61 protein-coding genes (1 of these 61 cut by a window edge) are annotated in these 55,241 nt (G+C 59.3%); 35 read left to right on the forward strand and 26 right to left on the reverse strand.

The window, feature by feature from the left end; all coding sequences use genetic code 11:
* The 4 genes from GOV80_RS16325 to GOV80_RS16340 all read left to right on the forward strand — a co-directional run.
* On the forward strand, positions 1-544 hold the 3' portion of the coding sequence (locus GOV80_RS16325) for a helix-turn-helix domain-containing protein (RefSeq protein WP_170786335.1). The gene continues 8 nt to the left of window position 1, outside the view; only the last 544 of its 552 coding nucleotides appear in the window; the start codon falls outside the window, past its left edge; its stop codon occupies positions 542-544.
* A gap of 22 nt (positions 545-566) precedes the next feature.
* Positions 567-836, forward strand: coding sequence for a CBU_0592 family membrane protein (locus GOV80_RS16330; RefSeq protein ID WP_170786337.1), 270 nt, complete (start codon positions 567-569; stop codon positions 834-836).
* 80 nt (positions 837-916) lie between these two features.
* Positions 917-1,771: a 3-mercaptopyruvate sulfurtransferase gene (gene sseA / locus GOV80_RS16335; RefSeq protein ID WP_170786339.1), complete on the forward strand. Its 855-nt coding sequence runs from the start codon at positions 917-919 to the stop codon at positions 1,769-1,771.
* Positions 1,771-2,955 carry an amino acid aminotransferase gene (locus GOV80_RS16340; protein ID WP_170786341.1) on the forward strand — a complete coding sequence of 395 codons (1,185 nt, stop codon included), beginning with the start codon at positions 1,771-1,773 and terminating at the stop codon, positions 2,953-2,955. Before sseA ends, GOV80_RS16340 begins: the two co-directional genes overlap by 1 nt.
* 108 nt (positions 2,956-3,063) lie before the next feature.
* Here GOV80_RS16340 and GOV80_RS16345 read toward each other — a convergent pair whose 3' ends face one another.
* Entirely contained in the window at positions 3,064-4,368 is a 1,305-nt protein-coding gene (locus GOV80_RS16345; RefSeq protein ID WP_170771102.1) for an ammonium transporter, read from the reverse strand.
* A 32-nt stretch (positions 4,369-4,400) separates the two neighbouring features.
* Entirely contained in the window at positions 4,401-4,739 is a 339-nt protein-coding gene (locus tag GOV80_RS16350) for a P-II family nitrogen regulator (RefSeq protein ID WP_058273036.1), read from the reverse strand.
* Positions 4,740-4,997: 258 nt separating this feature from the next.
* Between GOV80_RS16350 and GOV80_RS16355 the strand changes: the two genes are divergently transcribed.
* Positions 4,998-7,184 carry a transglycosylase domain-containing protein gene (locus tag GOV80_RS16355; RefSeq protein WP_170786343.1) on the forward strand — a complete coding sequence of 729 codons (2,187 nt, stop codon included), beginning with the start codon at positions 4,998-5,000 and terminating at the stop codon, positions 7,182-7,184.
* 58 nt (positions 7,185-7,242) lie between these two features.
* On the opposite strand, the gene leuB is transcribed toward GOV80_RS16355, so the two are convergent.
* Positions 7,243-8,346 (reverse strand): 3-isopropylmalate dehydrogenase, encoded by a 1,104-nt coding sequence (leuB, locus tag GOV80_RS16360; protein WP_170786345.1) that lies wholly within the window; start codon positions 8,344-8,346, stop codon positions 7,243-7,245.
* A 91-nt stretch (positions 8,347-8,437) separates the two neighbouring features.
* Between leuB and GOV80_RS16365 the strand changes: the two genes are divergently transcribed.
* Positions 8,438-8,965 carry a redoxin domain-containing protein gene (locus GOV80_RS16365; RefSeq protein ID WP_170786347.1) on the forward strand — a complete coding sequence of 176 codons (528 nt, stop codon included), beginning with the start codon at positions 8,438-8,440 and terminating at the stop codon, positions 8,963-8,965.
* A gap of 24 nt (positions 8,966-8,989) precedes the next feature.
* On the opposite strand, the gene GOV80_RS16370 is transcribed toward GOV80_RS16365, so the two are convergent.
* Positions 8,990-9,844, reverse strand: a complete 855-nt coding sequence (locus GOV80_RS16370) for a LysR family transcriptional regulator (RefSeq protein ID WP_170786349.1) — start codon at positions 9,842-9,844, stop codon at positions 8,990-8,992.
* Positions 9,845-10,026: 182 nt separating this feature from the next.
* On the opposite strand from GOV80_RS16370, the gene GOV80_RS16375 reads away from it, so the two are divergent.
* On the forward strand, positions 10,027-10,428 hold the full coding sequence (locus GOV80_RS16375) for a hypothetical protein (RefSeq protein ID WP_170786351.1): 402 nt from the start codon (positions 10,027-10,029) through the stop codon (positions 10,426-10,428).
* A gap of 97 nt (positions 10,429-10,525) precedes the next feature.
* On the opposite strand, the gene GOV80_RS16380 is transcribed toward GOV80_RS16375, so the two are convergent.
* The 6 genes from GOV80_RS16380 to GOV80_RS16405 form a co-directional block, all read right to left on the reverse strand.
* Positions 10,526-11,554, reverse strand: coding sequence for an endonuclease/exonuclease/phosphatase family protein (locus GOV80_RS16380; RefSeq protein WP_170786353.1), 1,029 nt, complete (start codon positions 11,552-11,554; stop codon positions 10,526-10,528).
* Entirely contained in the window at positions 11,551-12,381 is an 831-nt protein-coding gene (locus tag GOV80_RS16385) for a hypothetical protein (protein WP_170786355.1), read from the reverse strand. Before GOV80_RS16385 ends, GOV80_RS16380 begins: the two co-directional genes overlap by 4 nt.
* Before the next feature lie 327 nt (positions 12,382-12,708).
* Positions 12,709-13,314, reverse strand: a complete 606-nt coding sequence (leuD, locus tag GOV80_RS16390) for a 3-isopropylmalate dehydratase small subunit (RefSeq protein ID WP_170771083.1) — start codon at positions 13,312-13,314, stop codon at positions 12,709-12,711.
* Positions 13,315-13,356: 42 nt separating this feature from the next.
* A complete protein-coding gene (locus GOV80_RS16395) occupies positions 13,357-13,911 on the reverse strand; it encodes an HdeD family acid-resistance protein (RefSeq protein WP_170771080.1) in 555 nt (184 codons plus the stop codon).
* Positions 13,912-13,948: 37 nt separating this feature from the next.
* Positions 13,949-15,352: a 3-isopropylmalate dehydratase large subunit gene (leuC, locus tag GOV80_RS16400; RefSeq protein ID WP_170786357.1), complete on the reverse strand. Its 1,404-nt coding sequence runs from the start codon at positions 15,350-15,352 to the stop codon at positions 13,949-13,951.
* Positions 15,353-15,395: 43 nt separating this feature from the next.
* On the reverse strand, positions 15,396-15,503 hold the full coding sequence (locus GOV80_RS16405; protein WP_174819376.1) for an isopropylmalate isomerase: 108 nt from the start codon (positions 15,501-15,503) through the stop codon (positions 15,396-15,398).
* 90 nt (positions 15,504-15,593) lie between these two features.
* Between GOV80_RS16405 and GOV80_RS16410 the strand changes: the two genes are divergently transcribed.
* The 4 genes from GOV80_RS16410 to GOV80_RS16425 all read left to right on the forward strand — a co-directional run bounded on the left by GOV80_RS16410 (position 15,594) and on the right by GOV80_RS16425 (position 18,460).
* A complete protein-coding gene (locus GOV80_RS16410; protein ID WP_170786359.1) occupies positions 15,594-16,943 on the forward strand; it encodes a mechanosensitive ion channel family protein in 1,350 nt (449 codons plus the stop codon).
* A 155-nt stretch (positions 16,944-17,098) separates the two neighbouring features.
* Positions 17,099-17,458, forward strand: a complete 360-nt coding sequence (gene rsfS, locus GOV80_RS16415; protein ID WP_039525373.1) for a ribosome silencing factor — start codon at positions 17,099-17,101, stop codon at positions 17,456-17,458.
* 44 nt (positions 17,459-17,502) lie between these two features.
* Positions 17,503-17,973, forward strand: coding sequence for a 23S rRNA (pseudouridine(1915)-N(3))-methyltransferase RlmH (rlmH, locus tag GOV80_RS16420; RefSeq protein WP_170771073.1), 471 nt, complete (start codon positions 17,503-17,505; stop codon positions 17,971-17,973).
* A gap of 1 nt (position 17,974) precedes the next feature.
* The gene (locus GOV80_RS16425; RefSeq protein WP_170786361.1) at positions 17,975-18,460 is read left to right on the forward strand and encodes a flavodoxin family protein; all 486 of its coding nucleotides are present in this window, start codon (positions 17,975-17,977) and stop codon (positions 18,458-18,460) included.
* Positions 18,461-18,462: 2 nt separating this feature from the next.
* Here the strand turns inward: GOV80_RS16425 and GOV80_RS16430 are convergent, their stop codons facing one another.
* Entirely contained in the window at positions 18,463-18,810 is a 348-nt protein-coding gene (locus GOV80_RS16430; RefSeq protein WP_170786363.1) for a hypothetical protein, read from the reverse strand.
* 35 nt (positions 18,811-18,845) lie between these two features.
* Positions 18,846-19,544, reverse strand: a complete 699-nt coding sequence (locus GOV80_RS16435; RefSeq protein WP_170786365.1) for a DUF599 domain-containing protein — start codon at positions 19,542-19,544, stop codon at positions 18,846-18,848.
* 82 nt (positions 19,545-19,626) lie between these two features.
* On the opposite strand from GOV80_RS16435, the gene GOV80_RS16440 reads away from it, so the two are divergent.
* The 7 genes from GOV80_RS16440 (at position 19,627) to GOV80_RS22570 (ending at position 26,362) form a co-directional block, all read left to right on the forward strand.
* Complete coding sequence (locus GOV80_RS16440; protein ID WP_170786367.1) at positions 19,627-21,066, forward strand: FAD-linked oxidase C-terminal domain-containing protein; 1,440 nt, start codon at positions 19,627-19,629, stop codon at positions 21,064-21,066.
* Positions 21,067-21,132: 66 nt separating this feature from the next.
* Complete coding sequence (locus GOV80_RS16445) at positions 21,133-22,233, forward strand: FAD-binding protein (protein ID WP_170786369.1); 1,101 nt, start codon at positions 21,133-21,135, stop codon at positions 22,231-22,233.
* Positions 22,234-22,237: 4 nt separating this feature from the next.
* Positions 22,238-23,560 carry a glycolate oxidase subunit GlcF gene (gene glcF / locus GOV80_RS16450; protein WP_170786372.1) on the forward strand — a complete coding sequence of 441 codons (1,323 nt, stop codon included), beginning with the start codon at positions 22,238-22,240 and terminating at the stop codon, positions 23,558-23,560.
* 115 nt (positions 23,561-23,675) lie between these two features.
* Positions 23,676-24,464, forward strand: coding sequence for a trypsin-like serine peptidase (locus GOV80_RS16455; RefSeq protein WP_237215887.1), 789 nt, complete (start codon positions 23,676-23,678; stop codon positions 24,462-24,464).
* A complete protein-coding gene (locus tag GOV80_RS16460; RefSeq protein ID WP_170786374.1) occupies positions 24,461-25,273 on the forward strand; it encodes a trypsin-like serine protease in 813 nt (270 codons plus the stop codon). Before GOV80_RS16455 ends, GOV80_RS16460 begins: the two co-directional genes overlap by 4 nt.
* A gap of 123 nt (positions 25,274-25,396) precedes the next feature.
* A complete protein-coding gene (locus tag GOV80_RS16465; protein WP_170771055.1) occupies positions 25,397-25,864 on the forward strand; it encodes an Hsp20 family protein in 468 nt (155 codons plus the stop codon).
* 255 nt (positions 25,865-26,119) lie between these two features.
* Positions 26,120-26,362, forward strand: coding sequence for a glycine zipper 2TM domain-containing protein (locus GOV80_RS22570; protein ID WP_170771051.1), 243 nt, complete (start codon positions 26,120-26,122; stop codon positions 26,360-26,362).
* 73 nt (positions 26,363-26,435) lie between these two features.
* Here GOV80_RS22570 and GOV80_RS16475 read toward each other — a convergent pair whose 3' ends face one another.
* A complete protein-coding gene (locus GOV80_RS16475; RefSeq protein ID WP_170786376.1) occupies positions 26,436-28,619 on the reverse strand; it encodes an esterase-like activity of phytase family protein in 2,184 nt (727 codons plus the stop codon).
* Positions 28,620-28,889: 270 nt separating this feature from the next.
* Between GOV80_RS16475 and GOV80_RS16480 the strand changes: the two genes are divergently transcribed.
* The 8 genes from GOV80_RS16480 (at position 28,890) to GOV80_RS16515 (ending at position 36,436) form a co-directional block, all read left to right on the forward strand.
* Complete coding sequence (locus GOV80_RS16480) at positions 28,890-29,969, forward strand: coiled-coil domain-containing protein (protein ID WP_170786378.1); 1,080 nt, start codon at positions 28,890-28,892, stop codon at positions 29,967-29,969.
* Positions 29,966-30,250 carry a hypothetical protein gene (locus GOV80_RS16485; RefSeq protein WP_170786380.1) on the forward strand — a complete coding sequence of 95 codons (285 nt, stop codon included), beginning with the start codon at positions 29,966-29,968 and terminating at the stop codon, positions 30,248-30,250. The genes GOV80_RS16480 and GOV80_RS16485 overlap by 4 nt, the downstream gene beginning before the upstream one ends.
* A complete protein-coding gene (locus tag GOV80_RS16490) occupies positions 30,243-31,361 on the forward strand; it encodes a hypothetical protein (protein ID WP_170786382.1) in 1,119 nt (372 codons plus the stop codon). The genes GOV80_RS16485 and GOV80_RS16490 overlap by 8 nt, the downstream gene beginning before the upstream one ends.
* Positions 31,362-31,418: 57 nt before the next feature.
* Positions 31,419-33,350, forward strand: a complete 1,932-nt coding sequence (locus GOV80_RS16495; RefSeq protein ID WP_170786384.1) for an AAA family ATPase — start codon at positions 31,419-31,421, stop codon at positions 33,348-33,350.
* Between the two features lie 154 nt (positions 33,351-33,504).
* Positions 33,505-33,801: a hypothetical protein gene (locus tag GOV80_RS16500; protein WP_170786386.1), complete on the forward strand. Its 297-nt coding sequence runs from the start codon at positions 33,505-33,507 to the stop codon at positions 33,799-33,801.
* Between the two features lie 371 nt (positions 33,802-34,172).
* Positions 34,173-35,510, forward strand: coding sequence for a DUF6638 family protein (locus GOV80_RS16505; protein ID WP_170786388.1), 1,338 nt, complete (start codon positions 34,173-34,175; stop codon positions 35,508-35,510).
* Positions 35,511-35,777, forward strand: coding sequence for a hypothetical protein (locus tag GOV80_RS16510; RefSeq protein WP_170771035.1), 267 nt, complete (start codon positions 35,511-35,513; stop codon positions 35,775-35,777).
* A gap of 11 nt (positions 35,778-35,788) precedes the next feature.
* Positions 35,789-36,436, forward strand: coding sequence for a DUF1523 family protein (locus GOV80_RS16515; protein ID WP_170786390.1), 648 nt, complete (start codon positions 35,789-35,791; stop codon positions 36,434-36,436).
* A 56-nt stretch (positions 36,437-36,492) separates the two neighbouring features.
* Here the strand turns inward: GOV80_RS16515 and GOV80_RS16520 are convergent, their stop codons facing one another.
* From GOV80_RS16520 to GOV80_RS16545, 6 genes are all read right to left on the reverse strand, one after another.
* A complete protein-coding gene (locus GOV80_RS16520) occupies positions 36,493-37,587 on the reverse strand; it encodes a flagellar basal body P-ring protein FlgI (protein WP_170786392.1) in 1,095 nt (364 codons plus the stop codon).
* The gene (locus GOV80_RS16525; RefSeq protein ID WP_170786394.1) at positions 37,584-38,591 is read right to left on the reverse strand and encodes a flagellin; all 1,008 of its coding nucleotides are present in this window, start codon (positions 38,589-38,591) and stop codon (positions 37,584-37,586) included. The genes GOV80_RS16520 and GOV80_RS16525 overlap by 4 nt, the downstream gene beginning before the upstream one ends.
* 2 nt (positions 38,592-38,593) lie before the next feature.
* The gene (gene flgK / locus GOV80_RS16530) at positions 38,594-40,045 is read right to left on the reverse strand and encodes a flagellar hook-associated protein FlgK (RefSeq protein ID WP_170786396.1); all 1,452 of its coding nucleotides are present in this window, start codon (positions 40,043-40,045) and stop codon (positions 38,594-38,596) included.
* An 18-nt stretch (positions 40,046-40,063) separates the two neighbouring features.
* Complete coding sequence (locus tag GOV80_RS16535; protein ID WP_170786398.1) at positions 40,064-41,359, reverse strand: flagellar hook protein FlgE; 1,296 nt, start codon at positions 41,357-41,359, stop codon at positions 40,064-40,066.
* A 97-nt stretch (positions 41,360-41,456) separates the two neighbouring features.
* Positions 41,457-42,293, reverse strand: coding sequence for a flagellar motor protein MotB (locus tag GOV80_RS16540; protein ID WP_170786400.1), 837 nt, complete (start codon positions 42,291-42,293; stop codon positions 41,457-41,459).
* An 83-nt stretch (positions 42,294-42,376) separates the two neighbouring features.
* Positions 42,377-43,717 (reverse strand): FliI/YscN family ATPase, encoded by a 1,341-nt coding sequence (locus GOV80_RS16545; protein ID WP_170786402.1) that lies wholly within the window; start codon positions 43,715-43,717, stop codon positions 42,377-42,379.
* 87 nt (positions 43,718-43,804) lie between these two features.
* Between GOV80_RS16545 and GOV80_RS16550 the strand changes: the two genes are divergently transcribed.
* Genes GOV80_RS16550 through GOV80_RS16590 form a run of 9 tightly spaced genes read left to right on the forward strand, consistent with a single transcriptional unit; the run spans position 43,805 to position 48,371 of the window.
* Complete coding sequence (locus GOV80_RS16550; RefSeq protein WP_170786555.1) at positions 43,805-44,191, forward strand: FlgB family protein; 387 nt, start codon at positions 43,805-43,807, stop codon at positions 44,189-44,191.
* 12 nt (positions 44,192-44,203) lie between these two features.
* Positions 44,204-44,590 carry a flagellar basal body rod protein FlgC gene (flgC, locus tag GOV80_RS16555; RefSeq protein WP_170786404.1) on the forward strand — a complete coding sequence of 129 codons (387 nt, stop codon included), beginning with the start codon at positions 44,204-44,206 and terminating at the stop codon, positions 44,588-44,590.
* Between the two features lie 11 nt (positions 44,591-44,601).
* Positions 44,602-44,892, forward strand: coding sequence for a flagellar hook-basal body complex protein FliE (gene fliE, locus GOV80_RS16560; RefSeq protein WP_170755361.1), 291 nt, complete (start codon positions 44,602-44,604; stop codon positions 44,890-44,892).
* Positions 44,893-44,896: 4 nt separating this feature from the next.
* Positions 44,897-45,169, forward strand: a complete 273-nt coding sequence (locus GOV80_RS16565) for a flagellar biosynthetic protein FliQ (RefSeq protein ID WP_170353788.1) — start codon at positions 44,897-44,899, stop codon at positions 45,167-45,169.
* Entirely contained in the window at positions 45,169-45,879 is a 711-nt protein-coding gene (locus GOV80_RS16570) for a flagellar hook-basal body complex protein (protein WP_170786406.1), read from the forward strand. Before GOV80_RS16565 ends, GOV80_RS16570 begins: the two co-directional genes overlap by 1 nt.
* Before the next feature lie 21 nt (positions 45,880-45,900).
* Positions 45,901-46,686, forward strand: a complete 786-nt coding sequence (flgG, locus tag GOV80_RS16575; protein ID WP_170786408.1) for a flagellar basal-body rod protein FlgG — start codon at positions 45,901-45,903, stop codon at positions 46,684-46,686.
* Positions 46,686-47,102 (forward strand): flagellar basal body P-ring formation chaperone FlgA, encoded by a 417-nt coding sequence (gene flgA, locus GOV80_RS16580; RefSeq protein ID WP_170786410.1) that lies wholly within the window; start codon positions 46,686-46,688, stop codon positions 47,100-47,102. The genes flgG and flgA overlap by 1 nt, the downstream gene beginning before the upstream one ends.
* The gene (gene flgH / locus GOV80_RS16585; RefSeq protein WP_419555659.1) at positions 47,102-47,833 is read left to right on the forward strand and encodes a flagellar basal body L-ring protein FlgH; all 732 of its coding nucleotides are present in this window, start codon (positions 47,102-47,104) and stop codon (positions 47,831-47,833) included. The genes flgA and flgH overlap by 1 nt, the downstream gene beginning before the upstream one ends.
* Positions 47,834-47,843: 10 nt before the next feature.
* Positions 47,844-48,371: a flagellar basal body-associated FliL family protein gene (locus GOV80_RS16590; protein WP_170771008.1), complete on the forward strand. Its 528-nt coding sequence runs from the start codon at positions 47,844-47,846 to the stop codon at positions 48,369-48,371.
* A gap of 5 nt (positions 48,372-48,376) precedes the next feature.
* Here GOV80_RS16590 and GOV80_RS16595 read toward each other — a convergent pair whose 3' ends face one another.
* The 7 genes from GOV80_RS16595 to GOV80_RS16625 all read right to left on the reverse strand — a co-directional run bounded on the left by GOV80_RS16595 (position 48,377) and on the right by GOV80_RS16625 (position 55,148).
* The gene (locus tag GOV80_RS16595; protein ID WP_170771006.1) at positions 48,377-48,760 is read right to left on the reverse strand and encodes a hypothetical protein; all 384 of its coding nucleotides are present in this window, start codon (positions 48,758-48,760) and stop codon (positions 48,377-48,379) included.
* Positions 48,760-49,842 (reverse strand): flagellar type III secretion system protein FlhB, encoded by a 1,083-nt coding sequence (gene flhB, locus GOV80_RS16600; RefSeq protein ID WP_170786414.1) that lies wholly within the window; start codon positions 49,840-49,842, stop codon positions 48,760-48,762. The genes GOV80_RS16595 and flhB overlap by 1 nt, the downstream gene beginning before the upstream one ends.
* Positions 49,839-50,612 carry a flagellar biosynthetic protein FliR gene (locus tag GOV80_RS16605; protein WP_170786416.1) on the reverse strand — a complete coding sequence of 258 codons (774 nt, stop codon included), beginning with the start codon at positions 50,610-50,612 and terminating at the stop codon, positions 49,839-49,841. Before GOV80_RS16605 ends, flhB begins: the two co-directional genes overlap by 4 nt.
* Complete coding sequence (gene flhA / locus GOV80_RS16610) at positions 50,609-52,696, reverse strand: flagellar biosynthesis protein FlhA (RefSeq protein ID WP_170786418.1); 2,088 nt, start codon at positions 52,694-52,696, stop codon at positions 50,609-50,611. The genes GOV80_RS16605 and flhA overlap by 4 nt, the downstream gene beginning before the upstream one ends.
* Before the next feature lie 9 nt (positions 52,697-52,705).
* Positions 52,706-53,392 (reverse strand): lytic transglycosylase domain-containing protein, encoded by a 687-nt coding sequence (locus GOV80_RS16615; RefSeq protein WP_170786421.1) that lies wholly within the window; start codon positions 53,390-53,392, stop codon positions 52,706-52,708.
* Between the two features lie 73 nt (positions 53,393-53,465).
* Positions 53,466-53,894: an Lrp/AsnC family transcriptional regulator gene (locus tag GOV80_RS16620; RefSeq protein ID WP_170770997.1), complete on the reverse strand. Its 429-nt coding sequence runs from the start codon at positions 53,892-53,894 to the stop codon at positions 53,466-53,468.
* Between the two features lie 33 nt (positions 53,895-53,927).
* On the reverse strand, positions 53,928-55,148 hold the full coding sequence (locus tag GOV80_RS16625; RefSeq protein ID WP_170786422.1) for an MFS transporter: 1,221 nt from the start codon (positions 55,146-55,148) through the stop codon (positions 53,928-53,930).
* Positions 55,149-55,241: the final 93 nt, after the last annotated feature.

Consider the following 55,241-nt stretch of genomic DNA (forward strand, 5'->3'; position numbering starts at 1 on the left):
GGATGAAATAACGCTGAAACTGCGGGATGTGCGCGCGGCCTCGGGGCTGAGCCTGTCGAAGGTGGCCGAGATGACAGGCGTCAGCAAAGCCATGCTGGGCCAGATCGAGCGTGGTGAGTCCAGCCCGACCATCGCGACCCTATGGAAGATCGCCAAAGGGTTTCAGCTGCCGCTCAGCGCGTTGATCGGATCGTCCGTTCTGCGTGACCCGGCGGATGCCAGCCTGTTCCGAACCGTGACTTTCCCCGGCAGCATCGAGGTCAAGATTGTCTTTCCTTATGACCCCTCCCTGGGAGCCGAGACCTTTCACGTTGATCTTGCCCCAAACCAAAGCCACGAATCCGCCGCCCATGCCGCAGGGGTGACCGAAGAGGTATTCGTTCTGAATGGATCGCTTGAAATTCTGCGCGATGGCGAATGGGTGCCTTTGCGGGCCGGACAGGGGCTGCGTTTTGCCGCCGACTTGCCGCATGGCTATCGCGCCGGGCCCGAGGGGGCCGCGTTTTTGAATATGCATCACTACGCGCGGGTCGCATCCGTCTGAAGGTCTTAGAAAAGGGGCTCTAGTGGCAGATTTCATCACCTCACTCACGCTGGCGGATGCCATCGGGTCTTTCGGGGCGCTAGTCGTTGTGGCCGCGTATTTTGCCACTCAGATGCGGATGATGAATTCAGACGACCTGGCCTTCCCGATCCTGAACCTCGCCGGGTCCATCCTGATCGTGTATTCCCTGCTCGAGAATTTCAACCTCGCCTCTATGCTGATCGAGACATTCTGGATCTTGATCAGCCTGATCGGTATTGTGCAGTTTTTCCGCCTGCGCCGCACAAGGTAGCTGTTCTGCCGCCCATCCAGCCTTGAACCCGCATTCGCGCGCGTATAGGGAAAACGCAAGCGCGCGCAGCGGAGGCCCAGATGCAGGACGATCCGAAAACCCTCGTTTCCACCGAATGGCTTGCAGCCCATATGAAAGACCCCGATCTGCGGGTTTTGGACGGGTCGTGGTACCTGCCGCAACAGCAGCGCGACGCCAAGGCTGAATATGATGCGGCCCATATCCCCGGTGCGCGGTTCTTTGATATCGACGAGATTTCGGATGCGCGGTCCGACCTGCCGCACATGGCTCCTCCGGTCGAGAAATTCATGTCGCGGATGCGGGCGATGGGTGTCGGCGACGGGCATCAGGTCGTGGTCTATGACGGCGCAGGCCTGATGTCGGCGGCACGGGTCTGGTGGCTGTTCCGCCTGATGGGGCAAGAGAACGTGGCCGTTCTGGACGGCGGCTTTCCCAAATGGCAGGCCGAGGGTCGCGAGATCGAGGATTTGCCTCCTGTGATCCGGGACCGTCACATGACAGTGCGCGTGCAGAACCATCTGGTGCGGGATGTGACGCAGGTCTCGGCCGCAGCCAAGCTGAACGATCACGAAATCATCGACGCCCGCGCGGCCGCCCGCTTTGCAGGCACCGCGCCCGAGCCGCGCGAAGGGCTGCGTTCGGGCCATATTCCGGGGTCGCGCAACGTGCCTTTTGGCGAATTGCTGAACAAAAATGGCACGATGAAATCGCCCGAGGAGTGCCGCGCCGTGTTCGAGGGCGCTGGCGTTGATCTGTCGAAACCCGCGATCACCACTTGCGGGTCGGGCGTGACCGCCGCGATCCTTAGCCTGGCGCTGGAACGCTTGGGCAAGAAAGACCATTCGCTTTATGACGGCTCCTGGGCTGAATGGGGTGCCTTCCCGACCCTGCCCGTCGCAACCGGAGAGAACTGATGTTCGAGAACCTCAAACCGCAGCCTGCTGACAAGATCTTGGTGCTGATGCAGATGTACCGTGACGACCCGCGCGATCAAAAGATCGACTTGGGTGTGGGCGTCTACAAGAATGCCGAAGGCGTGACCCCGGTGATGCGCGCCGTCAAGGCCGCCGAAAAGCGCATTCTGGAAGAGCAGGAGAGCAAAGCCTATACCGGTCTGGCTGGTGATCCGGCCTATGCCGATGCGATGATCGGCCTGATCCTTGGCGATGCCGTGCCGCGCGGCAATATCGCTGCCGTGGCGACCCCCGGGGGCACCGGTGCCTGTCGTCAGGCGTTTGAGATGATCCGCATGGCCAACCCTGAGGCCCGCGTGTTCGTGTCGAACCCAACATGGCCCAACCACCTGTCGATCCTGAACTATCTGAGCATCGAAACCGTCCCGTACCGCTACTTCGACGGCGAGACGCGCGGCGTCGATTTCGACGGCATGATCGCCGATCTGAAAACGGCCAAGGCGGGCGACGTGGTGCTGCTGCATGGCTGCTGCCATAACCCCACCGGTGCAAACCTGAACATGGTGCAGTGGCAAGAGGTCGTGGACTTGATCAATGCGCAAGGCCTCGTGGCGATGATCGACATCGCATATCAAGGCTTTGGCGATGGTCTGGAAGAGGACGCGCAGGCGACTCGTCTAGTGGCCTCGTCGGTCAAGCGTTGCCTGATCGCGGCCTCCTGTTCCAAGAACTTCGGTGTCTACCGCGAACGGACTGGCCTGCTGATGGCGATCAGCGATGACGCGGCGCAGACATCGCTGAACCAATCGACGCTGGCCTTCCTGAACCGTCAGAACTATTCCTTCCCGCCTGACCATGGCGCGCGCGTTGTGACCACGATCCTGAATGACGACGCCCTGCGCGCCGACTGGGCGGCAGAACTGGAAGAGGTGCGCCTGTCGATGCTGGGTCTGCGCCAGCAACTGGCGGACGAGCTGCAACGCCTGACCGGTTCTGACCGCTTTGGTTTTGTTGCTCAGCACCGAGGCATGTTTTCGCGCCTGGGTGCCGCGCCGGAACTGGTCGAGCAACTGCGGGTCGATCACGGCATCTATATGGTGGGCGACAGCCGGTTGAACATCGCCGGTCTGAACGCAACGACGGTGCCGATTTTGGCTAAGGCGATTGTTGACGTCGGCGTCTGAGGCCCTTTCAAAATCAAGCAAAGCCGCGCTTTCCTGCGCGGCTTTCTTTTTTGGAAAACAAAAAAACCGGGCGCGAACGCCCGGTTTTGATTTGAATACTCTCGAGTCTTAGCCCTTCGAGAACTCGGGGTAGGCTTCCATACCCAGCTCTGCCATGTCGAGGCCGTTGATCTCATCCTCTTCGCTAACGCGGATGCCAACGGTGGCTTTCAGGATACCCCAGAGAACCAGTGCACCGACAAAGGTGAACACACCGTAGGCCGCGATACCCAGCAGCTGTGTACCCAGCGAGGCCTCACCGTAGAAGATCACGGCGATGGTGCCCCAGATGCCTGCGAACAGGTGAACCGGGATGGCACCGACAACGTCGTCGATCTTGAACTTGTCCAGCATCGGAACCGCGAATACTACGATGATGCCGCCAACCGCACCGATCCACAGCGCGCCGAACAGGGTCGGGGCCAGGGGTTCAGCGGTGATCGAGACCAGACCGGCCAGCGCGCCGTTCAGCACCATGGTCAGGTCAGGTTTCTTGTACAGAACCTGCGTCAGGATCAGGGCTGCTACAGCACCCGAGGCTGCGGCCATGTTGGTGTTGGCAAAGATGCGCGACACGTCCGATACGTCACCCACGGTGCCCATCGCCAGTTGCGAGCCGCCGTTGAAGCCGAACCAACCCAGCCACAGGATGAACGTCCCCAAAGTGGCCAGCGCCAGGTTCGAACCGGGCATCGGGTGCACTTTGCCGTCCTTGTACTTGCCGATACGCGGGCCAAGGATGATTGCACCGGCCAGTGCCGCCCAGCCACCGACCGAGTGTACTACGGTCGAGCCTGCGAAATCCGAGAAGCCAGCCTCAGACAACCAGCCGCCGCCCCACTGCCACGAGCCCGAGATCGGGTACAGGATACCGGTCAGAACAACGACGAAGATCAGGAAGGGCCACAGCTTGATCCGCTCGGCGACGGCACCTGACACGATCGAGGCGGTTGCCGCAACGAATACAAGCTGGAAGAAGAAATCCGAGCCGATCGAGGCATAGTCAAGCGCCGCTGCATCGGAACCAATGCCCACTGGATCAAGCACGGTCGGACCACCAATGGCAAAGAAACCATTGAAGTCGCCGGGATACATCGTGTTGAAGCCGACCAACCAATACATGATCGCCGCTATGGAAAAGAGCGCGATGTTTTTGATCATCTGCATCGCAACGTTCTTGGAACGCACAAGGCCGCCTTCCAACATGGCAAACCCGGCCGCCATGAAGAAGACCAGGAAACCGGCCATCAGGAACAGCAGAGTGGTGAAGATATAGCCCACGTCCTCCATCGAAGAAGGCGGGTCATTCGCGAATGCAGCCGCCGGAAAGGCGACCAGCACAGCGGCTGTGGCGAGAATTCGGTTTAGTTTCATTTGATATCTGTCCTTTTACGGATGGGCGCGGATTACAGCGCTTCCTCGTTGGTTTCCCCGGTCCGCACGCGCAGGGCCTGCTCGACGTCGAGGACGAAAATCTTGCCGTCGCCGATCTTGCCGGTCTTGGCGGTTTTGGTGATGGTTTCGACGATCTGATCGGCCATCGTGGCGGGCACCACGATCTCCAGCTTGATCTTGGGTACGAAGTTCACGGCATATTCTGCGCCGCGATAGATTTCTGTGTGACCCGATTGCGAGCCGAAGCCCTTGATTTCGGTCACCATCATGCCGCGCACGCCTGCTTCGGTCAGTGCCTCGCGCACCTCCTCGAGCTTGAACGGCTTGATTGTCGCAATGATCAGTTTCACGTTGATCCCCTCTGCTTCCCCGGTCTGTCCGGCTTGTTTGCACTCGCAGCAAAAAAGCGTGCTCGGGTGCTGTAGGAAACGTCCCGGGTCTGCGAAGAGGGGGAAAATTGCGGCAAGGTGCACAATTTTTGCACAAATAATGTAAAACGATTAAAAATTATGCATTCAAGAGAGGGAATTTACCAGTAATTCTGACCTCAACTTCATCGGTACGGCAGGGTATGGTGCGTCAAAACGATAATCGGGCAGAGTTCGGAAATGACTGAGTCCAGGCGCCGCAAGACCCCTCTGGTCGCGGATAAAAGATACCCGTCCAAGGGCCGCAAGCCCAAGACGACCAAGCGCGCGGCCAAGCCAGCGGGCAAGAAATCTGTTGCGCGCAAAACCACCTCGCGCAAGGCCACGCGTAAGAAAACACGAAAGAAATCCGGTGGCGAGGGTGGCGGAATCTTCCGCCGGATGTTCCGCTGGCTGTGGCGTCTGGTCTGGGGCGTGACCTGGCGCGTTGGGGCTGTGTGTGCGCTGCTATTGGCGCTGGCGATCGGCGTTGTCTACTCAACGCTGCCCAATGTCGATTCGCTTTTGGACGGTCGTGCGCGCGGTTCGGTCACGATGCTGGACCGCGATGGTAAGGTTTATGCGTGGCGCGGGGATCAGTTTGGTGGGGTCATCACCGCCGATACCGTGTCGCCGCATCTAAAACACGCGGTCATCGCGACCGAGGACAAACGCTTCTATCGCCATTTCGGCGTCAGTCCCCGTGGCGTTGCCAGTGCCGTGCGCATCAACCTCAGCGAAGGGCGAGGGCCGTTGTCGGGCCATGGCGGATCGACCATTACCCAGCAGACGGCCAAGCTGTTGTGCCTTGGCGTGCCCTACGATCCCGCCGAGTGGGAGTCCGAGGCCGCCTATGAGGCGGATTGCCGTCAGGGTTCGCTCTGGCGCAAGGCAAAAGAGGCCGTCTATGCGATGGCGATGGAGGTCAAGTATTCCAAAGACGAGATTCTGACCATCTACCTGAACCGCGCTTTCCTAGGGGCCGGTGCCCGTGGGTTCGAGGCCGCCAGCCAGCGTTATTTCGGGATTTCGGCGGCCGAGGTTTCGCCGTCCGAGGCGGCAATGTTGGCAGGGTTGCTGGTCGCGCCCACACGCTATGCGCCGACGAACAACCTGCAACGCTCGCAGGATCGGGCGCGGCTGGTGGTCGGGCTGATGGAGGACCAAGGATACCTGTCCACCGCGCAGGCCAGCGAAGCCCGCGCCCGCCCGGCGGTTTTGTCGGATGCTGCCGCTGCCCGCGCAGGGGGGTATTTCGCCGATTGGGTCATGGCCAGCGGGCCTGAATTCTTTACCCGCAATACGACCGAGGATGTGGTGATCCGCACCACGTTGGATCAGCGTATCCAGACATCAGCGGAAGAGGCGCTGCAATACATCTTTCAGGAAAAGGTGCGCGAAGGGTCCAAGGCGCAGGCCGCCATTGTGGTGATGTCGGCCGATGGGGCGGTGCGCGCCATGGTGGGAGGGCGCAAGACCCGCGTGTCGGGGGCGTTCAACCGCGCCACGCAGGCGTTGCGACAGACCGGGTCATCGTTCAAGCCGTTCGTCTATGCCACGGCGCTGGAACTGGGCTATTCGCCGTTGGATACGGTGATGGACGAGCCTTACTGCATCGATATCCCCGGCTCGGGCCAGTGGTGTCCCAAGAATTACACCAACAAGTTCTATGGTCGGGTGACACTGGCGGATGCCCTGAAGAACTCGCTGAACATCCCGGCGGTGAAAGTGGCCGAGATTTCAGGGCTAGAGAATGTGCGCACCGTTGCCAGCGAATTCGGTATCGCCAGCGATCTGGCCGAAGGTCCGGCACTGGCATTGGGCGCGTCTGAGAGCACGCTGATCGAGATGACGGGCGCCTATGCGGGTATTTTGAACGGAGGCTCTGCGGTTGAACCTTATGGCCTGACCGAGCTGAAGCTGTTGGGTGACGATACCCCTGTCATGGTGACGACAACCGGTATTGGTGAGCGTGTCATAAATGACAAGGCGGCCAAGCAACTGACCTGGATGATGGAGCGTGTGGTGTCCGAGGGCACCGGTGGGCGCGCCAAGCTGCCGGGGTGGCAGGTGGCAGGCAAGACCGGCACCACGCAGGCGGCGCGGGATGCTTGGTTCATTGGCTTCACGGCGGATTATGTGACCGGTGTCTGGATGGGGTATGACGACAACACACCGCTGTCTGGCGTCACAGGCGGCGGCCTGCCCGCCGAGATCTGGAAAGAGACGATGGTGCGCGTGACCGAAGGGATGACACCCACACCGCTGCCCATGCTGGCTCCGGACCCGCCGGTGCGAACCGAACAGCCGCGGCAGCAGCGCCGCAGGCAGAACAACGGGTTTGAGAAGGCCATCAACAACCTGCTGAACAATATATTCGGCAACTAAGTCACAAAAAAAAGGCGGTGCGCTGGGCGCCGCCTTTTCTTCACGTGGTGAGGCGAAATCAGACGCTTTCGTTCAGTGCGGCCAGAATGGCGTCGCCCATTTCTGTGGTCGAGACCGGCTCAACGCCCTCTTCGGCCAGCAAGTCGGCGGTGCGGACACCATCGGCCAGAACCTTCTCGATCGCGGCTTCCAGGCGATCGGCCTCATCCCCTTGGTCAAAGCTGTAGCGCAGCGCCATGGCAAAGCTCAGGATACAAGCAATCGGGTTGGCCTTGCCCTGACCCGCGATATCGGGGGCCGAGCCGTGGACGGGTTCGTACATCGCCTTGGGACGACCATTGGCCATCGGCGCACCCAACGATGCGGATGGCAGCATACCCAGCGAACCGGTCAGCATCGCTGCACAATCCGACAGGATATCGCCGAACAGGTTGTCGGTGACGATCACGTCAAACTGTTTGGGTGCGCGCACCAGCTGCATCGCGCCGTTATCGGCATACATATGGGACAGCTCGACCTCGGGGTAGTCCGCTGCGACACGGTCCACGACCTCGCGCCACAGGATACCCGATTCCATCACGTTGGCTTTCTCCATCGAGCACAGCTTCTTGTTCCGGCGCATCGCCAGTTCAAAGGCCGAGCGCGCGGCACGTTCGATCTCGGATTCGGTATAGCGTTGGGTGTTGATGCCCACGCGTTCATTGCCTTCGTTGAAGATGCCGCGCGGCTCGCCGAAATAGACGCCCGAAGTCAGCTCGCGCACGATCATGATGTCCAGACCGGCCACGATGTCTTTCTTCAGCGACGAGAAATCCGCCAGTGCGTCAAAGCACTGGGCCGGGCGCAGGTTGGAAAACAGGTCCATTTCCTTGCGCAGGCGCAGCAGGCCGCGCTCGGGCTTTACGCTGAAATCCAGATCGTCGTATTTCGGGCCACCCACGGCGCCCAGCAGAACCGCGTCCACCTCTTGCGCCTTGGCCATGGTTTCGTCCGTCAAAGGCGTGCCATGCGCGTCATAGGCGGCACCGCCGACCAGATCCTCGCTCACGTCAAAGTGAAGGCCGCGTTTTTCGCCGAACCAGCCGATGATTCTGCGCACTTCGGCCATAACTTCCGGGCCAATTCCGTCTCCGGGCAGGATGAGGAGCGAGGGGTTGGACATGAAAGGTCTCCTTGCGTTTCGTCGCACAGGCCCTAGCGTCTGCATCGCATCGGGTCAATGAGACGATCCCGCCAAACCACGAGGAAAACACATGCTGACACCCGGAAACCCGGTTCCCGCACTGAAAATTGAAACCGTCGCCGGTGGGGACTTCGATCTTGAGCGCGACAAGGGCGAAAACGGCACGTTGGTGATTCAGTATCGCGGGTTGCATTGCCCGATCTGCATTCGTCAGATGGGCGAGGTCGAAGCGGCGTTGGATGACTTTGCCGAACTGGGGATCGAGGTTGTAATGATCACCACGGACACCGCCGAGCGCGCTGCTGAAACGGTTGAAAAAGCGGGCGTGTCGCGCCTGCGTGTGGGTCACAGTCTGCCTATGGCCGAGGCGCGGGAAGACTGGGGGCTGAACATCTCGGAAGGACGTGAAGGGACTGCAGAGGCCGCGTTCTTCGCCGAGCCGGGACATTTCTACATCTCGCCCGACCGCAACCTGTATTTCGCCTGGCAGCAGACCATTCCCTTTGCCCGCCCCGCCATTGCCGATATTGCCGGAGGCATCAAATTTGCGCTGAACAACGGCTATCCCCCGCGCGGCACCTATACCGGTGCCCTGTAGGTGGTGGTAGATGGGCCTTCAGGATCAGCCAGAGGGCCCAAATGCGTCCGAAAAGGCGGCGCGCAGCCATTCGACCGTGACCTGAACCCGTTTGTACCCGACCGTGTCGGGGTTGAGATAGAGGTTCAGGCTTCGGTTAAATTCGGGCCGGCCTGTGCCCACACGCACCAGATCGACGCGCCCTTTGGCCAGACACATCGGCAACAGACCCTTGCCGACCCCTGCGGCGACGGCTGAAACCAGAACACTGGCATCGGTGGCGGTGACGCGCATGGTTTCGGTACTTTTGCTCAGCCGCTCGACAGCCCGGCTGATGATCGGGCGACTTGCTTCTTCGTCAAAAAAGGCGACCCAATTGGCAGGGGGTGTGTCCAGATGCGCCGCGCGGTATACGGCATATGGCACCTGACCAAGCGTGACGGTGTATTCCGCAGCTTCGGGTGGAACCTCGAACCACATCTGGATCGATGCTTCACCCGAGACACGCGCAGACGGTGCGCGGGTCATCAGTCGCAGATCCAGCCCCGGATTGGTGGCCAGAAAGCGATCCATGCCGGTCATTGCCAGCCGTTGCATTGTCCATGAATTTCCAACCAGCCGCATCACGCCTACGGCGCTGGCCTGCGATTGCGAAATCTGGTCGGTCATCTGGTGATAATGTGCCTCGATCTGTTCGGCCTGCCGGATCGCGATGACGCCCGCCTCGGTCGGGACAAAGCCGGATTTAGAGCGCACGAACAGGATAACTCCCAGCTCTTTTTCAAGCGCAGTCAGACGCCGCCCCATCGTCGTCGCGTCGACGTCAAGCGCGTGCGCCGCGCCGGTCAGTGAACCGGCCCGACCAATGGCCAGAAGCACTTTCAGATTGTCCCAATTCATGTCAGTTACCTGCAAAATTGCATGATCTTGATGCAGTTTAGTGCCTTTTTGTCAGCAGAAATCAAATCTAAATTCAGGCAATCCAGAAGAGGCGCTGCACTTTCCAAAGTTCACAGTGGGTTATGAGTTTTCTTTTTGGGGTGTTGGGGTCTGTTCTGGATCCCGTGATAAAGGACAAGTGAATGCAAGTTTTTTCGAAAGTTTGGACTACAGCGGTCTGCCTGACATTTGTGGCGGCGTGCAGTCAAACCGAGGCTCCGCAGCCCATTCAGGCTGAGCCGATTTTCAACAAGTATGGTGACGTTATCGGATGCTCGGACGGTTCATCACCCGCAGGTACGGCAACCGAGCCCTGTGTGCCGCCGCCGCCTCCTCCACCGGAAGGCTGTGATGATTCCTCGGTTGCCGGAACGGCGTCTGTTCCTTGCACCCCTCCGGGGGAAGAGCGTGACCCAAGCGACAGTTCGACATCCGGCGGTGGGCGTGACCCTGACGGAGGGCGCGATCCAAGCGACAGCACCTCGACCGGAGATGGGCGTGACCCAACGGGGGGTTCGTCCGCACCCGGCACGCCGCGCACGTAAGTTTTTCGATTTTTAAGTCTGTATAGTAACGAGTCTGTCCGGGTAATTGACAATCCTCGACCTGAAATTGGGCCACCGCTTGGTGGCCCTTTTTTCTTCAGTCCATTTCTATGTCGACCCAGACCAGCCGGTGGCGGCTGGCTTTTTCGGCCGCGTCCCGCTCTGGCGTGCCCGGTTTGGGCCAGTACACGCCCGCGCGCTGTACGGTCCAGTGGGCCGAGGGCAGAACATAGTCGACCCTCAGATCCCCGACCGCTTTCCATGTGACCGTAGTCAATGCACCGGTTGGATCCAACGGACGCGGGTCGGTCAGGCGCGGGTCGGTCAGCAGGCTGCGGATCGCCTGTTTGAGGCCTTCACCCTGCGTCGGATCCTGGTTTGCATCCCCGGCGATGATGAAAGGGCCATTAGGGGCCTGTCCCAGATCGCCATCCAGAACTGCGCGCCACAGCATGATCTCATCATGATTGCGCAGACCATTGCGGTCCTCTGGCCCATCAAACACCGGAGGGGCAGCATGGAAGGTCATCAAAGTTAGCGGCCCTTGTGGGGTTTCTATTGGGACCGCCCAATGGGCCACGGACGAAAGTCGCTGGATGTCCTGCGCGTTGGTGGAGGGGAAGGGTCGCCCATCGACCAGCGGCAACTTGGCATTCGGCAGGTCGCGCCAGCGCAGCGCGGTAAATTCCTGCACCTGATCCGTGGTGATGGGATAGCGCGACAACACTGCCATCCCCGCTTGACCGGTGAACCGGCCCCAGCCCTGGGCATCACCGGGCCCTGATGTGCGGCCATCGCCATTCATATCCAGCCCGGTTTCCAGGCCAGAGTTCGGCTGGGCGGCATAGATATGCGGATAGCTCAGCCCCTGTGATGACACTTGCGTGGTCAGCGCCCGGATCGTCTGACCGTTCAGGTCCCAGTCGATCCCCTGCAACGCGACGATATCGGCCTGAACCGCCAACAGGACCTCTACCACCGCTTGAACCTGTGCATCGCCGCGCTGGATATCGCGCAGCAACAGTCCGGGCCCGTCGCGGCTGAGTTCGGTGTTGAAGGTGGCCACGCGTAAAGGTTCTGCCTGCGCCATGATCGGCAGCAGCAGAAGGATCAGGGCACGGATCATGCGGCCTGAGTTGACTCGGTTGTGGAATAGGCGCGGCGTTTTTCGACGATCAGGTTGGCAATCCGCAAAGTCGCCATCCCGCGCATGATCATGCTAGCGGGCAGGAAGGCCCATGCGCTCATCGTCCAGATCAGGGTTTGCGGGTTATTAAGCGAGATGGGATCGGCGTATTCCGTCAGTATCTTGATCAACGCCGGGATCAGGAAGGGCAACAGCACCCCGATCGAGATGTTCAGCCGTCCGTCCCGTTGCAGCCGGGTGACGACGTCGCCGCCCTTGGTCGGGTCAAATAGCGGTAGATTTGTCCAGACATTGAATGCACCGTTGCCGGTTGGCCAACCACGCAGCTTCACCGCATAAGCAAAAGCCGCGATGGTCGCCAAGGCGGCGACATAGGCGACGCTGGCGGAAATACGCACTAGCTCGGTCAGTGGCGCACTTGCCCCTGACGGCAGGATCAGGACGATCAGGCGGACCGGAGAATAGGGGAAGTCCACGATATTCGCGATACTTAGGCCGACCGAATAGAAAACCTCGGTCAGGCTGGTGGGCATATAGGCGTTCTTGCAGATCAGCGTCAGGAAGGTGACCATTGTAACTAACCCGACAAAGCGCAACCGGTTCACCGGCGGCGCATCGCGGAATTCGATAAAGCTGGGAAAGGCCGAGTTATATTCGGCAAAGGTCAGAAAAAATGCGAGAATGGCGAGAAAGACGACGATCTCGGTCCCATTCGTTGACGATACGGGCAGATACAACGCGGGGGTCAGCACCACAAGTGCAACAAGAATGCCCCGAATTGCCGCCCCTGTTGTGCGCGCAATCACTTTCCGAACCCTTTCAAACTGGACGGGCCGATCTTTGCCGACTTCATTCCAACTTGTGCCCGTCATTGATTATTTTGACGGATGCCTCATTAGCGCCAACATTGACCCCCCAAGGCAATTCGCTCAAGCCAAGGTGCAGAAAACACGCCATTTGAGGCAAAAAGATGGCAAAACTGGTGCTGGTTTGCATCATTCCTGACGCAAAACCGTCGTCTAGTTTAAGGTCACCGCAACATGTTGTGTTTGCTGAATTTCAGACCCCAAGAATGCGAAAGGGACCGCCGAAGCGACCCCTTTAAGTTGCATTGCATACGATGTCTAAAAGAATCACACCCACGGACGCGCCTGAGAGGCGTGCTCTTCGAATTTGTCGATATGATGTTCTTTTTCCATCGACAGGCCGATATCGTCCAAACCGTTCAGCAGGCAGTGCTTGCGGTGAGGGTCGATGTCAAATTCGATCTCGACGCCGTCCGAGGTCGTGATCTTCTGATCTTCCAGATGCACAGTCATGCGGGCGTTCTCGCCCTTGTGCGCGTCGTCCATCAGGATCGCATGATGCTCTTCTTCGACGACGATGGGCAGGATGCCGTTCTTGAAGCAGTTGTTGAAGAAGATGTCCGCGAAGCTGGTCGAGATCACGACCTTGATGCCGAAATCCTTGATCGCCCAGGGCGCGTGTTCCCGCGACGAGCCGCAACCGAAATTGTCGCCTGCTACCAGAATCTCGGTGTTGCGATAGGCAGGTTTGTTCAGAACGAATTCTTCATTCTCGCCGCCATGGTCGTGATAGCGCATCTCGTCGAACAGCACGACGCCAAGGCCAGACCGTTTGATGGTTTTCAGGTGCACTTTGGGAATGATCATATCGGTGTCGATATTGATCAGTGGCATTGGAGCGGCCACCCCGTGGACTTTGTCAAACTTTTCCATGTTCACACTCCTGCGGGAGAGGGCCGCGCCCGTGCCCCGCGTTTAAGCTTCTTTCGCTTCTGTTGTTTCGTCTTTGGGTGCGTCTTTGACGTAGAACGCCATAAAGACCAGGCCGAGCCCGTTAAAGATCATCTCGATGCCCAGTAGAATGCCCAGCAATTGCAGCATGATCGCAGGCTCGACTGTGGCAAAGCGCCAGATAAGCATCGCCAGGACAATCGACATGATGCCAGAGATCAGCGTGGCCCAGAAATATTGAGTGCCGCGCATCTGGAACGACAGGATAACTCGGGCGATACCGCCTGCCAGAAACAGGATCAGACAAACGGTGGCCAGCGTCAGCGTGCCCTGCAACGGGTGACCCAGAAAGGACCAGCCCAGAAACAGCATCACCACACCCATGATGAGTGACAGGATTTTGTTACCCGTGCCTTCGACGGTAAAGCCGCCGACAACCTGCAACGCGCCCGAGATCAGCAGCAACACACCCGTCACCACCGTTACGGCAATCGACGCCACCGCCGGCGCGCCCAGCACAAAGATGCCAAACACGATGGACAGAAGTCCAAGCAGCAGCCATTTGATCCAGTCACTCATTTGTTCAATCCCTCAAATATCTAGATATGAGGGTACCTTACATCAAGTCTCGGACGTCTGTCAGCCGTCCTGTTAAGGCCGCTGCGGCAGCCATTGCCGGGCTCAGCAGGTGGGTGCGTCCTCCGCGGCCCTGACGACCCTCAAAGTTACGGTTCGAGGTCGCGGCACAGCGCTCGCCCGGTTGCAACTGGTCGGGGTTCATCGCCAGACACATCGAACATCCTGCCAGACGCCATTCGAAACCGGCCTCTTTGAAGATGTCGGCCAGACCTTCTTCCTCGGCCTGCAATCGGACCAGACCCGAACCGGGCACGACCATTGCGCGCATCCCGTCCTTGATCTTTTTGCCTTTGAGGATTTCAGCAGCGGCGCGGAGATCTTCGATCCGGCCATTGGTGCAAGACCCGATAAAGACGGTGTCGATTTCCACGTCGCTCAGCTTCTGACCGGCTTCCAGTCCCATGTATTCGATCGAGCGGCGGGCCGCGTCAACTTTGCCGCCTTCGAAATCTTCGGGGTTCGGCACGGTTGCGGTGATCGGCAACACGTCTTCGGGGCTGGTGCCCCATGTCACCACGGGCGCGATATCTTCGCCGCGCAGGGTCACGACCTTGTCGAAATGCGCGCCTTCATCGGTGTAAAGCGTTTTCCACCACTCCATTGCGGCTTCCCACTGGGCGCCTTTCGGGGCGTGGGGGCGGCCTTTGACATATTCGAACGTGGTCTCATCGGGGGCGATCAGGCCCGCGCGGGCGCCGCCTTCGATCGCCATGTTACAGACGGTCATGCGGCCTTCCATCGACAGATCGCGGATCGCTTCACCGCAATATTCGATGACATAGCCGGTTCCGCCAGCGGTGCCGGTCTCACCGATCACGGCCAGAGTGATGTCCTTGGCGGTCACGCCCGGCTGCAATTTGCCGGTGATCTCGACCTTCATATTCTTGGACTTCTTCTGGATCAGGGTCTGCGTGGCCAGAACATGCTCAACCTCAGAAGTACCAATGCCGTGGGCCAGAGCACCAAACGCGCCATGGGTGGCGGTGTGGCTGTCGCCGCAGACAACGGTCATGCCGGGCAGGGTCCAACCTTGTTCGGGGCCGACGATGTGGACGATGCCCTGACGGACGTCATGCACCGGGTAGTAGTGAATACCGAAATCCTTGGCATTCTTGTCCAGCGCTTCGACCTGAATGCGCGATTCCGGGTTTTCGATCCCGTTCACACGATCCGGCGTGGTGGGCACGTTGTGGTCCGGCACCGCGATGGTCTTTTCCGGTGCGCGCACTTTGCGGCCCGCCATGCGCAGCCCTTCGAACGCCTGCGGGCTGGTCACTTCGTGAACCAGGTGACGGTCGATATACAGCAGGCAGGTGCCATCGTCGGCTTCATGCGCGACATGGGCATCCCAGATCTTGTCATAGAGTGTTTTGGGGGACATCGGTCCTCTCCCGTATGTAATGAGAAATAGCTGGCGAGGTGGCTTAGGCCGCCGATAGGCGGGCCAGAACCGTGCGGGCAGCCCCATAGAACCGTTCGCGCAGACGGGCGCGATCTTCAAGGTTCTGAATCTGGGCTACGGTGAGTCTCATGGCGTCCAGATATATTGCCCATAGCCGTCAATCAAGGTTCAAAACCGCGTCAGGCTTGCATCATGGGGCTGTGCTGTCCAAGCTGCAGGTATGAATCAAGACCTGATCCCCAGCTCGCTGTCGGACCTTTATGACAACATGGTCGCGGGCTTTTCTGTGCAATTCGAAAACCTTCTTGAACTGGTGGTCACGCCGGGCTGGCGTCAGCACCAGCTGGTGATCATTCTATTGCTATGGGCTTTGGCATTTGGCCTTAAGCTTTTCACGCAAGGCCGGTGGGATTCTTGGGCGCGGGCGCGCACTGGGTGGCCCAAATGGCGTTTGCGCGTTTTAGTACAGCTGATGCAGCGCTTGACGCTGGTCTATTTCGTAGTGCTGTCCTGGGCACTGTATCTGGTCATGCAGCAGATCACATGGCCGTCCCGCAGCTATATCATTGGCGTTATCGCGACTTTGGCGACGGCGTGGTTGGCCATAGCGCTGGTGGCGCGACTGGTGCGCAACCGGACGCTGCGGCGGATCTTCAAATGGGCCATGTGGGTCTATGCAACGCTTGTTGCCCTGAATCTGACTGATGACGTGGCCGAGTTTTTGGACGGAGTCGCGATTTCTATCGGAGATCTTCATATCTCGGTGCTGGGGATCATCAAAGCGACGCTGTTGATCGGTGTTCTGCTGACGTTGGCGCGTGTGGGTACGCGCGCAGCCGAACGTGGTTTGAAAAGCAATGATGACATCACGCCTTCCATGCAGGTGCTATTGGCCAAAGGCATTCAGGTGGTTCTGTATGGGGCCGTCTTCATGGCTGCGATCCGGACGCTAGGATTTGACCTGACCGGAATCGCGCTGCTGTCTGGTGCGATCGGTGTGGGCATCGGGTTTGGGCTGCAAAAGGTGGTGTCTAACCTGATCTCGGGAATCATCATCTTGATGGATCGCTCGATCAAGCCGGGCGACGTGATCTCGCTGGGGGATACGTTTGGGTGGATCAACGCGCTGGGCGCGCGTTATGTCTCGGTCGTGACACGGGACGGGCGGGAATACCTGATCCCGAACGAAGATCTGATTACCAGTCAGGTCGTGAACTGGTCGCATTCCGACAAGTTCGTGCGGCTGGATCTGGAGTTTGGTACCAGCTATGGCGACGATCCCCACAAGGTGCGCGCCACCGCTATCCGTTCAGTGAAGTCCGTGGCCCGCGTGCTGAGTGGCGGTCTACATGAACCGGTCTGCCATATCACTGGATTCGGGGACAGCAGCGTCGACTACGTGCTGCGGTTCTGGATCAGCGATCCGACCAAGGGGCTGACCAATATACGCGGCAATGTCTACCTAGCGCTCTGGGATGCGTTCCAGGTCGAGGGTATCTCGCTGCCCTTCCCGCAGCGCGAGGTGCGCCTGCTGCCCGACGCAGACCCGCAACAGATCGCAGAGGATTGACGCGGCATTGATGGCGCGTTCATTGAAATGTTGCATTCCCCTTGTTACCTTATTAGTACCCCGGCGCCGGGATTTGATGGCGCGCAGCAAAGGAGGACTATGTCCTGTCTCTACATACCCAGGCGGGGTTGCCCGCCGATGACGGGGCCAGCGTGATGGCCCACTCTCAGTCAATCAGCGACAAGCTGCTTGAGCGTATCCTTTCCTCACTTTCCGATGACAAGGCCGAAGACGTCGTGCAGATCAACCTGCAAGGTAAGTCTTCTGTTGCGGATCACATGGTGATTGCCTCGGGTCGGTCGACCCGTCAGGTCTCGGCCATGGCGGAAAAGCTGACAGATCGCATCAAGCAGGAATTCGGTTTCACCTCGAAGGTCGAAGGCAAGGATGCCGGCGACTGGGTGCTGATCGATACGGGCGACGTTATCGTCCATATCTTCCGCCCCGAAGTGCGTGAATTCTACCAGCTGGAAAAGATGTGGCTGCCCGCAGGCGGCAGCGCCTCGGCGAACTGAGGCGCTATCCCGGCCTGTATTGAAAGGCCGGAGGCGAGAGAGATATGCGGATTAGCATAGTTGCGGTCGGGCGATTGCGCGCCGGACCCGAGAAGACCCTGCTTGACGATTACCTGACACGCTTTGACCGGACCGGACGCGCTTTGGGCCTTGGTCCTGCGCGGGTGATCGAGGTTGAAGACAAGAAAAACGCTGGAATGGGCGCCGAGGCGACGCTGCTTCGCAAGGCGCTGCCCAAAGGCGCGGTCATCTGTACTCTGGACGAACGGGGCCGTGTGATGTCCTCGCCGGAATTTGCCAAAAAGCTGGGCGGCTGGCGCGATGCCGGGCGGCAAGATTTGGCGCTGATCATCGGCGGGGCAGACGGAATAGACCCTAATCTGCGTGCCGAGGCGGATTTTTCGATCTCATTTGGTTCGATGGTCTGGCCCCATATGCTGGTCCGTGTGATGCTGGCCGAGCAACTCTATCGGGCCGCAACCATTCTGTCGGGCGGCCCTTATCACCGGGTCTGATATGGCGCAGCTTTTGATCGTTTACCATTCGCGCACCGGCGGAGCCCGTCAGATGGCCGAAGCCGCGGCCGAGGCCGCGCGGGATGAGGCGGAGGTTGTTCTGAAACCCGCCGATCAGGCCGGGTCAGAGGATTTGCTGCAAGCCGACGGCTATATCTTCTGCGCGCCCGAGAATCTGGCCGCGATTTCGGGTCTGATGAAAGAGTTTTTCGACCGCAGCTATTATCCGGTGTTGGGTCGGATCGAGGGCCGCCCCTACGCGCAGATGATCTGCGCCGGGTCTGATGGCGAAAACGCCGCGCGACAAACCGCACGCATCGCAACCGGTTGGCGGTTGAAAGAGGTGCAGCCGCCGCTGATCATCTGCACCCATGCGCAAACACCCGAGGCGATTCTGGCCGAGAAAACCATCCCCGACGACCAGCTTGAAAATTGCCGCGAGCTGGGTCTTGCCATGGCCGCCGGTTTGCAGATGGGCGTGTTCTGACCTCAGTTCAGGTCGACCACAAAGGTATTTTTGGCCCAGCCATCCGTATTGGTGCGGGCCTGTACCTGCACTTGCGACGTGCCCGCCGGGATCGCCACACCGCTTAGTGAGCGGGTAAAGGGCTGTTCATTCTCATGCGGGTGATGCAGCACGCGCAGTCCCAGCTCTTTCCCCTCCATATCCAGCACACGCCAGCCATCCGCATAGTCATCCCACCCGGTTTCAGGATGTGAGACGGTCACATCGAATCGCCATGTGCCACCGTTTGATTTCGCGGTGACGGCTTCGATCACGGGGTCATCTGCAAGGGCCGGAGTGGCCAGAAGGGCGCTCAGAACGAGATATCTCATGATATGAACTTAACCTTTTGTGGTGAGCTGAGGGATCACGATCCGGTGTTGAGGAGAATTGTGCGGGAATGCGATGCGAATTCACGCCGATAGAGCATGGCCAGCGTGATCACCGTGCCCGCAATCAGCGCATAGGGGCCCAAGATCCATGCAACAGAAGCCAGCGCAAAATAGGTCGCCCGCAGACCACGATTGAAACTACGCGCGGCGGTGACGCAAATCTCGGCCGCTTGGGCGGCGCGCGGATAGGCGGCGGGCTCTTCAGGGTCATTTGGCACAGCCGCCATCAATACGGCGCAATAGCCAAACAACCGGTGTGCCCAGACATATTTTAGAAAAGCATTCGCCAAAAACAGCAGGATCACAAGAATTTTGACCTCCCACACCAGCGCGGGCGCGGTTCCCAGTGCCAGATCCTGCGCCAGCCCGGCCAGGCGCTCTGTGTTGCCCAGCAGAGCTAGTCCACCCCCGATGGCAATCATCGTGGTTGAGGCAAAGAACGTGCTGCCCTGCCGCATCGTGCCGACGACCTGCGCGTCAAACATGCGCGGCTGACGGGTCACCATTTCTTTCATCCAGTCTCGGCGGTAGTCGTCCATGATCATTCCGACCGAGGGCTTGTTCGGTGACGGGTTTTCGATCCGCCAGCCGATCCCCAGCCACGCGCCGATCAGCAGGGCGATACCGACGAAATCCAACGGTGCGAAGGGCATTGATTGATAAATCCAGGACATGCATTGGACCCTACGTTTTACGGGAAAAACTTGCCAGATCGGAAAATTGGTAATATTATTTTACCAAACTGGAGGATCAGCCATGGAAATGCCGACGCCTAACCCTGACGTTCTGCGCCGAAAGGATGCGGTGTTGCGCCGTTTGCTGCAAGTGCTGCCTGAAGACGCCGTTATTCACGACCCGGCCGAGACGCGCGCTTATGAATGCGACGCGCTGACAGCTTATCGTTGCCCTCCGATGCTGGCGGTGCTGCCGTCCACGACCGGCGAAGTTTCGGACGTGCTGCGCATCTGCAATGAAGAGGGGGTTCCGGTGGTGCCGCGCGGCTCGGGTACCTCGCTGGCGGGTGGGGCGTTGCCCACGGCTGACAGTGTTATTCTGGGCATTGCCCGGATGAACGATGTGTTGGAGACCGACTATGACAACCGCATCATCCGGGTGCAGACCGGCCGCACCAACCTGAGCGTGACCGGCGCGGTGGAGGCGGAAGACTTCTTCTATGCTCCTGATCCTTCATCGCAGCTGGCTTGTGCGATAGCGGGCAATATTGGAATGAATTCGGGCGGGGCGCATTGTTTGAAATATGGCGTGACCACAAATAATCTGTTGGGCGTCAAAATGGTGATGATGGACGGCAGCGTGGTCGAGATCGGCGGCGCGCATCTGGACGCGGGCGGGTTGGACCTGCTGGGCGTGATCTGTGGTTCGGAAGGGCAGTTAGGCGTTGTGACCGAGGCAACGTTGCGAATTCTGCGAAAGCCCGAGGGTGCCCGGCCCGTGCTGATGGGGTTCGATGATAACGAAGTCGCCGGGCAATGTGTCTCTGACATCATCAAATCGGGCATTCTGCCGGTGGCGATCGAATTCATGGATACACTGTGCATCAAGGCGTGTGAGAATTTTGCGCAGGCGGGCTATCCCGATTGCCATGCTTTGCTGATTGTCGAGGTCGAAGGATCAGAGGCCGAGATCGACTATCAGCTGTCCAAAATCATAGAGATTGCCAAGCGTCACAATCCGGTCGAGCTGCGCGAAAGTCAGTCGGCTGAGGAAAGCGCGAAAATCTGGTTGGGTCGAAAATCCGCCTTTGGCGCGATGGGGCAGATGAACGATTACATGTGCCTCGATGGGACAATCCCAGTTTCTGCCTTGCCGCAGGTACTGCGCCGTATCGGAGAGCTGAGCGAGGAATATGGCCTTCCGGTGGGCAACGTATTCCACGCGGGCGACGGCAATATGCACCCGCTGATTCTGTTTGATGCCAACAAGCCTGGCGATCTTGAGAAATGCGAGACGTTCGGCGCGGAAATCCTGAAGCTGTGCGTGGATGTGGGTGGCTGCCTGACCGGCGAGCATGGTGTGGGCATCGAAAAGCGGGATCTGATGTCGCATCAATACGCGCCAGCGGACCTTGAAGCGCAGATGGCCGTCAAGGATGTGTTTGATCCGAACTGGTTGCTGAACCCGGCCAAGGTGTTCCCGCTGGATGTGTCTGAGGCGCGCCGGATTGCAGCCGAGTAAGGGGGCGCTGCCCCCATCGCGGCAAGCCGCGATTCCCCCGAGGTATTTTTGAACAGAAGAAGTGTCATGAGACCTGAAACAGAGGCCAAAGTGGCCGAAATAGTGGCCGGGCTGCAGGGCCCCGTGCGAATTGCCGGTGGTGGATCCCGCGGGATCGGCGGGCCAGAGATGACCATCGAAACCGGCGGACTGAGCGGTATTTCCCTGTATGAGCCGGGTGCGCTGACGATTGTGGCGCAGGCCGGTACTCCGGTGGCCGAGATCGAGGCCGCGTTGGAGGCCGAAGGGCAGCAATTGGCGTTCGAGCCGATGGATCATCGCGGTCTGTTGGGCACGAATGGTGCGCCGACCATTGGCGGTGTCGTGGCCGCTAATATCTCAGGCCCGCGCCGCATTCAGGCCGGGGCTTGCCGTGATTTCCTGTTGGGCGTGCGATATGTCGATGGCAAGGGCCATGTGGTCAAGAATGGCGGGCGGGTGATGAAAAACGTCACCGGCTATGATCTTGTCAAACTGATGGGCGGGTCATGGGGCACGTTGGGTGTTCTGACCGAAGTGTCGCTGAAAGTGCTGCCCAAGCCAGAGGCGGTGGCGACATTGGCCTTGCGCGCTGATGATGTCAGCGAGGCTGTTGCGGTGATGTCAGCGGCGTTGAAATCCCCGTTCGAAGTGTCGGGTGCGGCCTATGACCCGCAAGAGATGCGGGTTCTTCTGAGGGTCGAAGGGTTCACGGACTCTGTCGCCTATCGCGTTGAGCAGTTGAAATCGACATTGGCCGGTTTCGGAGAGATTGCTGAGATCGATGGTTCGGTCGAGCGGTGGCAGGCCATTCGGGACGTATCTGCGTTTCATGGTGTGGATGGGGATGTGTGGCGGATTTCGGTCAAACCTTCGGATGCGACCGGGATTGCGCAGCGGATTGGAGCGGATCGAACCCTCTATGACTGGGGCGGCGGGCTGATCTGGGCGCTGGTGCCCAAAGGCACGGACCTGCGCGCACGTCTCGGCGCTTTTGAAGGTCACGCGACCCTGGTCAGGGCCGATGCCGAAACGGTTGAGGCCCTGGGGCGGTTTCAGCCGGAAAACGCCGGAATTCAGGCTCTGACACAGGGCATTCGACAGCGTTTCGACCCGCGCGGGTTATTCAACCCGGGTCTGATGGGGTAAGCAGATGCAGACAACATTCACTGAAAAACAACTGCAAGACCCGGCGATTCAGCGCTCGAACGAGATCCTGCGTAACTGCGTCCATTGTGGGTTTTGCACCGCCACATGCCCCACCTATCAGGTGCTGGGCGATGAGCTGGACAGCCCGCGCGGGCGGATTTACCTGATCAAGGACATGCTGGAAAACGAGCGTGTGCCGGATGAGAAAACGGTCAAACATATCGACCGCTGCCTGTCCTGTCTGGCCTGCATGACCACGTGCCCGTCCGGTGTGCATTACATGCATCTGGTCGATCACGCGCGTGAATATATCGAACAGAATTACAAACGGCCCTTCACCGACCGCGCCCTGCGCTGGGTGCTGGCGCAGATCCTGCCTTATCCGATGCGGTTCCGATGGGCTTTGATCGGGGCTAAGCTGGGCCGTCCGTTCAAATTCCTGATGCCAGATGCGCGGTTGCGGGCGATGCTGGATATGGCGCCAAAACATATCCCTCCGGTCAGTCGCAACGACGACCCGCAAAGCTTTGCCCCCAAGGGTGCGCACAAAAAGCGTGTGGCGCTTATGACGGGGTGCGCGCAAAAGGCGCTGAACACTGATATCAACGATGCCACTATCCGTTTGCTGACCCGGCTGGGGTGTGAGGTTGTCGTGGCCGAAGGTGCGGGCTGTTGTGGAGCGCTGACGCATCACATGGGCAAGTCCGATGACAGCCACAAAGCGGCCGCTGCCAATATCCGCGCTTGGGTGGCCGAGATGGACGGGGACGGGTTGGATGCCATCGTCATCAACACTTCGGGCTGTGGAACGACCGTGAAGGACTACGGGCATATGTTCCGCAATGACGCGTTGGCCAAAGATGCGGCGCGGGTGTCGGAGATTGCCATGGATATCAGCGAGCTACTGATGCAGCTGGATATGCCCGAAGGTGGCGAAAAGGGTCTGACTGTGGCCTATCACGCAGCCTGTTCGTTGCAGCATGGTCAGAAAATCAAAACCTATCCCAAGGACCTTTTGAAACGTGCAGGGTTTACTGTGGTCGAACCTGCGGACAGCCATCTGTGCTGTGGCAGCGCCGGAACCTACAACCTGATGCAGCCCGAGATTTCCGGGAAACTCAAACAACGCAAGGTCAGGACGCTGGAGGCTGGTAACCCTGATGTGATTGCCGCAGGCAACATCGGATGTATGATGCAGATCGGATCGGCTACCGAGGTTCCGATTCTGCACACGGTCGAGTTGTTGGACTGGACGACCGGAGGGCCCCTGCCAAGGGCCATGCAGCAGGACCACAGGCCGGACCGCGAGGTGCCGATCTTAAGGTAGGTATCTGTTCCGGCGACGCACTGGTCGCGTTCAGAACCCGGCTGTCAAGCGAGCGCCCTAATTTCGCCTTACGCACTGCGTAGGAGGATAAGTCGAAGCTACGCCGGAGAACCGCTTGCGAAACTGGATCAAGGTCTTAGCACTGGCGCTGATGCCCATGGCCGCAATGGCTCAGGATTCAAGGTTGAAAAGCCTGGAAACCACCGATGCCGGGCGCGAGTGGATGGCTGTTGGGCGGCTGGATATCGGCGGTGCCGGGTTTTGCACAGGCACCCTGATTTCGCCGACTATTGTACTGACCGCCGCGCATTGTTTGTTTGACAAGGTTACTGGCCAACGCGTGGACTTGTCAGATGTCGAGTTTCTAGCCGCATGGCGCTTGGGTCGAGCGTCGGCCTATCGGGCGGCGCGGCGAGCTGTCATTCATCCCGAATACCAGTTTGGCGAGGACTCCACTGCCCGGATTGGCAGCGATATCGCGCTGGTCGAGCTGTGGCAACCGATCCGCAACACCACCGTCATCCCGTTTGAAACCGGCGCACGCCCGGCGCGAGGGGAAGAGGTTGGCGTGGTCTCATACGCGCAGGACAGGGCTGAAGCGCCATCGTTGCAAGAGGTCTGCTCGGTCATGACCCGACGTTCGGACGTTTTGGTGATGTCCTGTGATGTGGAATTCGGCGCGTCCGGGGCGCCTGTGTTTTCGTTCGAAGGCGACCGCCCGCGCATCGTCTCGGTCGTGGCTGCCAAGGCCGAATTCAATGGCCAACGTGTGGCCGTGGGCACAACGGTCGAGGATTCACTGGATGTTCTGCACCGTGAATTATCCGCCGGGCGCGGGTTCATCGCCGACACGCCGCCAGGAGCGGCCCGCAACAATGTGGGTGCGAGGTTTGTCAAACCGTGACGCGTATTCTTGCGACCCTATTGTGTCTGCTGGTGATGGCGACAACCGCAAGCGCCCAAAGTGCCAAGCGCAAGCTGACCGACCGGGAAGACCTCTATGGTTGGGAAGCGGTCGGGCGTCTGGATATCGGAACCCAAGGCTTTTGCACTGGCACCCTGATCGCGCAGGACATTGTACTGACCGCCGCGCATTGTGCGCTGGATAGGGCAACGGGCCGACCCTATGCGCCGGGGCAGGTGACGTTCCGCGCGGGTCTAAGTCAGGGGCAATCGCTGGCAGACCGAAAGGTTGTACAGATCGCAGTTCATCCCGATTATGCCAAGCATCCATCGCTTTCGAATGCTGGCGTTCGGGCCGACGTTGCCCTGATGAAGCTGGAACAACCGATCCCTCTTTCCATTGCGGACCCTTTTGCCTTGCACAGCGGGCGTGTGACGGGGGGTGAGGTCAGCCTGGCCTCGTACGGGCGGGGTCGATCCGAGGCGATTACCCGCGAACGGTCCTGCGATATTCTGCAAAGAGTGCAGGGGCTAATCCTGTTTAACTGCGATATCACCTTTGGGTCTTCGGGCTCGGCCCTGTTGGCGCGCAAAGGGTCGCGCTGGCAGATTCTGTCGGTGGTTTCGGCGGTTGGCGCAGTTAATGGCCGCAAGGTTGGGTTTGGCATGGAACTGGCCGGAATTGTCTCGGATCTGAAGGCCGATCTGCGCCGCGACGCACCGCAGCCCAAAGCCTCGATCAATCGTCTACAGGTCGGGTCGGGCAAGTCCAATTCCGGTGCGAAATTCATCAGCCCCGGCGGGGGTTGAACTCGGCCAAATCGTTACCCATGTGAACTGTATCGGGTCGCCACGAACGGGGCCTGATACAGCAAACCGCCCGTCCGAACCGGAGGGCATATCGTAGATCGCTCAGACTTGAGGATATGACACATGCGTACTTTTGATTTTGCTCCGCTGCACCGCGCAACCATTGGCTTTGACCAGATCGCCGACATGATGGATCGCGTTCTGACCAATGACGTGGCTCAGCCCAGCTATCCGCCTTATAACATCGAAAAAACCGACGCTGACGCCTATCGGATTTCCGTCGCTGTCGCCGGTTTCGCCGAGGCCGATCTGTCGGTCGAGGTGAAGGAAAACGCCCTGATCGTGGCCGGCAAGAAAGCCGCCGAGGACAAGGACCGTTCCTACCTGCACCGTGGCATCGCCACCCGCGCGTTCGAGCGCCGCTTTGCACTGGCTGACCACGTCCGCGTGACCGGTGCGAGCCATGAGAACGGCATGCTGAACATCGACCTCAAGCGCGAGGTGCCCGAAGCGCTCAAACCGCGCCGGATTCAGATTTCGTCTGGTCAGGCCATCGAAAAGGACGTGGTTGACGCCAAAGCCGTGAACTAAGGCCGTCCGACCACCGCGATAGTCCTGCCTCTCGGGGCTATCGCAGACTGCACGCCCCGCGTACCTCCAGACGCGGGGCGTTGTTCCCCAAACCAATATCGATCCTGCGCAATAGTGCAGAGGTTGAATGTTCAACGAGCTACTTGAACCCAGCCGTCTTGATCTGGGTCGGTTCCGTGGTGGGTAGGGGTTCGTTGGGTCTTACATGACCAAAAGTAAGGACAATTGAGTGCGAGTGAATGGAAGGAATCTGAAATGAAGAAAGTAACTGTATCTTGCTTGCTTGTGGGCACGCTTGCGTTAGCGGCGTGCGGGGCGCCAACGACACCAACACAGGCCCAGGTCCAGCACGATGCGCGTTGCGCAGCAGGTATTTTGGGTGGCGCGGCTCTTGGTGGCGTTGTCGGCAATCGCTTTGGCGGCGGGTCAGGTCAAACACTGGCGACTGCGGCAGGTGCCGGACTTGGAATGTATGCAGGTCAGTCGGCTTGCAACTGACGAAAAGTTACATGCTTAACAGTTTAGCGCCGCGCAGGTAATGCGCGGCGCTTTTAATTTAGGAATATGTGCTTCAGTTCCCAGCCGTCACCTGTCCGATCGACCAGAACATCGTCTCGCCTGAGGCATCGTCGACGCCGTCATTGTCGGTCATCACAAACGCCTCGCCCGAGGGCAGGATGGCCAGACCTTCGATCTTGTCCAGAACGTACCCGCCGGTTGAGGTCAGGTCAGGTAGCAGGTCGCGAACCTCTTCCTTGGTGACCACTGGCAGCTCACCACCCAGCGGGGCAGGGGTCATTTCTGACAGCGGGATGCGATAGATCTTTTTGGTCACGGCGCGGTGGTCGTGCTGGTTGTCGCGTTCAATGACATAGACATGATCACCAAAGGCCACGATCTCCGACAGACCGACCCAGCCTATTTCCGGGTCAGCCTTGGGATAGTGCACTGCACCCCATTCCTTGGTTTCCAGATTGTACGCGACCAGTTTCACGTGGTTTTCCGGGTCGTCCTTCCATTCGCGCTGTACGGCCATCCACAGGGTTTCGCCGACTTTGGTTATGCCCTCGAAACCGAAACGCTTCTCGACTGCCATCAGTTCAGGCGGCAGGCCGATCTCGCCTTTGCGGTCCTTGATCTTGCCTTCAGCAGAGACGTGGTAGATCGCGTGCGGGATAACGCGGTCGGTCCGCCCTTCGGACGCGACATAGAAGCCACCCTTGCCATCCAGCGTGATGCCCTCAAGGTCCAGCTTTTGCGCCGGGTTGCCGTCCTGACGGTGAATGCGGATCACGTCCACGATGCGGGCGGGCTGCTGGCTAGGGTCGATCTTGAAGATCGAGGGCTGGAAGCCGTAAAAGCTGTCATTGACCGCATAGATCATGCCGTCTTCATCTGCGACCAGACCGGACAGCGCACCCCATCCAATCAGCTCATCCGCGCCTTCCGATGTCAGGTGCGGGTAGGCGGCGGGCGCATCCTGATATTCGAAGATCGACACATGTGCACGCGGGCCACCATCTTTGATCAGGTCTTTTTCGTTGGCCGAGATCAGCAGGTTCCGCTCGGGGATCGCCACATAGCCTTCCGGTCCAACGCCTGATGGCAACAGTTGTTTCAGAACCGGGTTCGCGGGGTCAGTGGCGTCATAGACACCCACGACCGAGGCGCGCTCCGCCCCGACAAAGATCATCGGCGTACCGCCAAAGGTGGCTGCGGTCACGCTTTCCGGCTCAACGCCTTTGCTGTCCGAGCGTTTGTCGGGGTAGTGACCGATCTGGATGATGGCTTTCTCGAACTCGGTGCCGTTTTCGTAAATAACGGTGCCGTTCTTGTGGAAGATCGTCCAACCACGCGAGCCGCCCTCATAGTCGCCTTCATTGGCGGTGGCGAAGTGGTTGTCGTCGATCCATTTCACCGCGTCGGGTTCACGCAGGCGGCCCGGCTGACTTTCGGTGAAAATTAGCGCGCCACGTTCATCGGTGGCATCGATGCCTTCCAGATCCACGCTGCCGGCCGAGAAATGGCTGATCACGGTGCCATCTTTGGCAATAACCGCGATGTGGTTATTTTCTTGCAGGGTGACGACGGTTTCACCCAAGCTGTTTATGTCCACGAACTCGGGCTCGGGGTCGGTCGGCGCAACCTCGGCCAAACCGGTCAGCGAGGCCATTTTCATGCCTGCACAATCCAGCGCGCCATCTTTCAATGGCACCAGAGCCAGCTCACCTGCAGGTTGCTGTGGGATGAAACCGTCGTTCAGATCTTCGTCACGCTCATTCTCAATGGCGACGGCGACAAAGCTGGCATCCGGGGCGATTGCGACGCTGTCAGGCTGACCGCCCAGATCACAAGCGCCGGTTTGCGCTTTGCCCGCAATATCGACCGAGATCAGCTTGCCCGAGGGTGCGGTGTAGCTGTCCGACGTGTTCACGCCAACAAAAGCCGTCGAGCCAACGATTCCAACTGAGGTTGGCTCGCCACCCACCTCCATCGCACCCAAAGGTGCCGGGTTCGCCGGGTCGGCGATGTCGACCATACCGATCACGCCCAGCGGGCTGTCGGTATAGACCAGCGTCATGCCATCTGCAGTCGCCGCGATAATCTCAGGCGAGGTTTCGCGGTTCATATCCGCACCCTCAGCCATGTTCTTCACAACTGGAAATGACGCAATTCGGTTGAAATTCATCTCTGCCACGGCCTGACCGGCGGTCAGGGCCAAGGCAGATGTCAGACAGACACAGCGCAATGACATCGGTTGGTATCCTCTCTTGCTTAGTTGCAAGGGGGGATGGACGTGGTTCATTACGCTGGCGTGACGGTTTTGTTTCAAATTGGTGACAAGATGGGCTGCCTTCTTGCTGCCGCGATGCGATTGTTCGTTTCAGGTCGCGCCCAGATTGCAGGGTCTATCTTTTGCCATGTATTTTTGCCAGTCTTTGCAGGAATTTTCCGCCCAAGGGGATGTAAATAGGCGTAACATTGCCTATCTTATTGGGGATTTTAACAAAAAAAGGGATAGCAGATGTCGAACCATCAATTTGACGCCTTGATCGAAGAAACGCAGACGAAAGTGCGTGAAAGCCAGTCGCAGATCGAAAGCCTGACCTCGCGGATTGACGCGGCGCGGGCCAAGATTGGCACGGCCGAGGCAGATATCGACATCGAAAACGCCACGCTTGAAGACGTACATGCCCATACCGAGGTGATGAACGCCAATATTGCTGAGCTGATTATGGGGCTGGATGACGTCACCAACGCGTTCTCCAAGGATTTCGACGAGATGCGCTCGAAAACTGGATGGGAGAGCTTTGTGGGCATTTTCGCCAAAGCCAAGTCCGAGTCGATGCGGCAGGAACGGATGCGCACCGCCAATATCGACGACAAGCTGCAGGACCTGATCGCCAAATCTGACGTGATCGTGAAACTGCTGGAAGGGCAACTATCTGTGCTGGAGGAACAGCGCGTCAAGGTTGAAGACAACCTGACCGGCACGCTGGACGACCGTGAGGCCACCGTGGCCGAATTGGAGGCGTTGCGCGCAGAAATTCAGGGCATGGACCCGACCATTATTACTCTGGAAAACAAGATCAGCGTCGAACAGGACGCCGCCGCGCGGACCCAGTTAGAGACTGAATTGGCCGAGCTGAACAAGCAATACAACGCCAAGGTTCAGGAGGAACAGGTCAAGCTGGCCAAATCCCAAACGCTGGAGCGTTATATCGAAAAGGGCAAGACCTGGGTCGATTCACTGCAGAACCAGGCGGCGACGCAGATGGTGCTGATCAACAAGCTGCAGACAGACACGCAACAGCGCGTCGTGCTGTATGACGCCCTGACTAAATCGCTGAAAACGGCGCAGCAGCAAGACGTGGCCCACCGCATCAACGAGATCGGCGTTCAGACCGACCAAGAAGCGCAAACCGCCATGGCCGCCATCGGCACCGCGACCAACCAGAAAATGGCCGACATGCTTGAGGCGCACGAAGGCCACATGGTCTTTGCCCGCGACGTGTTGGAGAAAAAAGCTAAGGCGGATGAACGCTTTGCCCGCCGGTTTGCCTCGATTGTCGAGAAGCATGATAAGAATTTGTACGGGGGATGACTGATTTCGAGAAGAGAACCCTAAAGCTATTTGTCATCACTTCAGCCTTTGTCAGTGTGATCGCTTTGGCTTTTGGCATTACTTATGAGAATGGATCTGCAATTGCGACTGGGTCACTCGTCGCAGCTGTGAGCGTGCTGGTCGCGTTCCTGGGGCTTGCTCAATTCTGTGCCGAAAAACTCAGAGACTACGGTTTGGGAGAAGGTACAGAACACTTGTACGGCAAGGCCCATGCGAAGCGTGTTTTTGGCGAAAATTACAAAAAACCTCTAAATGACTGACCCTACCCAAGATCATGTCGGCCTGACCGACACCTTCGCCTCGCGCCGATATTTCCGCAAATTCGAGGTGATCTCCGTCCACCTCCTGCGCGTGGCTGCGACGATGGAGGCTGAGGGCGCGATCAGCAAGCAAGAGGTGCGGATCGTGTCGCGCTACCTCTCGGGGCTGCTTTACACCTTCCGCGCGCTGAGTATGAAATACCTGCTGGTCGGTCGCGACACGGGGCGGTTCTTTGGCAGCCTTGCTATGGACAAGCGCGACAGCGGGTTTCCGGTGTCGGCCGAATTGCTGACCATGGCCAACGACGCGCAGCAGGCGAAGGTGCATCTGGCGAATATGCCCTCGGAAGACGATCTGAAAACCGACATGGTGCGGACGATCATTGGCGACCGGGAAATTCCGACCAAGCTGCAGTTCGCGCTGTCTCAAAGGCTCTATTACGAGGAATTGCTGAAAGGTCAGTTGTTCTGGTCCCGCAACGATCCCGAGTGCCACTGGATTGGAAATGAGGGTGAGCGGCGCAAGTTCCTGATCCATTGGGCGGTCTATGACAGCCAGATCAACCTGCCGGTCATCTACATGATGCAGGTGGAGGACAGTGGCAGGACAGCTCTGCCCAAAGACCAACGCCGCTGGCCCGAGGTGCAGGCGCATCTGATGGCGCAATCCTTGGGCGGGTTGAAGCTGGTGACGATTGCCAAGGGGTTCGATCAGGATTTCGACGACCTGCACCCCAAACACCTGCGCCGCATCCATGTGGGGCCGATGTATTCCTCGGCCTATACGGAACAATCCGGGCCCCTGCGGCAAGTGCTGGAGGACGCGCAGGCCCCCGAGGGTCAGGATTGGGCGCTGGCCTGGACCACCGAGGAGTTGGAGAGCGAGGATGTCACCGAGGAACGCGCTGGGTGGTTCTCGACCGTTGAGCGCGAAATTTTTGCTTTGGATCCGTTCGGCGCGCAAGGGGCCGAGACTGGGGCCACGCGCACGCAGCGGTCGATCATCCTGCCTCAGCGCCCGTTTCAGGTTCTGGCAGAGCGCGACCCGCCGGGTTTTGGTGACGTGCGCAAATTCGTTGTCAGCAAGACGGGGCAAGTGTTGCGCTATTAGATTTTTTGCCTCCGGCGGAGGTATTTTTGAACAGAAGAAGCAAGGGCAGTTTTTGAGATGAGTTTGACGTCAGATCAGATGGAATTGCGCGAAGACGATATTCGTAAGCATTACCCGGCAGCGACCGCCTTGCTGAACGGGTTCGAGCATGCGCCGCGGATTGCCAAACCGGTTGAGGCGGCGGTCGAGCGGTCCTCGGGCGTGTCGACGGGGCGGCGGTTTCGATCCACCACACCGGGGTTGGTGACTCGGCGTACCGTACGCGTGGATGGGGTGCATCTGGTCGAGCGGATCGAGGCTGCGGATGATGGCGATGCGTTGGTTTCTCCGCAACAGGCCACGACGCAGCAGGCTGTGCGCCGCGCGATTGCCATCGCCCTGGCCGTGGCCGAGGCTTATGCGGAGCAAACCGCTCTGGCCGATCTGAAGCGCGCCAATCTGGCGGGGGATTTGCCCGCTGCGCGCAAGAGCGAGTTTTCGGAATTGCTGACGGCTGAGGCTTTGATTACATCTCACACCTTCGGCAATGCACTGGCGTATCTGATGTCGTCCCATCTGGGCGAAACCACCGTTGATCTGGGCGAGATTGAAGAAATTCTGACCGACAATGGCCAGCTTGCGCTGCACGGTGCCTTGTGGGAGCTGGATCAGATGTTGGCGAAACACGCCCCGGACGATGCGCATCTGATCGCGGCCACCAGCGCCTATGCCGAACAACTGATGGACAAGGCCGCCCTACGCGCGCAGTCGGCGGGTCATTTGACCCCGTTCCAGAACGCCGCCTGGCATATCGAGGCGGATGACTTGACGATCCGGGGGTTCGAACCCGCCTCCAAAGCCAAATCCACCACCCTGACCATGACGTTCAAGAAACCGAACGAAGTGGTGGGCAACCATATCGCGAAATATCAAGCGATGAAACTGGCCAAGATGGTGATGGCCTACGACTTTGACCGCCGCCTGAACCCGTTTGCGGAACTCGGTGGGTTCATCTTTACCTTCATGGGCGACGGCAAACCGGGCACCGGCAAGACCACCCTGATCCAGATGATGGCCGGGTTGATTAACGACTATTGCCAGAACGCGGGCTATCCGTTCCGCTATCAAAACCTGAGCACCGACAATATAGACAGCTATCAGGGCAAATCCGGTCAGAACGCCAAGGCGTTTATCAACACGATCATCGACCCCTCGGTTATCGGCTTTGGCACCATCGATGATATCGACCAATTGGCAGGCAAACGCGGCGACCGGCAGTCCAGCGCGGGCCAACTGGAAATCACCGCCGTGCTGATGGAAAGCTTTGCAGGTGCCAACACTGTTGTGCGCGGCAATTGCACCTTTGGCATGTTCTCGAACTACCCCGAGAATGTGGACGACGCCCTACGCCAGCGGGCGGGCGCGCGGTTCCTGGTGGACGGGCCGCAAACGCGCGAGGATTACATCGACATCCTGCACCTGTTAATGGGCCGCAACCACGATATCCCGCTGGGTGAACACGACGCCTATGCCGCGCAGGAGATTAAAAAGGCCGTCGCCGCCAGTTTCGAAAGCCACTCCCGCCCGCATGAGGACGCCTTGCTACAGGTCTATGACCGGGTTTCCGGTGAGATCGGCCAGATGGACACAATTGCCAAGCTGGGCACCTACCTCAAGGCGATCCAGCAGGCGGACGAGCGGTTTACGGGTCGCGCGATCAAGAACATCACCGACGCGGTCAAGGTCCGTGCGATGGATTTCGAACTGCCGGATGAGTGGATGGAGAACCCCGACCTGTTCCTGTTCCGCGACTACGACACCAAGAAGGGCATGATCGAGGAGCTGCGCCAGCCGATCACGGTCGAGATGGTGATGCAGGAAATCAACCGCTACGCCGACAGCGAGTTCCGCTATGCCGACAAGAGCGATGAGATCGCGATTGAGGACGCCGTGCGAGAGATGGGCCGAATGGAAGAGGCCAAGCGGCGATATCTGGAGGGGAAAGGGTGACGGCTACTTTGATCAAGCAATCAAACTGTCCAGATCAGTTGGCTGAAATGCCTTCACGTTTTCTTGGTCGGCCGTTGTTACCTCATGTGATCGCGCAGACTTTGAGCGTCAGAGCGCGCACTGATGCGCTCTGTCAGTCAAAGGAGAAAGAGACATGACGTTGACAGTCGCAATCACCGGTTTGGCCCTTGTTCTGGGCCTGATTTTGCCTTTGCGCTGGGGTGTGATCGGTTTTTTGGCTGCCGTAGCGGTACTGTTCCTGACCCAATTCGGCGTGAACGCGGGTGGCGGGTTCGAGGGCACCTCATGGGAAGAGACGCTGATCCTGTTTGAGGGCAGCGTGGTGTCTTACATCGGGTTCAACCTGCAAATCACCGCGCGGGCGTTTGCGTTGCCGTTGTTGGTGTTGGCGGTTGTTTTTGTACGCCGTGCGACAGCGAGTGCAGATTAGTCGATATTCATTCAACAAAAAGGAAAGGATAGGGCCATTTGAAATCCAAAGGACTGAAAAGGATCATCTACATTCTAGCGCTGCCTTTGTCGGGCGCGTGGCTTATAGTCTTCGCCGAGTTCGGAGAGTTATGGCCGTTTTCCAACATTCCAGTCGAGTTGGACGGTCAAACGCCTTCGAGCGCTTTTAGGAAGAGCTTTTTTGGGTTGGCCGTCGTCGTTTTCGTGATTGTAGACTTACCTAACATTCTGGGATGGAACGACCGTGCGAAGCGACTGGGCTCCCATTCAAACGAAGATACGACCAATGCTTGATGTACGAAACGTTGTCTGTGAACTCCCAGCGCGAATTCTACTCTTGGAGGCCTTCCAATGATCCGCCTCATCGAAAAAGGCCTGATGTTCGGCAATCTCGTCCACATCTCCAGCCCGGCTTTGGTCGAGCGGTATAACCGCGCGTTGCAGCATCTGGCGGGCAAGGCCACTCAGCTGACGGATTTCCACGTGGATATCTCGGGCTATTCCCCAGAGATCGGGCAGGAATTGGACGACCCGCTCTACCTCAATCCAAACGGGGTGAACCGGCAGTTCATCCTGCTGACGACCGAGCAGAAACGCGCGCCTTTGCTGAACGTCAAATTCTCGACCTCGCGCGACATTCTGCGCGAGTTTATCGAGATGAACGAGGCGCAGTTGTTCGCCCTGACCGCCACCGATGCCGTGGCCGGAGAGCTGGTGAACTCGGTCTTCAAACTCAGCACGCCCAATGATCTGCTGAACCTGCGCAAGATTGAGATCGAGGCCGATACGGTCGGCGGCACCTTGCGCAAGGCTGAACAGCTTGCGGGTTTGGTCGAACGGTTCAAGACCGAACAGGACGCCTGGTTCGATGATGTTCTGATTGCCGAGATGATCGATACCGCCAAGGACACCGGTGACGTCACGCGCAACCCGGTTCGGCTGCGCCACACAGCCTTTGAGCAGCCGAATTTCTGGACCGCGCATTATGGCGGGCTTTACCTTTTTCCGGACCTCGACCATCCGGCGGCGATCTGTATGGGTGATACGCCTGACGATCTGTCGATGAAGTATGTGTTCCACAAATCGCAGCGCAATCAGATCGCCAAGTTTCTGGGCTACAACAATCTTGTCGAAACGGTCATCGAGGCGCGCGGCGTGGATTCCGCCGCCATTCTGCAACAAAAGATGGATTTTCTGACCGTGGCGGCGGCTGCGGGTTCAGGGGTTGATCTGACAGGGTTGGAGCGCCGCGACATGCGTCGTCTGGCCCGAAACCACGCCGACCACCTGCCCGATGCCTATCACGGGTTGGCGCAATTGCTGCGCTGGGCGACCGATGGCGGGCCGTGGCCGCGAATCACTTCGGACCATCCGGCCTATTTCTACACCCTGCGCGCAAAGGACACCCCGCATCGGGATCTGGTGAATATGCTGCTGGCCGAATTGGCCCCGTTGGACCCGCGCCAGTTGTTCATCTGCCACAAGGAATTGTTCTACAGCACCTACAAAACCTGGCCTGAGAACAAGAAAACCTATGTTGCCGACTTTCTCGCGCGCGAGTATCAGGTGGACAAGGCTGGGGCTCGCGCCGCCTTGTTTGGGCATGAGCCCGACATGAGCGGCCAGGACCGGGTCAGTGAGGCGGTGATTGCGCGGGTCGGCCCCTGGGGCGCATTGGAGAGAGGGTGAATGTTCGTCGCGTTACGATTTCTGATCCCCCTGTTGATTGTCCTGACCGTGATCTATGTTGGGCTGTCGATCTATTCCCGTCTGGTGCGTCGCCGCAAGCTGATTGCCCATTGGGAAAAGAAAGGGTTGCGCGGTGATCGTGACGCATTTCTTGAACGTGGGATGCGGCAGTATGACAACTCGTTTCGCAAGAAACTGTTGTTGGGTGTCTATGTCATCCCGCTTGGGGCGATTGCCCTGTTGATCTATATAACAAATTTCATGTGAGGACCGGATAGATGGTCTATGTCAAATGGGCGTTCATCATTGTGTTCTGGGGGCTGATTGCCTCGGTTTTGGAATACACTCTGCCACAACAGGATGTGGTGCGTATCGTGAAGACCGAGGTGCGGCGCGTCGATTTCGGTGAGAATTCGATCTTTTGGGCGCAGCAGGACACTGGGCAAGAAGGTGCGCAGACCGTCAACCGCGACGTGCGCTTTGTCGAAACCTTCCGCCCCAACGGCAAGCCGCGCGTCTATCGCAACGAAGATACCGGTTGGGGCTGGCCACCCTATTTCAAGTTGGATAGTTCCAACTTGCAGGCCGAGTTGACCAACCTTGTTTCGACAGCAGACAACCCGCAATGGGTGGTTTTGCGCCACTATGGCTGGCGCAATCAGCTGATGTCGATCTTTCCCAACGCTGTTTCCGTGCGCCCCGTCGACAGCCCGGATGTGCGCCTGATCCCCTGGTTCAACATCATTTTTCTGACGGTGCTCGCAGCGCTGATCTGGGCCATTTGGGTGCGCTGGCGACGCTTCCGCGCGGCGCGGGTCGATCCGGTGATCGAGAATGTTGAGGATGGGCTCTACGCTGCCGGCGACGCGATCGGCGAACAAAGCAGCCGTTTCAAAAAGTGGCTGAATTCCTGGAAATCGAAGTAACGTATTCCAGATACCGGGTCTGCTGCCATTCTTTGCTGCAGCAGACCTCTCTATATCTAGCGAACAACAAATTCCGCATGGAGCGCCCCAGCGGCTTTGATTGTCTTGAGGATGTCGATCATATCACGCGGCGACACACCAAGCGCGTTCAGGCCGGCGACAACCTCGGACAAGGTTGTCGCCTCGGGAATTTCGGCCAATCCCGTGCCTTCTTCCTCTTCGATCCCGGCGATCGTGCGGGACACCACAACAGTTTCTCCCCGCGCAAATGGGTTGGGCTGTATCGCAATTGGGGCTTCCTCGACCGTTAGGGTCAGGTTTCCTTGAGAGACCGCAACGCGCGAAATGCGCACCTCTTGTCCCATTACGATTGTGCCTGACCTTTGATCAACGACCACGCGGGCCTTTGTTTCGGGCTCGACCAGTATGTTCTCGATCCGACCAATCGCGTGTGCTGTTGATATGGCCTGAGTGGCGGCGATGTTCAGCTCAACGGTGCCCGAATCCCGCATGATGGCAACAGGTCGGTTGAATTCGGTATTGATTGCCACTTCGATCCGGCCTGCGGTGGTGAAATCCGGTTCGCGCAGGGCCAATCGCATCTGTGTCAGGGTCGACAGATCAAAGTCGATTTCCCGTTCCACCCGCGCACCCGAAGGGATCACGCCCGCGGTCGGCACGCCTTGCACCACCGTTGCGGCCTGACCTTCAGCCGAGGCACCGCCCGCAAGAACTGTACCCTGCGCGACCGCATAGATCTGCCCGTCGGCGGCGTTCAGCGGGGTCATGATCAACGTCCCACCCAACAGGCTGCTGGAATCCCCTATGGCAGAGACTGTCACGTCAATCTGCCCACCTACCCGCGCAAATGGCGGCAGGCTGGCTGTCACCAGCACAGCCGCTACGTTTTTGGGACGAAAATCTTCGCCGGTGACGTTCACGCCCAGCCGTTCCAGAATGTTCGACATGATCTCTTCGGTGAAGGGCGAGTTGCGCAACCCATCCCCGGTTCCGTTCAGCCCGACCACAAGACCATAACCGACCAGATCGTTGCCGCGCACTCCGTCGAAATCCACCAGGTCTTTCAGGCGGATTGCACCGGCAGATGCCAGGCTGGGCAGCAACATTAAAAGGAAAACAAGAACTCTCATCTCAGGAAATTCACCAGTGACAGGTTGGCGTTGCGGACGGTGACGGAATACAGGCTTTCCAACTGGAACTGGACCGTTTGCAGCTGTGCCGCCGTTTCATAAGGGTCTGCGGCGATCAGTTTGTTGCGGCTGTATTCCAAACTGGTGCGGGCGGCATTGTTGCGCGTGGCGGCTTGTTCAATCCGCGCCTCGGCCACACCGACCCTGGCCCGCAGATTGACGGTTTCGTTCTGGGTGTTGGCCAGATCGACCCCGAGTTGCTTGAAGAGATCTGTTCGCTGATCCCTTGTAATTCCCAGGGCTGGATCTGCAACAGCGGCTGCGACAGCGATATCGCGCAAGGCCGCCTTGAGCGCAGGATCGGTTGCCGTCACCGGGACTCTGACGCTTTCTGATTCCGATATTTGCATTGGGGACAGCGTCGTTGCAGAGCCCTGATAGATCACCGCATCAAAACCTGCTGGATCGTTGAACCAATCCTCGGCGCGCTGACGGATATCGGTCACTGCGACCGCGCCTGTTAGCTCGGTCTTGAGCGCGGTCAGCAAAGTTTGCGCAGACGGCAAAGGAGATACATCGGTCGCCGTTCCGGAAAACAGGCTGCGCCCGCCCGCCCGCGTGTTCAGCGCAGAAATAACCGTGTCCAACTCATTCTGCGCCTGAACCGAGGCGTTTTCGTGGGTCACGGCCTGGTTGGATGTTCCGAAAGACAGCAGAGATGCAGTGATTTCCGAGACGGAATGGTCAACGGTTGTCAGGCTCAGCTGCATGGCATCGGTGAACAACCCGGCCTCGGACGTGGCGACCTGAAAGGCATCAAGTCGGGCAAGGCTGCGATCCAGATCCAAGAGATGCGAATAATCTCCGTCCAAACGGCCCGATACATCCTGCACTTTGCCGGTGGCCATTTCGTAGGACAGTGTTTCGATCTGGTTTTTGATGTCGGTCGCGCGAGTTTTCAACGTCAAACCCCGCGCCAGATCTCCGATAGACGTCAGAACCATTCTTACAACCTCAACAGGGTTTCCATCAGCTCATCCACTACCGAGATCAGCCGCGCATTGGCGGCGTAGGTCTGCTCGATCTGGATGAGGCGCTGTAATTCCTGATCCGTGTCGACGCCCTGCTCGGCTTCGATCCGGGTCATCTCTTCTTGCGTGCTGTTGGCGAAAACCAGACGCTGATTGGCCGTATGCGCGTCGGCCCCGGTTTTGGACATAAGCGCTTCGGTCAAGTCCGAGGCGCGCATATCTCCGGTGCCGAAAACCGGGTTTGCAACCGGCCGGGCCGCACTGAGGATGGCGCTGAACGCATGCAATTGCGAGGCATCCCCCGGATCACCCGGAGCCGCCGCCCCAAGCCCCGCGCGCAGCCGCCAGCTTTGGCCACCCGCATCAGGATCGACGATTTGGTTCAGACTGATCCGCGACGCAAGTCCAGCCGCAGCAGCCGGGTCAAACCGATTGCTTGCATCCGTAAACACCCCTGCGTCAGTGGCGAGGGCGGTCGGGTCCAGCCCCGGTGTTTCGAACCGTTCGATCAGGTCTTGGGCCACCGTGTCCAGATTGGACTGAACCTCAACTGCAAGCGCGTCGCGGATATGGAACTGCGCGGCCAGTGCGCCGCCTCGGATCTGCGCGTTGTCGCCTAATGTTCGAACCGAGTTACCGTTTAGTGTCAGACCCGAAAGCAGCCCGTTGTCGACGGTCATATGGGGCTTGGTGTCACCGGTCGTGGTGTAAGAGAACTCGGCCGCGCTGCCCTCTAAGAGGATCAAGCCGCCGTCAGAATAGATCGATACCTGATCATTCGCGCGCGGCACGACGTTGACGGGTAAGATCTGGTTCACCTGATCAATCAGTACTTGGCGCTGATCCAGAAGCGCGCCGATGTCGCCCCCCACATATTTCACGGCGGGGATTTTGGCGTTGATCTCTTCCAGATCTTTGAGCGTCTGGTTCAGGCTGTCCACCTGTTTGCCGATTGTGCGATCAGCGTCCGATCGCATCTGACGCAACCCTTCCGAGGTCGCGTTCAATTTGTCTGCAAGATCGCGCCCCGTACGCGCCACCTGATCCAACCGTTCGGACGACTCGGGCAGGCTGGCGGCGGTAATCAGACTGCCGTCGAAATCGGCAAGCCTAGCCGCGAGCGAGGTCGCATCGTCGGGTCCGCCCACCAGACGTTCGAGTTGAGTGTGAAACCCCGAAACTACCGTTTGAAGGGAAAGATCCGCGTCCGCGCTTCGCCTATTGGCCGTCAGGACCGGGTCCTGGTGCCGAACCACGCCGACAGTTCGAACGCCGTGGCCGGAAATCGTGTTGGTCGTCAGCTCCAGCGACCTGCGCGCGTATCCCGGTGTCAGCGCATTGGCGATATTGCCGGAGACAACAGCGGCGCCACGGCTGGCGGCGGTCAGGCCGCCGATGGCGTTGTTCAAGGCTGTCGACATGTTCATGAGACAGATCCCCCTGGGTTAACGTTTGATATTGGTGGTTTCCTGAAGCATCTCATCCACCGTCTGGATCACCTTGGCACTTGAGGAATAGGCCCTTTGTGTCTGGATCATCGAGGTCAGTTCGGTCGCCACATCGGTCGTGGATTCCTCGCGCGCGAATGAGACCAGATCGCCGGTTGGACCCTCGCCCGCGTTCCACAGGAAAAAGGTCCCGCTTTCACGGGAGGGGGCGTAGGTCTGGCTGTCCAGTGCCGTCAGCCCGTTCGGGTTGGGCACATCCGCCAGCGGGATCTGGAACATGCGGCGACTGACGCCTGTGTCATAAAACGCGTAGACATATCCGTTCTCGTCGACCTGAACGCTGGTCATCGTTCCAACCGCCGAACCATCTCGGGTGATCGAGACCGGAGCAAACGTATCCGACAACTGCGTGATGCCATCGGCGTCGCCAATCCGACCGATATTGATCTCCATCGGGCCGCCCGCCACGTTCACCATCAGGCTTCCCGTCGCCGGGTCATAAGCACCACCGGAAACCGCTGTCACGCTGGCCAGTGTTCCGCCCGCGGTGCGACTGTCGGTGAAAGTCAGGGTATATTCCCCGACGATTGCCCAACCCGACGCGGAGTCGCGCAGGATCATAGTCCACTCATTACTACTGCCTGTGGCGGGAACCGTTGGGACCAGCTCAATATCCACGCTTTCCGATTTGCCCAAATTGTCGAAATATTCAACCGACAGGGGCTGTGTGTCGCCCGGTGCCCCGGCATCGGTGGCCGTGGCGGGCAGGTTCATACGCAGGTTCATCTGTGTGGTTGGCGCACCGGACAGTTGGTTGACGCTCAGCTGGATTGGTTCCAGCGCGGCAGGTGTGTCGCGCGGTACAGCCGGGATTGTCCCGTCCGGATTGGCGCGCCAGCCCAGCAGCACCAGCCCGGATTCTGTAACCAGATACCCTTCTTCATTTGTGCGAAACGAGCCAGTAGTGGTCAGCAGCATCTCATTCGAACCACCTGCTATCTGAGAGCTGGACCGCACCGGCAACATCCCACGCCCGCGCACGGCCAGATCGGTCGAGTTGTTGGTGGTCACAAGCGAGCCGCGTTGGTCGATAAGGCGCTGGCTGGTGGTGCGAACCCCGCCTGCCGAATAGCTGCCGCCTTGACCGGACGTGACCATGGAATGAAAATCCGTCTCGACCCGTTTGTATCCGAAAGTCGATGAGTTCGCGATGTTGTCGGAAATGGTCGCCAGCCGGTTGGCATTGGCCTTCAATGCGGCCACACCGGCATTCAGCGAAGAAGAAATAGTCATTGGCACGCCCTTCTGTTGCGTCAATTCTTGATGCAACAGCTAACGCGCTGGGCCTTAACAGCGCGCTAACAGGTAAAATGCGTCCTACCTTTTGCGGTCAAGGATTGCGTAGAAAGATGACCTCAACCCTGTTATTGCGCACGGCCATCGGGTTTTTGGCCGTCAATTCTCGGTCAGCATGTCCCGTGACGCGATCCAGTCGAGACGGCGTAACCCCTTTATCTTGAAGCATTTGCCGCACTTTCTGAGCGCGCGCGGTTGATACGTCCCAGGCCGGGTTCTGCGCCAGAACCACGGGCGAGGCGCGCACATGCCCTTCGACGGCCACCGTATTTGTCACCAAGTCCGAGGACCGCGCCACCAAAAGTGCCAGCGCCCGCATCATCGCCGTTGGTGTGTCACTATCCGATTCGAACAGGGGCTGGTCTTCGGTATCGAACAGCTCGACCACAAGACCTTCGTCGGTGACGCGCGTGACGATGTGCTGCAAGACCTTGTTCGAGACCATGCTTTCGCCTGTCCGCCCCATCAGTTCGGCCTCAAGCGTGGTGAAATCCTGAACCTCGCGCTCGCCGCCATCTGCACTGACCCCGATGGAGCCCTGCGCCTGCCTTGCTTCGGTCGGTCTGCGTTGGCTGGCGCCGGAACCGCTCATCGCCAGGGTTTTTTCCGAGAACATATTGTCGCCGCCAAAGGCCCCGTCGCCCCCACCCGAAAACGGATTCACCGGAATCGTCGGCGAAAAATAGTCCGCCAGCCCTTTGCGTTGTTTTTCCGTCGTTGCATTCAGCAGCCACATCAACATGAAGAACGCCATCATGGCCGTGACAAAGTCGGCATATGCGACTTTCCACGCGCCACCGTGGTGACCATCGCCACCTGACACACGTTTCTTCTTGATGATGATTGGCGCCGCATTGGATTGCGCACCCATCTCCACCACCTTTTCTATCACCCGACTACAGGGGTAGCCGGGCAGGTCTTAAGGTGGGCTTAACACTTAAAACTGTTCGGATTTCACTGTCGCGCCAGCGTGGACCCGGCCCGTCGCAGGATCAGCTGCAGGTGGTTGAAGCTGTTCTTGATTCCATCTGATTCAGATTTAGCAAAGAAAGCATCCAGTTCCTCATGCACCCGCACGGCCTGATCCAGCAGCGGGTCCGCGCCTTCGGAATACAGCCCTGCCTTGATCATAACCTCGGATTGCTCATAGCTGCCGACCAGTTTGCGGGCCTCGGCGATCATTCGGTTTTCATCTTGGGTCGCCGCACCAGGCAGGCTGCGCGAGACCGAGCGGCTGAGGTCGATGGCTGGGAAACGCCCGCGCTCGGCAATTTCGCGGCTCAGGACAATATGGCCGTCCAGCACGCCGCGCAGAATGTCGGCCACGGGTTCGTCCATGTCCGATCCGGCCACCAGAACACTGAACACGGCGGTGATATCGCCCTGTTCCGCCGTCCCCGGTCCGGCGCGTTCGCATAGACCGGCGATCAGCGGCGTGACCGACGGAGGGAAACCGCGAAGGGACGGGGATTCGCCCATGGCGACGGCGATTTCGCGATGCGCCTCGGCAAAGCGAGTGACCGAATCGGCCAGAAACAGCACGTTCAGCCCCTGATCGCGCAGATATTCAGCCACCGACATCGCCGACCAGGCGCAGCGTCGGCGGGCCAGCGCGGACTGATCCGAGGTCGCGGCCACCACAACCGACCGTTTCATCCCCTCGGCCCCAAGCGCGTGTTCGACGAATTCATTCACCTCGCGCCCGCGTTCACCAACCAATGCGACGACAACGGCATCCGCCTGCATCGACTTGGCCAGCGTGGCCAACAGCGTCGACTTGCCCACGCCCGAACCCGCGAACAACCCCACGCGCTGCCCCTGTACCACCGGCAGCATGGTGTTGAGCATGGCCAGCCCGGTCTCCATCCGCGTGCCCAGCGGTTTGCGGGCGACGGCAGCGGGTGGGGCCTGCATGATGTCGCGATCCTGTGTGCCGGGCAGCAGAGGCTTGCCATCCAGTGGTTTCCCGAACGGATCAACCACCCGTCCAAGCCAATGCATCCCCGGCGCAAACTCAGGCGTCTGCTCTAGAATCACCCGGTCGCCCAGACAAACACCATCGGGCGCGGCCGCGGGCATCATATGAATCAAATCCGATTCGACATGCAGCACCTCCCCGCCCAGATCCGAACCGCTGCGTCGCCGAAGGGTCAGGTGGTCGCCGATCCGTGCCTGCCCTTCAAGTCCTTGAATTTCAACAACTCCACGCGCCACGCTGGACACGCGCCCCATATGACGAACGGCGGAAAGACGGTCGAATTCGCATTTCAGCAAGCTTGGGTCGAGATCGGACATCGTGGGTTCTCCAACGGGTTTCTGAAAACGGTTTCTAAAGGAATCGGGGTTAAGCCTTGATTGAAATTGATCGAGGGAGAAGCCCCGATGTTCTATGACCTGAACGTCTTTAAGACAGCGCACGCAATGGCAACCCATGCCGGGCAACGGCAGGCAGTAGTTGCGCGCAACATGGCCAATGCGGATACGCCGGGCTACCAGCCTCGCGATCTTGAAGCCTTTAAAAAAGCATTCGAAAAATCTGGGGGTGAGGTCGCGATGACCGCAACCCGAGCTGCGCATCTGAACGGTGCAAGCGCCCCGCAGCCCTGGGCCGAATATGATGTCGCGCCCTCGGGCGATCCCAATGGCAACGGCATCTCGGTTGAGGAAGAGATGTTCAAGGCGGTCGAGGTCAAGCGCCAGCATGACCGCGCGCTGACCATCTACAAATCCTCGATGAACATCCTGCGCACCAGTCTTGGCCGGTCATAAAGGGGTAGTGAGATGAGTGATTTTTCCCATTCCCTTGCCGCCTCGACCAGCGCCCTGCGCGCGCAATCGGCGCGTCTGCGACACGTGTCCGAGAATATCTCGAACGCCGATACGCCGGGGTATCGCCGCAAGACTGTACCGTTCGAAACCGTGCAAAAAGACGGGCGTGAGGTGGTACAGGCCGGGAGGGTCAAGCTGGACCGCCGCGACGCGTCGCGCGTTTACGACCCCGGTCATCCGATGGCGGATAAGACCGGCCATTATCGCGGCTCGAATGTCGATCTGATGATCGAGATCGCCGACGCCCGCGAGGCACAGCGCAGTTACGAAGCCAATCTCAAGATGTTCGACCAGACACGTCAGATGTCGTCGAGCCTGATGGAACTCCTCAGGAAATAAAGGACACCAGAATGGATATCCGAGCCCTCAATGCTGCCCAGAACTATGCTGGCGCGCGCTCTGCAACGCAGGCCGATCCCGATCACGCCGGAATGGCGCAGGGATTGCGCAGCACGTTTCAGGATTTTGCCGCGACGCTGAAACAGTCCGAGGCCATCTCGCAGACCGCGATGACCGGCCAGGCTGATCCGCACGCGCTGGTGCAGGCGCTGGCGCAGACCGAACTGGCGGTCGAGACGGCCGTGGTCGTGCGCAACAAAGTGGTCGAGGCCTATCAGGAAATCCTGCGGATGCCGGTCTGACGCGATGCTCAGCGAAGGTCTGTTCTATGACATCGTGCGTCAGGCGCTGTGGGTCGCGGTGATCACCTCGGTCCCGATCCTGGCTGTGGCGTTGGTTTCGGGCCTGATCGTGGGCCTGTTCCAGGCGCTGACCTCGGTGCAGGAGATGACGCTGACCTTCGTGCCCAAGCTGATCGCCATCGTCATCGTGTTCTGGATTTCCATGGGGTTCATGACCCAGACGCTGGTGACGTTTTTCACCACAACCCTTGTCCCGCTGATCGCCGGAGGTCGCTGATGGATACCGCCTATACCACCTTGTCCCGCCAGTCGGGGCTGATGAACGAAATGCGGCTGGTGGCGAACAATATCGCCAATGCCAACACCACCGGATACCGCGCGCAAGGCTTGGTGTTTTCCGAATTCGTGCGCGACATGCCCGGCAATCCGTCCTTGTCAATGGCGCGGGCCGAGGTGCGCAACACGTCATTGCAGCAAGGGGTTCTGACTGAGACTGGAGGCGATTTTGATTTCGCCATCGAAGGCGATGGATTCTTCATGGTCGAAACTCCGGCCGGCAATCGATTGACACGGGCAGGGGCGTTCTCGCCAAGCGCCGAGGGAGATTTGGTCACGATGGATGGCCACCGTGTGCTGGATAGCAACGGCGCGCCGGTTTTTGTACCCCCCGACGCGGCCTCGATCGACGTCGGCAGCGATGGCACACTCAGTATTGAGGGGCAATTGCTGGGACAGCTTGGTGTCTACCGGGTCGAAGATCCCAAGTCCCTGGTGCGCGAAGGCAGCACGCAGTTCCGTAGCGAAGGCGACGTAGTGCCGATCGAAGAGCCGGTTATCGTTCATCGCTTTCTCGAAGGGTCCAACGTCAACGCGATCGAACAAGTGACACGGCTGGTCGAAATCCAGCGCGCCTACGAGCTGGGCCAGAGCTTTCTTGAAACCGAAGACGAACGGGTGCGTGGCGCGCTCAAGGCGCTGATGCGCTGACTTTAGAACGGAGGATCTGACATGCGGGCATTGAAAATCGCAGCGACGGGTATGACCGCGCAGCAGATGCGGGTTGAGACGATCTCGAACAACCTCGCGAATATGAACACCACCGGCTACAACGCGCGGCGGGCTGAATTTGCCGATCTGCACTATCAGCAGATGGCGCGGGCCGGGTCGGTGAATGCCAATGACGGCACGCTTTTGCCGACGGGTATTCAGTTGGGGCTTGGCGTCCGACCCGCTGCCGTAACGGTGCAACTTGCGCAAGGTGCGTTGTCGGCGACGGGCAGCGATCTGGATGTGGCGATCGAAGGGCGTGGGTATCTGGAGGTGACGTTGCCCAACGGTCAGTCTGCCTTTACCCGCGACGGTAGCCTTAAGCGGTCAGCCGAGGGTCTGATTGTCACCTCGGACGGGTTCGCCGTTGCGCCCGAGATTACAATCCCCGACGACGCGCGCTCAATCTCGATCAACGCAGCGGGCGAGGTCTACGCCTATTTCGACGATGCCGCCGAAGGGCAGCTGCTGGGTGAATTCACCCTGGCAAGTTTTTCAAATGCCAAAGGCTTAGAGGCCATCGGCAGTAACCTGTTCAAAGAGACCGAAGCTTCGGGCGCACCAGTTGTCGGATCTCCGGGCGAGGATGGCCTGGGCACGCTGCGACAGGGCTATCTTGAGGACAGTTCCGTCGACGCCGTGCGCGAGGTCACCGAACTGATCGAAGCCCAGCGGGGATACGAGATGAACGCCAAGGTGATCTCGGCCGTCGATCAGATGATGGGCGCAACCACACAGGTGCGCTGATGCGGGTATTGCTTTTTATTCTTGTGATGGCCGGACCCTGCGCGGCGATGGCCGATATTGTTGTCCCGACCCGTACGATCCGCGCGAAAGAGATCATCGCGGCCGCCGATCTGGCCACCAAGGAACAGGACATACCCGGGGCGATTTCCAACCCGGACGTGCTGGTTGGGCAGGAGGCACGCGTGGCGCTCTATCCCGGCCGTCCCATTCGCGCGGGCGATTTCGGACCGCCAGCAATCGTCGACCGCAATGATCTGGTGGTTCTGATTTTTGATCGCCAACCGCTGTCGATCACTGCCGAAGGGCGCGCGTTGGGCCGTGGGGCTGTGGGCGATCGCATTCGGGTGATGAACCTGTCGTCCCGAACCACCGTGACCGGCTTTATCCGAACCGACGGACAAATCGAGGTGAAATGATGTCAGTATATACCAAATCACTCCTACTGGGCGCGTTGGTTCTGACCGCCTGTGGCCGCGTCGATCACCTGGGTAAACCCCCCAGCTTCACACCCAATGAGGATTCGCCCGAACATGTCGCCATGCTTTGGCCCGGCCTGCCACTGCATACGCAGCCCCAACGCACGGTCGATCAATCGTCGCTGTGGACGGGCGGGCAGCAATCGCTGCTGGGCGATCAGCGGGCGATCAAGAAAGGCGATATCCTGACGGTCGTGATCGAGTTGGATGAAAAAGCCGAGATTTCCAACGACACCAACCGGTCCCGCGCGGGATCTGAAAGCCTTTCGGTGCCCGGTCTGTTCGGGCTGCCGCAAAGAGCGGCAGAGCAACTGCCCGAAGGCGCCTCCTTGGATGAGGCGGTGTCGATTGATTCAGCCTCCAACAGTCGCGGCAAAGGGTCGGTAAAGCGCAAAGAGAAACTGACGCTGCGCGTTGCAGCAACCGTGATTGATGTGCTGCCCAATGGCGTATTGGCCATCTCGGGTTCGCAGGAATTACGGGTGAATTTCGAACTGCGCGAGCTGCTGGTAACCGGCTATGTGCGCCCGCAGGATATCTCGCGCCAGAACGAAATCACGTATGACAAGATTGCCTCTGCGCGGGTGTCCTATGGGGGGCGCGGTCAGATTACCGATGTGCAGCAGCCGCGCTATGGGCAGCAGGTTCTAGACACTCTTCTACCGTTTTGAGGGTTGATTGATGAAAAAACTGATCCCCGTTTTCTTTCTGTTGGCAGGCCTTGGCGTAGGTGTCGGGGCCGGGCTTTTCCTCGCCCCATCCGACGCGCCCGCACAAGAGGGCAAGGAATATGCGTCCGCGGAAAAGGAGCCCAAGGACAAAAAGGCCAAAGATGAGAAACCCAAACCGAAGTCCAAAACGTCGGAGAAAGACGACAAGAGCAGCGATGTGGAATATCTGAAACTGACCAAACAGTTTGTGATACCAGTTGTTGAAGCCGAGCGCATTTCGGCCATGGTAACGATGTCCGTTAGTCTTGAGGCTAAACCGGGCATGACCGACACTTTCTATGCCATAGAGCCGAAATTGCGCGACCGCTTCCTGCAAGTTCTGTTCGATCACGCGAACACAGGTGGGTTTGACGGCAATTTCACCACTTCGGAAAATCTGGACACGCTGCGTAAGTCCTTGTTGGAAGTGGCGCAGAAAGACCTGGGCAAGGAAATCTCGAACGTGATGATCCTGAGCGTGAACCGGCAGGATGCCTGAGCGCATTAAGGTATCTGTTTCTTCTGCAAAGCGCGGCGTCGGTTTTCCGTTTCGATATCAGACAGCCGGGTAACCGCCTGCTGGCGCCCAAACGCGGAGCGCAACGCGTCCAGAGCTGCAAGCTTTTGCGATCTCACCCGCGCCAGTTCCATGTTCAACTGACGACGGGTATTGGATTCCCACCCATGCCACAGGATATCTGTTCCGGTGACACGATATCCTTCGGTGTCGTTGGTATCCCAGCGCGTTTGCCGAACTTGACCGTCCAATCGTGCCAGCTGGTTTTGGATACGGATCTCGGCCTGCAAGATGGGTGCCAGGGCTTGATGCTCTTTCTGGAAGAGTGCGTCTGTGGCTATTTGCAAGTTTGAAAGCTTTTGGCGTTTCATCAAATCTGCCCTTTTGCTTTTTTGCGCATTGCCTCGGCAAACCGAATAGCCGCAGCGACGGGTTTATAGTGTTCCTCTGCAATCTCCTGCCCGATCTCGACGGTCGCGTGCAGCGCGCGCGCGGTTGGCGGGTCCGAGTGTATTGGAACGCCCGCTGTTCCAGCCGTCGATCGAATGGCGGCTGCGACCTCGTCCACGCCCTTGGCAACACAGACCGGGGCCGAGCCGGCGGCCCGCGACCACTTTAGCGCGACTGCAAAATGGGTTGGGTTGACAACAACCACATCTGCCTTGGGCACGTCCGCCATCATCTGATTTGTCGCGATCTCTTGCGCGCGCTGGCGGCGCTGCTGTTTGACATGCGGATCGCCCTCGGCGTCCTTGGTTTCGTCCTGAATTTCTTTGCGCGACATCCGGTTTTTGCGGATATGCTCGGCATATTGCCAAAGGTAATCCACCGCTCCGATCGCGAGAGCCACGGCGACGACGATAAACAGGAACCGAAACAACAAATTCATCATCAAAAGCAAAGATGCCTTGGCCGGTGCCGCGCTGGCTGACAAGATCTGGTCCAGATTGGCGCGCAGAAACAGGGCAAGGCAGGTGCCGTAGATCACCAGTTTCACAAAGCTCTTGGCAAATTCGAACAGACCGCCACGCCCGAACTTGTTCTTGGCGTTGGATGGGATCGAAATACGCGAGAGTTTGGGCTTCAGCTTGCTAGGCGCAAAAATCAGGGCCCGCTGGGCAATCAGGCAGAGCAATACGGCCGCGGCGGGCAGGGCGAACAGGATGGACATCGCCACCAGAGCGGTTTGTAGTAGCCCAGCGACCGGATTGACGGCTGGACCCTCGATCAACAATTCTGACAAGTCGCTGGCTTGATCGACCAGAACGACAAATAGTGTCCCCATTTGCTGGACGCCATAACTGCCTGCGGCCAGCAGAGCCACCAGTAACCCCGAATAGGCCGCGACAACCGACAGGTCGTTAGACTTGGCAACTTCGCCCTTCTCGCGTGCTTTCTGAAGCTTCTGTGGCGTTGGCTCGAATGACTTGTCACTGTCGTCATCACTGCTCATCTGCTGGCTCCGACCGGGTTGACGATGAAGGAAAACAGCGCGTCGGCCCAGACCGACAAGATCAAAGGCGTGCCGGCAAACAACAGGAACAGACCGGCAAAGGTAATCGCGGGGGCGCCGACAAAAGCCACCATAAGCTGTGGCATGGCGCGGTTGATCACGCCCAGCGCGAGGTTATAGATCAATGATGCGATGACGAACGGCATGGCGAGGCTGAAGGCAAGGCTGAAACTGCGCGCGATCCGCTGCACGCCCCATTCCGACAGGTCCGAGGCTGCTGGGGCCACGCCCATCGGAAACAGCATGTAGCTGTGGATCAGGAATTGCGCGACGTGAACATGCAGCCCCAGCAATACAGCCAGGGTCAGGCCGGCCAGGGTGAGCATGTAGCCCATAGCCGGAACCGGGTCAGCGGCCGCGCCACCCAGGATCTGGGACAGAGAGGTCGCTTGCGCGGCGATAGAGCCGGCGGTTTGCAGGGCCAGCACGAAAAGTCGCAACCCCAGCCCCAGTGCCACGCCGACCAATATCTCGGTCACGATAAGCCGTACCATCGGCAGTAGGCCGGGGGACGGGATTGGTGCCGGGGTGGCAGGCAGGATGATCAGTGTGAACGCCACCGAGATGCCCAGTTTTACGCGGGTCGGAATGCTGCGCTCGCCAAATGCGGGCAGCAGAGAAACCAGTGCAGAGACACGCAGGAACACGGCAAAGAGGTGCCACAGCCCATCCCCCAATTGAGGTAGAAGCTCGGGTGGCAGGGCGATCACGCGGGCACCGTTCCGACCAGGGCAGGGCGTGCTTCCAGCCCGATTTCCTCGAACGAGAGGACCGGGTTCGCGACGCCGCGCGCGTGCATGATCGTGCGCAGCAATCGCCGTCGCCGGGTCGAGGTCACAACCGCTGGATAAAGCCCATGATCGGCCGATTGTGACACCGTGTTGACGACCCCATCGGCCAGTTTGTTGAACAGGTTGGGCGGCAGCGCCACGTCCTGCCCCGCATTTGGCGCGTCGATCTGGTAGGTCGAGAACCTCTCCTCCCATTCCGGGGCCAGCTGGATCAGCGGGATCGAGCCATCCTCGCGCTTCATCTCGGCCACCAGTTGGAAGCCCAAGCGCTGACGGACCAGTTCGCAGATACCTTCGGGCTGTGTCGTGGTCAGGCGCGCCTCGGCCACGCTTTCCAAGATCAGGGCCATGTTGCGGATCGAAACACGCTCATCCAGCAGCAGCCGCAACACCGCGTGTAGCGTGTCGATCGGCACTTTGTCGGGGATCAACTCGTCCAGCAGCTTGCGGTTGGCCTCGGCCCGGATCGGATCGCTGAGCTTGGTCATCTCGGCTAGCAATCGGCGCAGAGATTTCAGCGTCAGCAGGCGCGAGAAGTTCTGTTTGATGATCTCAAGCAGGTGCGTGGCCAGAATCTCTGGAGGAGAGACGATCGTGGCCCCGCTCATCGCCGCGGCCTCTTGATCTTTGGGCAGAATCCATCGGGCAGGGGCGCCATAGACGGGTTCGGTCACGTCGGTGCCGTCGGGCAGCAAATCACGGTCATCTTGCACCAGCGCCAGCACCAGATCTGGGTTCAATTCGCCACGCGCCTGTTCAACCCCGTGGACCTTGACCACATATGTGCCCATGGGCAGATCGGCGCGGTCGGTCAGGCGGATGTCTGGCAGGATCAGACCAAATGTCGAGGCCACATAGGTCCGCATATTGGCGATCCGGGCATCCAGCCCGGTGCCGGGGTTCAGCACCATGCTGACCAGATCCGGCGCAAATTCCAGATGCACGTCGTCCAGATCCAGAATGTCTCCAATCGCCTGAGAAACCGGCGTGTCGTCGGTGGTCGCTGGGGCGATGGCGGCGTCAGCCTCGGCCTTTTGTTTGCGGTGCACGCTATAGGCGGCATAGCCCAGAACACAGGCCCCAAGGATGAAGGGCAGGAAGGGCAGACCCGGCACCAGAGCAAACAGCACCATCAGCATTGCCACCGTTCCCAGCGCCGCTGGATGCTTGCCCAGTTGTGAGAAAATAGCGTTGTCCGTGGCCCCCTGCGTGCCGCCACGCGCCAGCAGCAGCGCCGAGGCGATCGAGATGATCACGGCTGGGATTTGCGACACCAACCCGTCGCCCACGGTCAGGATGGCATAGGTTTCAAACGCCGAGGATATCGGCATCCCATGCACGATCACCCCCATGATCAGACCCATCACAAGGTTTAGCAGGGTGATCAGCAGACCAGCAACCGCATCGCCTTTGACGAATTTCGAAGCACCGTCGAGCGAGCCGAAGAATGTCGTCTCTTGCTGTTCGCGTTCGCGCCGTTCCTTGGCTTGCTGGTGGTCGATGGCCCCGGCGGACATGTCGCTGTCAATGGCCAGCTGTTTACCCGGCATCCCGTCCAGCGCAAAGCGCGCACCGACCTCGGCCATGCGGGCGGCACCCTTGGTGATGACCATGAAGTTCACGATCAGCAGCACGCCGAACACCACCAGCCCCAGGAAGATGCTGCCGCCCATGACGAACTGAGCGAACCCTTCGATCACATCCCCGGCAGCGTTTGGGCCGGTATGACCCTGACCGATGATCAGCTTGGTTGACGACACGTTCAGCGACAGCCGCAGCATCAGTGAGGCCAGCAGGATCGTGGGGAAGGATGAGAAATCCAGTGGCCGTTCGATGAACAGGGTCAGGGTGAAGATCAGAATGGCCAGCGCGAAAGACGCCGCCAGACCCACATCCAGCACCCAGGCGGGCATCGGCAGGATCATCATCACGATGACCGTCATCAGCGCCAGCGCCAGCAGGACGGTGGGCGAGAACAGGGAACGGGGGTCGATCTTGGGCACGCGACCCTCCTAGTTGAATGGGATAAAGGCGGTGGCGGTTCCGGTGGCAGGAACCAGCGAGCCAAGTGCAGTGCCGCGCGTTTGGTCGGTGTCCCGCGGGATCAGCGGCGCAGCCGCTCCGGTGAACGGGTCTCGCGCCGCCAGAGGCGCGTCGATACCCTGCTCTAACCCGGCCAGAACGCGCCTGAACCGGCCGGAATAGGCCTGCGCCAGATCCGGCGTGCGCGAGTGATAGGCACCGGCGGCAGCGGTCCATGACCCAAGCTCGGCATGCAGTTTTTTCAGGAACCGGGCGGCGTATTGTGCGTTTTCGAGTGGGTCGAACATCGCGTCGATCGACCGAAAAGCCTTACCGTGCCACCGGTAGTTGATCTGAAAGCAGCCGACATCAAAGCTGCGTTTGCCTGCTTTGAAGATGTTGAAAAGATAGGTTTTCGCCTCGTATTCCGAAGTAAACCAGAACCCCTTGCCCTCAACATTGATGGCCCAAGGCCATGGGGCAAGCTGGCCGTCCACCGCACGGCCTGTTTCGACCCGCGATATGGCGCGCAGCACGTCCAGCGGCACGTCATGCGTGCGTGCAGCGCGTCGGGCGGCATGGTCGCAGATCCCGGCAGTGCGGGCATCTGGCGCGGCGGCCAGCGGTTGCGCGACGAAAAGCGCGACAACCAGTCCTGAGATGAAACGATGGGGCATTCTGCCGGTCCGGGATTCTGATCAGTCCCGGCCAAGCTAGTCCCGCTTAGGTTTACAGAGGGTTATCGGCCAATCAGATTCGATCAATCCGCCGCCCGAACACGACGCTGGTATTGGTGCGCAGAACGCCGGGGATTTTGGCCAGCTCATCCACCAGAATGTCCAAATCTTCCAATCTTGGGGCTTCGGCGGATAGCAACAGGTCGAACTCTCCGTTAATGGACAGGCACAGTTTGACCTCGGGGTAGGCCTCGAGCCGCTTGATGATGCGCGTGGTTTCCTTTTGCTGCACCTCCAGCAGGACAACGACCTGTACGCGGGGGCTGTCTTCGGGTGTGGTCAGTACGACGGAGTAACCCGCGATCACGCCGCGCTCTTCCATGCGGTTGATCCGCTCGTGCACGGTGGTGCGGGCCACGCCCAGCTTGGCCGCGATCTTGGTCGTCGACTCACGAGCGTTGTGTTGCAGGGCGGCGATGATGCGGCGGTCCAGTTGATCCATGACGCCAGATGTAGTGCAAGGGCGGGCTGAGGCTCAAGGCTTGTTATGGGGCGCACGGGTCAGGGACCGGGGCCACAGAAAGCCCATAAACCCGATCCCCCAGGCCGCCGCAAAGGTCATCCAGGCAAAGGTTTGGGTTGTGCCCTTGTCTGTCATCAGCCAGCCCGCAAGGGGATAGAGCACCAACCAGCATAGATGCGACAGTGTGAATTGCGCGGCGAAAAGCGCAGGGCGATCCTCAGGCGGGGCCGAGCGGGTCAGTAAGCGGCCTGCCGGGGTCAGCGTTGCCGAATAGCCAAACCCGACGCAGGCCCAGATCAGCGCGAGGCTGGGCAGCGAGATCAGTGACAGCGCCGACATCGCGGCGGCCACGGCCATCGACAACGTGCCAAAGCTCGCGCCGGTCAGCATGACGTCGCGGTCCCGTAGTTTCTCTAACAGGACGGGCAGGGCAAAAGCGGCCAGCATCGAACCGCCTCCGAACCCGGCCAGAGCCGTTGCCACTGCGCTTTCCGACAGTCCCAGATCGCCGCGCACGATAACCACCGTGTTGACAATAACCGTCGCGCTGAGGGCTGCAGCCGTCCAGTTCAGCGCCAGCAACCCCCTGAGGCGTGGTGTGGCCAAATAGATGCGCAGGCCGCGGGTGGTGCGGTCAAAGATACCGCGGGGTTGTTTGGGTTTGGGCGAGGGCAGGACGACCGAAACCACCAGCAGGGCCGAGGCGACAAAACCAACCCCAGTGCCCCAGAACAGGCTGTCAAAACTGACAATCGTCAGCAAAGCAGCGGCAAGCAGTGGGCTTACGACGCTCTCCAGATCATAGGCCAGCCGGGACAACGATAGAGCCTTTGTATAGTCGTGCTCATCCGTAAGCACATCCGGGATCGTGGCCTGAAACGCGGGCGTGAACCCGGCCGAGGCCGATTGTAGGATGAAAATCAGCACAAAAACCTGCCAGATCTCGGTTACGAAGGGCAAGCAGACAGCCACAGCCGCACGGACCAGATCCAACACCACCAGCATTTTGCGGCGATCGAGCCGCTCGGCCACGGCGGCAGCAATGGGCGCGACCAGCACATAGGCGACCATCTTGATCGTCAGCGCCGTGCCCAGCACCATGCCTGCAGCATTACCTGCAAGATCAAATGCCAGAAGCCCTAGCGCAACCGTCGCCAAACCGGTGCCGGTCAGCGCCACTATCTGGGCGGCCAACAGGTGGCGGTAAACGCGGTTTCGCAAGATGCTCAGCATGGGCCGGGCGGTCCTTTCCAGTGGAAACGGATACTTGGTTGGTTTTCCCAGCCCAGTCTCGGATGGTCAAGAATCGCGTATCGTGATTGCATT

The organism is Ruegeria lacuscaerulensis (assembly GCF_013034685.1).
Lineage (GTDB): Bacteria > Pseudomonadota > Alphaproteobacteria > Rhodobacterales > Rhodobacteraceae > Ruegeria > Ruegeria lacuscaerulensis_B.

What these genes read in the sequence shown, in the direction of transcription:
- GOV80_RS16375 (WP_170786351.1), top strand. Translation starts at nt 10,027, where the DNA reads ATGCAAGTTTTTTCGAAAGTTTGGACTACAGCGGTCTGCCTGACATTT.
- GOV80_RS16590 (WP_170771008.1), top strand. Translation starts at nt 47,844, where the DNA reads ATGAAAAAACTGATCCCCGTTTTCTTTCTGTTGGCAGGCCTTGGCGTA.
- GOV80_RS16485 (WP_170786380.1), top strand. Translation starts at nt 29,966, where the DNA reads ATGACTGATTTCGAGAAGAGAACCCTAAAGCTATTTGTCATCACTTCA.
- GOV80_RS16440 (WP_170786367.1), top strand. Translation starts at nt 19,627, where the DNA reads ATGGAAATGCCGACGCCTAACCCTGACGTTCTGCGCCGAAAGGATGCG.
- GOV80_RS16595 (WP_170771006.1), bottom strand. Translation starts at nt 48,760, where the DNA reads ATGAAACGCCAAAAGCTTTCAAACTTGCAAATAGCCACAGACGCACTC.
- GOV80_RS16340 (WP_170786341.1), top strand. Translation starts at nt 1,771, where the DNA reads ATGTTCGAGAACCTCAAACCGCAGCCTGCTGACAAGATCTTGGTGCTG.
- GOV80_RS16430 (WP_170786363.1), bottom strand. Translation starts at nt 18,810, where the DNA reads ATGAGATATCTCGTTCTGAGCGCCCTTCTGGCCACTCCGGCCCTTGCA.
- GOV80_RS16615 (WP_170786421.1), bottom strand. Translation starts at nt 53,392, where the DNA reads ATGCCCCATCGTTTCATCTCAGGACTGGTTGTCGCGCTTTTCGTCGCG.
- GOV80_RS16565 (WP_170353788.1), top strand. Translation starts at nt 44,897, where the DNA reads ATGCTCAGCGAAGGTCTGTTCTATGACATCGTGCGTCAGGCGCTGTGG.
- GOV80_RS16405 (WP_174819376.1), bottom strand. Translation starts at nt 15,503, where the DNA reads ATGAGACTCACCGTAGCCCAGATTCAGAACCTTGAAGATCGCGCCCGT.
- GOV80_RS16345 (WP_170771102.1), bottom strand. Translation starts at nt 4,368, where the DNA reads ATGAAACTAAACCGAATTCTCGCCACAGCCGCTGTGCTGGTCGCCTTT.
- GOV80_RS16490 (WP_170786382.1), top strand. Translation starts at nt 30,243, where the DNA reads ATGACTGACCCTACCCAAGATCATGTCGGCCTGACCGACACCTTCGCC.
- GOV80_RS16550 (WP_170786555.1), top strand. Translation starts at nt 43,805, where the DNA reads ATGTTCTATGACCTGAACGTCTTTAAGACAGCGCACGCAATGGCAACC.
- GOV80_RS16380 (WP_170786353.1), bottom strand. Translation starts at nt 11,554, where the DNA reads ATGATCCGTGCCCTGATCCTTCTGCTGCTGCCGATCATGGCGCAGGCA.
- leuD (WP_170771083.1), bottom strand. Translation starts at nt 13,314, where the DNA reads ATGGAAAAGTTTGACAAAGTCCACGGGGTGGCCGCTCCAATGCCACTG.
- GOV80_RS16525 (WP_170786394.1), bottom strand. Translation starts at nt 38,591, where the DNA reads ATGGTTCTGACGTCTATCGGAGATCTGGCGCGGGGTTTGACGTTGAAA.
- GOV80_RS16625 (WP_170786422.1), bottom strand. Translation starts at nt 55,148, where the DNA reads ATGCTGAGCATCTTGCGAAACCGCGTTTACCGCCACCTGTTGGCCGCC.
- GOV80_RS16545 (WP_170786402.1), bottom strand. Translation starts at nt 43,717, where the DNA reads ATGTCCGATCTCGACCCAAGCTTGCTGAAATGCGAATTCGACCGTCTT.
- GOV80_RS16355 (WP_170786343.1), top strand. Translation starts at nt 4,998, where the DNA reads ATGACTGAGTCCAGGCGCCGCAAGACCCCTCTGGTCGCGGATAAAAGA.
- GOV80_RS16370 (WP_170786349.1), bottom strand. Translation starts at nt 9,844, where the DNA reads ATGAATTGGGACAATCTGAAAGTGCTTCTGGCCATTGGTCGGGCCGGT.
- flgK (WP_170786396.1), bottom strand. Translation starts at nt 40,045, where the DNA reads ATGAACATGTCGACAGCCTTGAACAACGCCATCGGCGGCCTGACCGCC.
- GOV80_RS16620 (WP_170770997.1), bottom strand. Translation starts at nt 53,894, where the DNA reads ATGGATCAACTGGACCGCCGCATCATCGCCGCCCTGCAACACAACGCT.
- GOV80_RS16475 (WP_170786376.1), bottom strand. Translation starts at nt 28,619, where the DNA reads ATGTCATTGCGCTGTGTCTGTCTGACATCTGCCTTGGCCCTGACCGCC.
- flgC (WP_170786404.1), top strand. Translation starts at nt 44,204, where the DNA reads ATGAGTGATTTTTCCCATTCCCTTGCCGCCTCGACCAGCGCCCTGCGC.
- flgA (WP_170786410.1), top strand. Translation starts at nt 46,686, where the DNA reads ATGCGGGTATTGCTTTTTATTCTTGTGATGGCCGGACCCTGCGCGGCG.
- GOV80_RS16540 (WP_170786400.1), bottom strand. Translation starts at nt 42,293, where the DNA reads ATGGGTGCGCAATCCAATGCGGCGCCAATCATCATCAAGAAGAAACGT.
- GOV80_RS16395 (WP_170771080.1), bottom strand. Translation starts at nt 13,911, where the DNA reads ATGAGTGACTGGATCAAATGGCTGCTGCTTGGACTTCTGTCCATCGTG.
- GOV80_RS16505 (WP_170786388.1), top strand. Translation starts at nt 34,173, where the DNA reads ATGATCCGCCTCATCGAAAAAGGCCTGATGTTCGGCAATCTCGTCCAC.
- glcF (WP_170786372.1), top strand. Translation starts at nt 22,238, where the DNA reads ATGCAGACAACATTCACTGAAAAACAACTGCAAGACCCGGCGATTCAG.
- GOV80_RS16365 (WP_170786347.1), top strand. Translation starts at nt 8,438, where the DNA reads ATGCTGACACCCGGAAACCCGGTTCCCGCACTGAAAATTGAAACCGTC.
- sseA (WP_170786339.1), top strand. Translation starts at nt 917, where the DNA reads ATGCAGGACGATCCGAAAACCCTCGTTTCCACCGAATGGCTTGCAGCC.
- GOV80_RS16500 (WP_170786386.1), top strand. Translation starts at nt 33,505, where the DNA reads ATGACGTTGACAGTCGCAATCACCGGTTTGGCCCTTGTTCTGGGCCTG.
- GOV80_RS16535 (WP_170786398.1), bottom strand. Translation starts at nt 41,359, where the DNA reads ATGACTATTTCTTCTTCGCTGAATGCCGGTGTGGCCGCATTGAAGGCC.
- GOV80_RS16495 (WP_170786384.1), top strand. Translation starts at nt 31,419, where the DNA reads ATGAGTTTGACGTCAGATCAGATGGAATTGCGCGAAGACGATATTCGT.
- flgG (WP_170786408.1), top strand. Translation starts at nt 45,901, where the DNA reads ATGCGGGCATTGAAAATCGCAGCGACGGGTATGACCGCGCAGCAGATG.
- GOV80_RS22570 (WP_170771051.1), top strand. Translation starts at nt 26,120, where the DNA reads ATGAAGAAAGTAACTGTATCTTGCTTGCTTGTGGGCACGCTTGCGTTA.
- GOV80_RS16510 (WP_170771035.1), top strand. Translation starts at nt 35,511, where the DNA reads ATGTTCGTCGCGTTACGATTTCTGATCCCCCTGTTGATTGTCCTGACC.
- leuB (WP_170786345.1), bottom strand. Translation starts at nt 8,346, where the DNA reads ATGTCCAACCCCTCGCTCCTCATCCTGCCCGGAGACGGAATTGGCCCG.
- leuC (WP_170786357.1), bottom strand. Translation starts at nt 15,352, where the DNA reads ATGTCCCCCAAAACACTCTATGACAAGATCTGGGATGCCCATGTCGCG.
- GOV80_RS16480 (WP_170786378.1), top strand. Translation starts at nt 28,890, where the DNA reads ATGTCGAACCATCAATTTGACGCCTTGATCGAAGAAACGCAGACGAAA.
- GOV80_RS16425 (WP_170786361.1), top strand. Translation starts at nt 17,975, where the DNA reads ATGGCGCAGCTTTTGATCGTTTACCATTCGCGCACCGGCGGAGCCCGT.
- fliE (WP_170755361.1), top strand. Translation starts at nt 44,602, where the DNA reads ATGGATATCCGAGCCCTCAATGCTGCCCAGAACTATGCTGGCGCGCGC.
- GOV80_RS16465 (WP_170771055.1), top strand. Translation starts at nt 25,397, where the DNA reads ATGCGTACTTTTGATTTTGCTCCGCTGCACCGCGCAACCATTGGCTTT.
- GOV80_RS16445 (WP_170786369.1), top strand. Translation starts at nt 21,133, where the DNA reads ATGAGACCTGAAACAGAGGCCAAAGTGGCCGAAATAGTGGCCGGGCTG.
- rsfS (WP_039525373.1), top strand. Translation starts at nt 17,099, where the DNA reads ATGGCCCACTCTCAGTCAATCAGCGACAAGCTGCTTGAGCGTATCCTT.
- flhB (WP_170786414.1), bottom strand. Translation starts at nt 49,842, where the DNA reads ATGAGCAGTGATGACGACAGTGACAAGTCATTCGAGCCAACGCCACAG.
- flgH (WP_419555659.1), top strand. Translation starts at nt 47,102, where the DNA reads ATGTCAGTATATACCAAATCACTCCTACTGGGCGCGTTGGTTCTGACC.
- GOV80_RS16515 (WP_170786390.1), top strand. Translation starts at nt 35,789, where the DNA reads ATGGTCTATGTCAAATGGGCGTTCATCATTGTGTTCTGGGGGCTGATT.
- GOV80_RS16570 (WP_170786406.1), top strand. Translation starts at nt 45,169, where the DNA reads ATGGATACCGCCTATACCACCTTGTCCCGCCAGTCGGGGCTGATGAAC.
- rlmH (WP_170771073.1), top strand. Translation starts at nt 17,503, where the DNA reads ATGCGGATTAGCATAGTTGCGGTCGGGCGATTGCGCGCCGGACCCGAG.
- GOV80_RS16410 (WP_170786359.1), top strand. Translation starts at nt 15,594, where the DNA reads ATGAATCAAGACCTGATCCCCAGCTCGCTGTCGGACCTTTATGACAAC.
- GOV80_RS16435 (WP_170786365.1), bottom strand. Translation starts at nt 19,544, where the DNA reads ATGTCCTGGATTTATCAATCAATGCCCTTCGCACCGTTGGATTTCGTC.
- GOV80_RS16520 (WP_170786392.1), bottom strand. Translation starts at nt 37,587, where the DNA reads ATGAGAGTTCTTGTTTTCCTTTTAATGTTGCTGCCCAGCCTGGCATCT.